This is a genomic window from Aquimarina sp. (genome assembly GCF_977115655.1).
Window position 1 is genome coordinate 1 of sequence record NZ_CDSBKO010000034.1, and the last position, 57671, is coordinate 57671.

A 57671-nucleotide genomic window follows, 5' to 3' on the forward strand; every position below is an offset into this window, starting at 1 on the left:
GAATTACTACCTGGATATCAAGAAAATTCTATACTGTAGTTGCTCGGATGCATACTTACATATATAGGTAATATGTGGAGTTGGCTACAATGGGACAGAGGGGTAAAAAACGTAAAGATCTGTCAACTTTTTATGCGTAGTGCTTCCGTTATTGAAAAATAAGCACTTGACTTTCCATTTTTTTTTCAATACCTTCACCAAAGTCTTTTAGACGTTACATACGTTTGCAAATTCTGATTTGCACGATGAAATCGCTAAGACTTTGAGTGTGCCAATTACCATTGACACCTACTGCATAAAAAAGCGTCCTTCAATCCTACTTTTTACCAATCCAATTAGAAAGTTTTGTCTGCGTGACTTTTTGAAATTAAACCTAACAATAGAGTATGTGTACTAGTACACATATATCCATTATATTTCTTACAAATCTAGCAGATTTTTTTGATAGATCTCAAATTATTTGTTGTCCCTTGCGTTTAGACTTCTGTTGCAGATATAATAGATTTTTAAATGGTTCTATACTGTTTTAGATAACAAGAAGTGGTATGTGTAAACTTACTGTGGATGATTCTGGGCTTCTAGTGGATCATCAAAAGTTACTGTGGATGATTCTGGGCTTCTAGTGGATCATCAAAAGTTACTGTGGATGATTCTGGGGTTCTAGTGGATCATCAAAAGTTACTGTGGATGATTCTGGGGCTCTAGTGGATCATCAAAAGTTACTGTGAATCCTTCTGGGGCTCTAGTGGAGCATCAAAAGTTACTGTAGATGATTCTGCAGCTCTTGTAGAGCTGCAGAACTTGCTGCTAATGCAAAGACTTGATTAGGTATACTATTTCTTACTCTCCTTCAATAATAGCATCTATAGTTTTTGCCAGAGTAAAATCTTTTTCGGTAATACCGCCTGCATCGTGTGTAGAAAGACTTATCTGCAATTTATTATACACATTAGACCAATCGGGATGATGTTGTTGTGCTTCGGCTTCAAAAGCAATTCTGGTCATTACCGAGAATGCATCTTTAAAATCATTAAACTCAAAAGTAGTATGTATTGCATTTTCATGATATTCCCAACCATCCAGGGTTTTTAATCTTTCTGTAATCTCTGATTCTGATAATTTTGCCATTATTATAATTTGTTAGTTATACTTGTTTTAGTTAAGTCCTAGTTCCTCCCGCAAGGATTCGTCTGTATTGCTGTTTTTACCCCAATAGGCAGATTTAATACTTTTAATTTTGGTTGCCTTTGTGGTCATCTTTTTTGCATCAGGACCAAATCCACTTATAAATGTTTCTTCCCAGTGTTCTATCGTGTACGGAAAAGAATTGGTAAAGGTAATGCTAATACTTCGATCCAACCCCGGATACTCTATAGTATAGGTATTGGTAGCATCTTCTTTTTGCAGGCTTGCCTTGGCAGTATATGCTTTTATTTCTTTGTGTCGTAACCTGCAAAACTCAAAAGAAGGAATAACTTGTATATTGCCCAGTGGCAGATCCTTTGGATCGATCCTGATTTTTGCCCATAATTCATTTTCTAAAATAGCTTTGTCCAGTAGTAGGTTTTGATCTGCTTCCTTTTCAAAATAGGAGTGTGATGTTACTTCAAATTGTGTTCTGTTGTTTAATTGTGCATATACATGCCCACACCATTCTTGTATAGAATTAGATACTTTAATAGCATGTTGGTTATCGGCTACAGGATAAAATATACTTTGCATAATAGAATAGGGGTATATGCCTGTATTAAAATTTTTAGTAGCATTTAATTTTAATACTGGTATGTTGTTAGGGCTGTTAGTATCTGCTTTAACTTGTTCTTTGGGCAGAAAATCTTCGGTAACATAAATAAGTACCGCAGTTCCTTTTCGCATTTCGCCATATCTGGCTTGTTCTAATTGGTAAGATGATATTTCGGCTTGACCGGCATACCAGTACTTTTTAAATTCTTCAGAAAGGGATTTTGCAGGTTTTGTGTTTTCTACAATTTCTTTTTCTACTGTTTTAGAGGGTGCATCTGTTTTTATATTGCTACAAGCAATAATTGCTAATACACTTAGTATTGCAAATAATAATATAGGCTTTTTCATGATAATGCTTTTATATAGCAAATTACAATAAAGCTTGGGTTTAGTATATGTTGTTAACGTTTTGGTAACTTTTGTTTTTAGAGATATCCAGAAGAGAATACCTTGAAAAAAAGAAATAATTATACCCAATTAGTATTGGATTAGCAAGTATTAGGATCTGTATGAAGAAGAAAGAACTTTTTTTCCTATAAACATTTGAGAGAAGTGTATCCCGATAGAGGATATACTTATAAGTAGTAAGGTGTCTAAAATGGATAATTTTAAAAAATGCAAGAAGCTTATAAAATGAAGGCCATCCTGATTATGATATATAATATAATCGTAAGTGGTTTTGGATACGACCAATACTAAAGGAAGGATCAAAAAATAAATCCAATGTTTTTTATAATCTTTAATAAGATAAATCCAAAAGGTAAACAGCCAAAAAAATAAAAAAAACGAAAAATTTTGCACCATAGTTAATACATCACTTACTCTAATGCCAAATTTTTCATCCCATAACATATTCATCTTATAATTAAGAAAATCAGCTAAAACAAATAGCAATACATTAAAGATGCTGGCTATTAAATGAAACTTTACTTTAGCTTTCATAGATGAAAATAGGTGTTGTTATCATTATCTAGTTTCTCTGGTAGTGTTACATAAAAAACCATTATTTTCATGCAAGCTTGGTTAACATATCATACACCAGATGGGTAGGGAGGCCCATGACATTAAAATAGCTGCCTTCAATATTTGATATTCCTATAAAACCTATCCATTCCTGTATTCCGTATGCTCCGGCTTTATCCAAAGGTTTGTGGGTAGTTACATAATATTCTATCTCTTCTGTAGTAAGATCCTTAAAAGTTACTTTGGTACTATCGTGTACAACTTTTGTTTCTGTAGAAGTTTTAAAACAAACAGAGGTAATAACCTCGTGCGTATCTCCCGATAAGGAACGTATCATCTGGATTGCATCTTTTAGATCTTTAGGTTTACCCAAAGCTTTATTATTATGCCAAACAATGGTGTCACTGGTAATTAAAATCTCATTCGGTTTTAAATCGGTAAAAGCATTTGCTTTAAGCTGTGCCAGATAATCTGTAATTTCTTGTGCTTTAAGATGATCCGGATATATTTCTTCTATCTCTTTTAGTTGTATAGTAAAGTCTAACCCTAAATCTTTAAAAAACTGTTGCCGTCTGGGAGAACCGGATGCCAGAATTATACGGTGATCTTTTAAAATATCTTTTAGCATATTTTTATAATAGAATAAATTGATAAAATAATAAGGAGATAGATGCTATTATTAAAATTATCTTTAAAAGTAAAGATAGCCGGGTAAGTTGTTTATCAGATTCTGCACTAAAACTTTTAATCATAAAATAGAGTAAAGGAGCAATGAGTAAAAGTAAAACCATAATCACGGCGGTACTGTTAGAAAAAAGATAGGTGTAGATATAATAAATAACCATAGCAATAGGAACGATGGTTAGTATACCAACAAGTTTTGTTGTTCGTTCTTTTCCTAAGGCTATTGGGATGGTTTTAATACCTGAACGATGATCTCTGTCTATATGTAAACCATCTTTTACTATTTCCCTAAGTAAAATAACCACAAATGCAAATACCGAATAATCCAGTATGATAGAAAAGATAACGGTTTGGGACTCTCTGTTTTTTTCGGTTATGGCAGGAAGAAGGTCAAAAATACCTATTACAATTAAACTTAATGCTACCAGTAAAGCAATGATTATATTTTTAAGAACAATAATTTCTTTTAAATAAGAAGCATAGATATAAAAGATCCCCGATGTTATGATGAACAAGGCTGCAAAACCAGATTTACCGATAAGATTAGAAAGGTAGAACCCTATCAAAACTCCGATCACATTAAAGATAATAAATAGTCGGTTAGCAGTTTTTTCGGTTATTTTTCCTTGCAACAAACCTTTTGCAGTAGCACCCTCCTGATCATAAATTTGTATAATTATATTTCCTGCCGCAGCAATACAAACAGTAGCAAATATTAAAAGGGCAATACCCAGGCCATTTAATGTAATTGCAATGTTAAAAGGCTCAAAAAGACCATATTTTATGCATAATTGGGCAAGAGCAATTAGTAATAAGTTATCAAATTTTATAAGTTTTAAATAGGATTGCATAGATGTGATTCGTTAGTTGGTTCGCAAATGTAATAATTAATACTAATTTTTAATCTATTAACATAGATACTTCAAATCCCTGTTTTATGCACGTCTACTGTTTTTGTTAACGTTAATTGGGGGTTAATGGCTTTAGTTTTTGCCAATACTACAGGTGTTTGTTTTAATTTTGAAAAAAACACCAAGACTATAAACCAGAGCCTAAAGGTTTTTTATAAATTTTAAAGATAGAGATCTATCCTTATGATAAAACAAAAAATAAACATACTAATTATTATTTCTGTTGTCACATTGTTGGCACTTTCCGGGATTCAAGGATATTTGATTTACAATACGTACCAATTAAAAAAAGACGTGTTTATAAGAGAAACCAAAAAATCGGTTTCTAGTATAGATAATACCAAAGAAATGGATTCTATATCAGAGCTTTGGTATAACCAATTAACAAAAAACCTGGGAGAATATAAAAAGAACAAGCTTCTTAAAAAAGAAACAATAGAGTTGTTCAAGCCTTTTACAGATTCTTTAAATACTATTTTCAAAAGCTATTATGATAAAGAGATAGATAAGGCTAATTTGGGTTACGAAATAAAATATAAAAAGGCAATCAAAAGTGTGATCTTGTACGATAAGGATGTTTTGGACACTATTTTTTTTGATAAAAACGGAGAAAGTTATTTTTTGTTTGGAGAACATTTTCCAGATAAGGAAGGGTACATGATTAGCAACGGAAGATGGTTTACCGAACATGATATAAAAGATGAAAGTAGTGGCGAGATTATGAAAACGCAAATTAATGTAGAAATTAAGATCGAAGATACAATTAGCATTATAGGGTGGAAAAAAATTGTCTTTGGACAAATGGCAAGCTTGTTCGTATTTTCTGTCTTACTGTTGGTATTTGTGGTAGGCTTGCTTTTTTATTCTATAAAAACCCTGATACAGCAAAAAAAAATAGCCGATGTGCGTAATGATTTTATCAATAATATCACTCATGAACTTAAAACTCCTTTGGCTACTTTGGGAATTGCTTCTAAAAGCTTGAGAAATAAAGAAACACAAAACTCTCCAAAAATATTCTCGAATGCGTTAGATATATTGGACCGACAAAACAATAGATTGCAAAAACTAATTGATCAGGTAATGAATAATACGTTAGGATCTGAAGAAATTGTTTTAAAGAAAGAAAAGTTTTTGGATACCCAATATTTTAAAGAAATTCTGGAAGATTTTCAGGTATCGGTACAACATAAAGAAGTCGAGGTAAACACTAAAATCGAGTTTAGAAAGGTGTATCTGCAAATAGACAGGTTTTTATTTACTACAGCAATACTTAATATTTTGGAAAATGCAGTTAAGTATAGAAAAGAAAAGGTTACGATAACATTTAGGACAGAACTTAAAAAGGATGGCTACGAAATTTCTATTCAAGATAATGGTATCGGGATTTCAGAAAAAGAACATACTAAAATTTTCGAAAAATTTTATAGAGTGGCTACCGGTAATATTCATGATGTAAAAGGATTGGGATTAGGATTATTTTATACAAACCAGATCATTAAAGCACATCACGGAAAAATCAGTATCGAAAGTAAACCCGAAGAAGGAACAAAATTTATAATAACCATACCTGTAATTTAATACGGATGAAACATATACTACTAGCAGAAGACGATTTTGATTTTGGGAGCATTTTAAAACAATATCTCGAAATCCATAACTACACCGTAACCTGGGCAAAAGATGGTAAAGAAGCTTTAGGAATATTTACCAACGGGCAGTTCGATATCTGTGTACTGGATGTTATGATGCCAAAAATGGATGGTTTTACATTAGCCGAAAAAATAATAGACTTTAACCCCGAAGTTCCTTTTATCTTTCTTACTGCAAAAAAGATGAAAGAAGATAAGATAAGAGGATTAAAACTGGGAGCAGACGATTATATATCCAAACCCTTTGAAGCAGATATATTAGTATTAAAACTGGAAAATATATTAAAACGAAGTAGAAAAATAATCCTTCCTAAAGAAGAAGTTATCAGCATAGGAAACTATGAATTTGATATGATAAACCATAAACTAAAGATAGAAGGAGAGTCACAACGGTTAACAGAAAAGGAAACTATTTTGATACAATACTTATGGACACATAAAAATAGAATGATTAAAAGGGAAGATTTGCTTAACGAAGTGTGGGGAAGTGATGATTTTTTTTCAGGCAGGAGTATGGATGTATTTATAAGTCGATTGCGTAAATATTTTAAACAAGACACTAGTATAACTATAGAAAGTGTAAGAGGAGTAGGACTCACTTTTAATATACAATAACAGATATATTCATCATCAATCAAAAAACGAACAGTATGAAAACCTTAATTAACATTTTGATATACCTTATTCTGGTTATCCTGAGTTTATTGACCGCAAAAGCCCAAACAACTACAACCACCAGTTCCTCATCGGTAACTGTAACGATTACAGATGACGATGAAGATAAAAGTTACTCCCGATCTTTTGTGGTCATAGATACCGAAGGAAGTTATAGGGTAAAGGTTAGATTTATGGAATCGATGAAAGAAAAAGTAAAATCATATCTAACCAATCAGTTTGGAAAAGAAAACAGGATAATAAGTAACGATACATATTCCTGGCAACAAGAAATCGATGACAACCAAGTGTACACAGTGCAACTTAAAGAAAACCGATTAAGAATTAATGTAGATAAAGAACTTGCATCACACAAGCTCATAAAAAAGATAAAACAAGTAGGCGAAGAATTAAAAACAATCACATCAAAATAAAAAAAAATATAAATCAATCAATCACTCCATCAATCAATCATTAATCAAAAAACGAACAGTATGAAAACAATTATTCTGGTAGTAGCCTTGTCTGTATTTGCCTTTTCTGTAGGTAAAGCACAAAAATCATCAAAATCTAAGGTGTCTATTAGTTATTCTGGTGATAATCCCAAGGATACAAATTATAAAGCAAATATTTCTGTGTCTGATACAGAAGACACATATTCTTTAAACGCTAATTTTCCAAATTCTAAAACAGAGAAATTAAAACAATTTTTAAAAGACCATCTAACCCCGGAAATAGCAAAAGATGGAACAGGGTATACCTGGAAATATAAGGTTAAGGGAGAAACAGGGTATGCTGTTACATTAAAAAAAGGAAGGCTTAATGTTTTTATGAATAAGGAGTTTTTGCCCGCAGACTTTATAGAGGATTTTATAGACATGTTTACCGATCTTAAAGATATCGTAAAAGAATAAGATATATTCCCTGATAAAAAAATCATGAGCAAATTTATAGTAGTTATAATACTTTTATTAGGAGTATTTGATGATAAAAAAAACAATACTGATGTAACCTGCGAAAGAATACATTATCTGGTAAATACCAAAAGTAGTGTAGCAAAAAAATATTGGAAAGATTTTGATAGGCAGCTTCTTTTTGGTCCTATGTTATATTATACAAAAAAAGGACTTTTTACCATAAATGCTAATAAAGCATTGAAAGAAAAGATACACATAGAAACATATACCTGTAAAGATTCTGATATATCCGTTGGGTTTTCTGCGATCATTGATACTACCGGATTTTATATGAACGTGTCTTATGAAGATAAAGATACTCTGGCATTAGAATATAAAAATACACTAGGAATGTTTAGTGATATCGAATTGACAGAAAAATTTGTACCAGATGTTAACGATACAGAAGAGTGGATGACCATGGTTATTCATGAAATGTTTCATCAATACCAGCGAAATTTTGAGAAATTCAGAGAAAAACAAATATCAAGTCAAAGGGATTTTGACAGAGATACATTAAATTATTTATTTAAAAACAAGAAGTGGTTTCATAAAAATGTAAAACACGAAAACGAGCTTCTTCTTAAAATATTAGAAGAACACAGGGAGGATAGTATTAGCATTCATATTTCAAAGTATCTACAAAGTAAAGAGCAAAGATTTTCCAGAGTTAAAAAGGAATTAGGGATAGAGATATCTGATCTGGAAGGTAGCTTGTCAAAATCAGAAGGAACAGCCAGATATATAGAATATTGTGCTAAATTGACTTTGAAGATGAGCTCCAATAATCAGGTCTTATCTAAAATAGATACTAAATATGTAGCTGATAGATTTAAAGATTATGATTTAAAACAAGACTCATGGATGTATAACTTAGGAGGAGGATATTATTACTCGATAGGATTTAACACAACACGAGTTCTCGAAAAATTAAAAATAAATTATCAGGAAGACATTTTTTCAGAAAATAAGCCATTGGACCAGTATTTAAAAGAATATATAAAATAATACAGTTGGGACATAAAAAAGCAAAGGGTTTTGTAGACATCAAAACCCTTTGCTTTTTTACATAATCCATTTACACTCCCTTTATGTAGAATTATAAGAACTATATTTAGAACTTTAAATGATTTAATGATATGGGCAGATCATCACAATTCGTACAAGATTTTTTATTTGTTAACGGGTTAAACTTAGCCTGGATAGATTATGCAAAAGACATTGGTGTAGATCCTTTTTCTGTAAACAAAGAATACCACCCGGATCTGGATAAGTTTAGCGAAGCAATGGATTTTGCAAACACCCAAGGGGCAAATGTTATACGATGGTGGTATCATACCAATGGCGCTACCAATCCGGTTTTTGATAAGGATCAAAAAGTAAAACCAAACCCATTGTTTTTTCATGAAGATGTTAAGGCTATATTAGATTTGGCACAAAGCAAAAATCTTAAAGTGCAAATTTGTTTATGGTCTTTTGATATGCTAAAAGATCAATGGGGAGTTAATATCGAGGCAAATAAAAAATTACTTACGCAACAGGAATTTACCGAGAGTTATATTTATAATGCACTAGTACCTTTGGTATCTTTTATAGGAGAACATCCGGCTCTTTTTGCATGGGAAATTTTTAATGAACCAGAGGGGATGACCAATACCTATGCAAAGCATTGGGAGGGATTTAAAGAAAAGATAGAAATGACCGATATACAGAGGTTTATAAATAAAACTGCAGGAGCAATTCGAAGAGTGCAACCGTATGTTAAAATAACAAATGGTGCTTTAGGGTTTTTAACAAACGCAGAGGACGCTTCAAAAGGATTTAAAAATTTTTATACCGATGCAAACCTTATAGAACAAGGCGGGGATAAAGATGGATATCTGGATTTTTATAATATACATTATTACCATTGGGCCCGTCATAAAGGCTCGCCATTTCATAATAACTATGATCCGGTTAAAATAGATAAAAAAGCAATCATAGGAGAATATTATCCGGATGATTTAACTTTTGATGAAAAAAGTAAGGATATGGATCATACGTTGCTACCAATACCTGCAGAATACCTTGGAGTACGTCTTGTACAAAACCAATGGGCAGGCTCTTTAGTATGGTCATGGACAGATAGAAAAATACCCGAAGAAAGAGCCAGGATGGCAACTGTAATAAAAAACATAAAAGAACATATAGATCAGGACCGTATTGCTGCTACAGATAAAAAAGATAAAGATTCGATATCTTGATTTTTTAATTTTTTATCGGTGATGATATGGCTCATTTTTTAAAATAGTAAATCCACGATATAGTTGTTCTATAAAAAATAAACGAATCATCTGGTGCGAAAATGTCATTTTAGATAACGATAATTTGCCATTTGCCCGATCATAAACTTCCGGGCTAAACCCATAGGGACCACCTATAACAAAAATCAATTGTTTAATACCGCTGTTCATGTGCTTTTGTAATACTTCAGAAAAAGCAACAGAATCATATTGTTTTCCTTTTTCATCCAATAGCAACAAAACATCAGAAGTATCCACTTGATTTAAAATTAATTTACCTTCTTTTTCTTTTTGTTGTGATTCACTAAGGTTTTTAGCATTTTTAAGATCAGGAATTACTTCAAAGCTAAATTTAATATAAAATTTTAATCGATTTATATAATTGTCAATAAGACTATTAAGCTCTTTGTCATCTGTTTTTCCTATAGCAATTAGTTTAATATTCATGGTTTAATATAGGTAAAGACCAATTATGTGGTTTTTAAAAAAGAATGTAAAGTAAATAAAATACCTTATAGATTGTACTTCGTACTTCCGACTTCTTTTTTTACATTAGCAAAAATAACCATTCGATATGATTAGTAAAACCCAATTCCATAAAGAAATTGATTTGATAATTGCCAATGCAATACGCGAGGATGTAGGAGATGGCGATCATAGCTCATTAGCTTGTATTCCGGAAACAGCAACCGGAAAAGCAAAACTTTTGGTTAAGGATACAGGGATTCTGGCAGGAGTAGATTTTGCAGTACAGGTATTTGAATATGTAGACCCAAATTTAGAAGTTGAAGTATTGTTAAAAGATGGAGCTGCTGTTACCTGCGGTGATATTGCTTTTTATGTATCAGGAAGTTCGCAATCTATCCTTAAAGCAGAGCGATTGGTACTTAATGCCATGCAGCGTATGAGCGCAATTGCTACCAAAACAAATCATTTTGTAACACTTTTGGAAGGAACAGGAACCAAAATACTGGATACTCGTAAAACTACCCCGGGAATACGTGCACTAGAAAAATGGGCAGTAAAAATAGGAGGAGGAGAAAATCACAGATTTGCTCTTTATGATATGGTGATGCTAAAAGATAATCATATTGATTTTGCCGGCGGAATTACAAAAGCCATAGAGAAAACCAAACAGTATCTGTCTGATAATAATTTGGATCTAAAAATTATAGTAGAAGCTCGTGATCTGGAGGAGATTAAAGAAATACTACAAACACCAGGGGTTTATCGAATATTAATCGATAACTTTAATTACAAAGATACAAAAGAAGCGGTGAAATTAATAGGAAACAGATGCCTTACCGAGTCTAGCGGAGGAATTAATGAAGAGACAGTGCGTAAATATGCAGAGTGTGGGGTAGATTACATTAGTAGCGGAGCCTTAACACATTCAGTTTATAATATGGATTTGAGCTTGAAAGCAGTATAATATATGTCGAAACCAATTGAAGATAAGTTAAGTAAAATCCCTGTAATTAATGTTTTGGTACTAATAGGAAAGAAACTTATTCTTCCGGGATTCGAAGGGCTGTCTGTATATGACCTTGTTGAGATTTATGTAATCGGTATAATTAAAGGAACTTTTTCTGCCAGAGCAAGCGCAATATCCTGGAGTTTTTTTCTTTCTTTATTTCCTTTTTTATTATTTCTTCTTAATTTGATTCCTTATGTACCTATAGATGGATTTGAAGAAAAATTTTTCGAATTTATTAATGGAGCATTACCAACCCAATCTTCCGATTTTTTTTCAGAAATATTTATGGATATAGCTTCTAACCCAAGAGGAGGGTTACTATCTACCGTTTTTATACTGTCTATACTTTTTATGACCAACGGGGTTAATGCTGTTTTTTCTGGTTTCGAATACTCTTATCACGTTACACTCAATAGAAACTTTGTAAGGCAATATGTAGTAGCATTAGGAGTGTCAATAATAGTGGCATCTTTATTGTTAATTACAGTTATAGGGACTTTGTATTTTTCGTATCTCGTTGATGACCTAAATAAAATGGGAGTAGTAGACGATACTGTTTTTTGGCTAACATTTGGTAAATATGCCTTATTTGTTTTTATGATATTTGTAATTATAGCTACTTTATTTTACTTTGGGACTTCAGAGGGGAGACAAAATACATTTTTTTCGCCGGGTGCAATTATGACTACCTTTTTGATTGTAATTACAACATATCTATTCGGAATTTATATAGATAATTTTTCAAATTATAATCAATTATATGGTTCTATAGGAGCAATGTTGATATTAATGTTATATATATGGCTTAATGCTAACTTAGTATTACTTGGTTTTGAGCTTAATGCATCTTTAAACCAATTGAGAAAAAATTTTAGACCGTAATTTTATAAACACTTAAATAACTTAAAATATGAAAAAAATTAGAATACTAATTATAACTCTAATTACAATAGTATCTGCACAAGCTCAAACAAAAGTAGGAGATGCAACTTTGCCTAATACCATAAAATTTAATGGAGAAAATTTGATAATCAACGGGGCAGGACTTAGAGAAAAATTATTTTTCGACATTTATGCAGGAGGATTGTATCTTAAACAAAAAAACAACAAAGCCGCAGTAGCAGAATTAGATGAAACAATGGCAGTAAAAGTACATATCCTATCTGGTATGATGACCAGAAAAAAAATGGCATCTGCACTTAGAAGCGGATTCATAAAATCTACAAATAACAATACAGCACTATTACAAGATCGTATAGAAAAATTTATAGGATTTGTATCCGAAGAAATAGAGGTAGGGCAAGTCTTTGATATGGTATATGAAAAAGGAAAAGGAAGCGTGTTATACAAAAATGGAGTAGAAAAAGGATTTGTAGAAGGTCTGGACTTTAAAAAAGCTTTATTTAATATTTGGTTAGGTAATGATCCTGTAGATAAAGGATTAAAAAATGAAATGCTAGGTAATTAAAAATCAATAAAATAAAATCGTATTTTTGTTAAAAGGAGTCTGGAAAACACACGCTTGTTGTGCATGCATAATATTTTTTTATATATTTGCCCCGTTTTAAAAACATGGAAATAAGAAAATTAAGTATTAATCCCCCCAAATACCTTTATGTTATAATGAAAAAAATTACTTTAATATTAGTAGCAATTATCTCCCTGTCTACCACTACTGCACAAATTAGAGTAGGTAAAGCTATTTTACCTTATGAAGAGAATTTTGCAGGTACTGATTTGAAATTAAATGGTGCCGGAATGAGAAAAGCACTATGGATAGATATGTATGCAGGAGGATTGTATATGTCGAATAAAAGTAATGACCCAAAAGAAATTTTGGATGCCAATGAAACTATGGCAATAAAACTAAATATAGTATCTGGTTTTGTAACTCAAAAAAAGATGATTAAAGCAGTACAAGATGGTTTTGTTAATGCTACATTTGGTAATACAAAACCCTTAGACGAAAGAATAAACAAGTTTGTAAGATTTTTCTCAGAACCTATTGTGAAAAATGATATTTTCGATTTGGTTTATATAAAAGACAAAGGAATAATTGCTTTCAAAAACGGTAAGGAGTTAGGGGTTATAGAAGGACGTGATTTTAAATATGCACTATTCAAAATTTGGTTAGGAGATACACCCGCAAGCGAAGAAATAAAACTTGGTATGTTGGGTATCCAATAGAGCATCCCATACAGACCACAAATAAAAAACGCACGATTTTAAAATCGTGCGTTTTTTATTTGCTTAAGAATGACTCCAGTTTTCAGAGTCATCGCTGTTGTTTGGCGAAAGCCCGATAATGTCTCCATCGGTGTTAACTCCTAATCCAATCACTGTTCTGTTAACATAATTAAAATAACTAACTACTTGATTGATTTCTAATATTTCTCCATCAGATAATTTTTGATCTCTTAATGCATGAATATCAGATTCTGTTATAGTATGATGAGACAGGGTTAGTTTTTTTGCATATTTTAATCCTTCCAAATACTGAAACGTAAAATAATCTTGTAATTCATCTTTTGTTATACAGGAAACGATTTTATTAAATTTGGTATCATCATTTAATAAGCGTTTTAAGCCAGCAGAGTGATGATCTACACAATAACTGCATTGATTTAAGTTACTTACATAAACACCAAGGGTTTCTAAATACCATTTTGGCAATGTATTATTGGAGTTATGCAATACATTTTTATAAAGCCCCATGTGGCCTACCAGAGTATGCGGACGTAAACTGTGTATGGATAACACATTATCTATATTATCGTTTGGTCCTTTTACACGGTCATATATTTTTTTTAACTGCCCCGCAGCATCTGTATAGGGTATTTCGTTAATCCAACTCATTTATTTTATTTTTTAAAACTTCTTTTTTACCAAAAAGGCTACTATATAATATTAAAACACCACCTAGCATTATAGAAACATCAGCTAAATTAAATATTTCTGTTTTTATGACTACTAAATCTAAAATCAAAAAATCGGTTACAGAACCGTACATAATTCTATCCAAAAGATTTCCTGCTCCACCACCAATAATAAAAGCAAAACCAATAATTGTTTCTTTTGAATAATTGGTTTTTATTAGTATTTGCCTTAATAAAAATAATAATACAATTACAGGAAGGATTTGTAACAGAAATATCTTTAAAATCGGACCCAGATCAGAACCTAAACTATAGGCGGCACCTGTGTTTTCAACTTTGGTTAAAACAAAATGATCCTTAAAAACTTCAATACGTTCATACGGTTCAATAGTTTGTCGAACTACTCTTTTTGAAATCTGATCGCAGCTTATATTTAAGAAAACTAAAAACAGAATGAGTATCATCCTTATTTTTCCTGATATTTTCATTTTTATTAAAAAATAGATATTGTTTCTTTCAAATGTAATAGAAACTTCAGACTATCTTAGTGTTTCAAGTATTTTTTATACTCAGAAATAGAAAAAGCCCCGTCATAATTATCTTTATTGATGCTTTTATTTTCATCAGAATCGTAATCAACCCATATTTTCCAGTTTCCATCTTCCATCTTTAATATAACATGAAATTGACCATAGGAGTATTTGGTTTGATTATTATCATCAATATAAGTAACTTTATAAATTCCTCTGTCCGAAACTAACGAATCAGAATAGATCCTTTCAAATAACCTGAAATCAATTAGAGCAGGTTTTTTTGAGTGAACACCCCATCGTTTTTCGTATCTTTTTAGATAAATACCAGCTTTTTCAATTTTACCACCATTTCCCGAAATTCGAATCATCTCTTTGCTATGTATAGAAGCAAATAAGTCATAATCTAAAGTTTCAAATGCTTTAGAAAAGTTGCCATACATATCTGCATTGATTTTTTTATGCACGCTATCTTCTTGTGCTATCGTTACATGTATAAAGCACAGAAAGAAAATTAACATGATTGATTTGATTTTAAATTTTGACATAACATTTTTTTTTAATCCACATTGAGGTGCTAATTCCCCGAGGCTTGGTTTAAGATCCTTTGTTTCTGGTATAGAACACAGTATTTCAGCCGTTCATCATTCAATAGTTTAGGATGCTCAAAAGTTTTGATTCGCTGCATTCCAATTTTTTTCATGATTGATTGTGATTTTAGATTAATTTCTGGAGCTGTAGAATAAATTTTATCCAGATTAGTAGTGTCAAAACCAAAATCTAAGCAAGCTTTGGCACCTTCGGTAGCATACCCTTTGTTCCAGATACTTTTTTTAAGCCGCCAACCAATATCGATAAAAGCTCCCATATCTTCTATATAGGTTTGTTCACATAAGCCTATAAATCCTATAAGTTCATTTGTATCTAATAAATCCACAGCAAAATAACAAAACCCTTTTTCTGCATACATTTCCTGCATCCTTATAATAAATGCCTTAGTATCTTCTTTTGATGGTTTGTACGGAAAAAACTCCATTACATCCTCATCGTTATTGATTTGGAATAATATATCTATATCATCGTGTCTCCAATTACGAAAACCCAAACGCTGAGAGGTAAAAAGGTAATTAGCCATTATTTAGATAATATGAAGCGATTAAAAATATAAAAAGAGTAAATATAATATAAACCCTTTAAATGAAAAACCTGTTCTTATTTTACTATATAAAAAAGGAACAGGTTTTATTTATTGGCTATTAGATCCTACTCTTTTTGTAGAACTAACTCATTAATTTTTTTTGTTTTTAAAGTATTTACTTTTTCCAAAGTTTTTCCTGTACTATGTTCTAAATATCCATTAAAAATATGACTAAGATACAATGGAAATTTAGCATTATTTTCATGACAACCCCCGACCTCGGACATGTCCGACCTCAAACCCCCGACACTTTTATATTTTTCAGTTAACGATATTGATAATCCGGGCTAAAAAGCAACACTTTCATAAGCTCCGATATCGGGAGATGAAGCATTTCTGGGAACACCTAATATATCATTACCTGTTGTTGGGGTGGATGCTTTTCCGTTTGCCGCAGAATTTTCATTAATATTAAGCATGTTTTTAAAAGATTCTTTAAAACCGGGATCTTCATTAAATATATTATTTTCAAATAAAGCAGTATTTGTAAAATCATATAAAGGGTTATTACTAAATTGACCTCCGGTATCCTTAAACCTAAGCAGGCAATTCTTAAAGTTATAATTAAAAGCAGTTCCATCTACCTTACTAAAAAGGACTTCGAGATCCTGATTACCATAAATAATACAGTTTGTAAAATTAGCAGCTAGCAAATCGGCTATAACAACATCTGTGTTATTAACTTTTAGGTTGTTGTCTATAAGTACTGTTGGGAGTTCTCTAAACCCGGATCCTATGTTAGAATAGTTTGCGAAGGTACAATGGTTAAAATTATAGGTTCCACCCAAAGAACAGTTAAGAGATACTTGTCCGGCATTATTAATTACCAGATTCTCTCCTAATACGTTTCCTGTACGTGCCAAAAGCCCTACATTAGAACTATTATAAATTTGCGTATTTTTAATAGTTAATGTTGGATCTGTACCACCATCGTTAGAGTCCATAAGTATCCCTACGGTAGCATTTTTTATAGTAGCGTGATTTATAGAATGGTTGGTGCTTCCTGCTGTAAGCCAAATAGTGCCCCATTGCCCCGGGATGTTACTAAAACCAGATTCTAAACGATCTCCTTCAAAAATAACTTCATTTTCTAATAATTTTGGATCTGTACTAAGCTCTCCATTAACATGTAATGTACCCTCGTTAGCAACTATAATACCCGAGTTAGCATGAAAATGTATTCTTGCACCAGGATCTATTGTTAACGTCTTACCCTTTGGTACCGCCGCATACCCATAAATAACATACGGTTTTTTGTTGGTAAATCTAAGCTGATCGTCTTGTAGAAAAAAACCTTCAATCTTACTTTCGTTATCTGTTCCCAGAGATAAGGTTTCTATTTCTCCTGTCATTGTATTTCTGGAAGGGAATAAAAATGTAGCATCTTTAACCAAAGTTACCAAATCTACATCTTGTTGGTTTCCTGCGGGATCAAATAATATCCGGTCTGTATATAAAAATTCGGTATCTGTAGTTTGATCACTTATATTGGTAGTAGTTTCTACAAAAACAAATATACTATCCTTGGCCAGTACTTGTATGTTGTTAAAAGATTTTCCTGAGATCCCGTCTACATTAAGCCTGTAATTAGAAGTTTCTCCGCGTTCTAAAGTAATTGTAGGTATCGTTAAATCTTCACTGGTACGATTGTAAACTTTAAATCGATACGTACTGGAACCTATATTAGTAAAAACAGTATCTAAAAACAGAGTGTCTTTAGAGAATTGCAGATTGCCTGTGCTGGGAACAGATTCAAAATCATTACGACAAGAACTCCATAAAATCAAAAGGACAAGCAACAAAAGGGAAAATAGATAGCGCATATTTGTAGATAAAGGTCTTAATAGTTTAGCAATAAAAAGGATAAAGCATATAAACTGCAAATTAGCAAAGATTTTTGTTTTTACAACTTTACGGTTTTAATCTTTCCTGTATTTATTCTCTTATTGGTTAAAGTATAACTTTTGGTTTTTTAGAATATTGCTTTTTATTATAAATTTGGTAAGATCAGCGCTTCTGTAAGAAGCAAAACATTTGTACATTTGCTATACATAATTAATACGCACAACATAATAATCTATTATGAGTACATATGATGTAGCCGTAATTGGCTCTGGACCTGGCGGATATGTGGCCGCTATTCGATGCGCACAGCTAGGTATGAAAACCGCAATAATCGAAAAATATAGCACTTTGGGTGGAACTTGTCTTAATGTAGGGTGTATCCCAAGTAAAGCATTATTAGATTCTTCTCACCACTATGAGCATGCTATAAAACACTTTGCAGATCATGGGATAGAAATCCCGGGAGAGGTAAAGATCAACCTTGAAAAAATGATTGCCCGTAAACAAGCTGTAGTAGATCAGACTTGTGATGGCGTTAGTTTTTTAATGAAAAAAAATAAAATAGATGTTTTTGAAGGTGTTGGTGCTTTTAAAGATGCTACACATATTGATATAACCAAAACAGATGGAACTGTAGAAACTATTGAAGCAAAAAATACCATTATTGCTACAGGTTCTAAACCGTCGACCTTGCCATTTATTAAAATAGATAAAAAACGAGTAATTACTTCTACAGAGATGCTTACTCTTAAAGAAGTTCCTAAACACCTTGTGATTATAGGGGGAGGAGTTATAGGTTTAGAGCTAGGACAAGTATATCGTCGTTTAGGAGCAGAAGTTTCTGTGGTAGAATATATGGATAGAATTATCCCGGGAATGGATAAAGCACTATCAAAAGAGTTACAGAAAGTGATGAAAAAGCAAGGGGTAAAGTTTTATACCTCGCATAAAGTTACAGGAGTAAAAGCAACTGCAAAAGAAGTGACTGTTACTGCAGAAGATAAAAAAGGAAGCCCTGTAGAGTTTAAAGGAGACTATTGCTTAGTATCTGTTGGACGCAGACCATATACCGATGGATTAAATGCAGAAGCAGCAGGAGTAAAACTTAATGACAGAGGACAAGTTGAGGTTAATGATCATTTGCAAACCAGTGCATCTAATATTTATGCGATCGGAGATGTAATAAAAGGGGCTATGCTGGCACATAAAGCCGAAGAAGAAGGAACTTTTGTTGCTGAAACTTTAGCCGGACAAAAACCACATATTGATTATAACTTAATCCCGGGAGTAGTATACACCTGGCCAGAAGTTGCTGCTGTAGGTAAAACAGAAGAGGAGTTGATAGAAGCAGGAGTAAAGTATAAATCGGGGCAATTTCCGTTTAGAGCATTGGGTAGATCCCGTGCTAGTGGAGATTTAGATGGTTTTGTAAAAATCCTTGCAGACCAAACTACCGATGAGGTACTGGGGGTACACATGATTGGAGCGCGTTGTGCCGATCTTATTGCCGAAGCAGTTACTGCAATGGAGTTTAGAGCATCTGCCGAGGATATTTCTCGCATGTCACATGCACATCCAACCTTTACAGAAGCTGTAAAAGAGGCTGCATTAGCCGCAACAGATAACAGAGCATTACATGTTTAAAAGGTAAAGTTTAGACTAGATAAAAAAATCCCGATTAAAATATTTTAATCGGGATTTTTTTATCTAGTCTTTATGAGATCCATCACAATATGGGGGATTACTGGTTTGTTTACAAGTACATAAATAAGCTTCTTTAGCTTCGGTAACACTAAATATGGTAGGAGGGGTAGCTCCTTCTTTTTTATGATTTCCATTACAAAATGGTTGGTTTTCGCTATGCCCACAGGTACACCAGGCATAGTTTTTATCTGCCTCTAATTGGCATGCGATAGGCGCATTTCCACCTCTTTTATTATTTTCCATAGGATTGATATTTTGTTTTAAAAGTATCCAATACTATGTTAAGATTCATTCTAAATCCTTGCTTGATACGTATACAAATCATAGTATCTGCCTTCTGAGGATATTAGCTCATCATGTGTACCTCTTTCGGCTATTTTGCCCGATTCTATAACCAAAATTTGATCTGCTTTTTTAATCGTACTTAGTCTGTGTGCAATAACAAAAGTGGTTCTGCCTTTCATTAATTCATTCAAACTTTTTTGTATTAATGCTTCGCTTTCTGTATCCAGATTAGAGGTGGCTTCATCTAATATAATAATTTTTGGATCTGCCAAAATAGCTCTTGCAATAGCAATTCGTTGTCTTTGTCCTCCCGATAGTTTTACTCCTCGTTCTCCTATTAATGTTTCTAACCCATTTTCAAAACGATCTGTAAACTCGTTTACATAAGCTGCATTAACTGCTTTTTGTACTTGCTCTTCTGTAGCATTTGGTTTTGGAAACATTATATTTTGTCGTATAGTTCCTTCAAACAAAAATTCGTCTTGTAAAACAACTCCAAGATTACGACGATAGCTATGTAGTTTTACTTTAGAGATATCGTTGCCATCTACGGTAATAAGTCCTGATTTTGGATTTAAAAAAGTAGCAGATAATCCTGCAATCGTAGATTTTCCTGATCCAGAACTACCCACCAACGCAGTTACAGTACCAGACGGGGCAGTAAAGCTAATGTTGTGTATCACATTTTTTTCTTCTTGATAAGCAAACGAAACATTGTCAAAAATAATGTCTCCTTTTATATCCTTAAGCTCTATAGTTCGATCCTGTATTTCTTCTTCAGGAGTCATATTCATTAACTCTTCTGTACGGTCCAGTCCTGCCAATGCTTCGGTTAATTGGCTTCCGATGTTGCTCATTTGTACGATAGGAGCGATCATAAATCCAAGTAATAAAGTAAAAGAAAGAAAATCCCCAATAGTTAGTTCGCCTGTGATAATTTTATAACCACCAATTCCCATAATCCCTGTAGAAGCAATGCCCAATAAAAAAGTAGCCGAACTGGTCATTAATGCAGTTGTGGTTAAGCTCTTTTTTACATTTTGAAATAAACGGTTTACCCCTTCTTCAAATATTTTGTTTTCTTGTTCTTCTGCATTAAAACCTTTTATTACTCTAACTCCGGCAAGTGTTTCGGTTAGTCTGCCCGTTACTTCGGCATTAATAACCCCTCTTTTTCTAAAAATAGGCCGAATAAATTTAAAAGCCTTTAATGCAATTACCCCAAATATAGAAACAGGCACCAATACAAATAAGGTCATCGACGGGCTGATACGAATTAATAAAACTAATGAGATAATAGCGGTAATGGTACCACCAACTAGTTGTACTAACCCTGTACCAATTAAATTTCGTACCCCTTCTACATCATTCATGATACGGGATACCAAAGCTCCTGATTTTGTGCTGTCAAAAAAACTAATAGGCAGGGAGAGTACTTTTTTTTGTACCTGTGCCCGTAATTCTGAAATTAAAAATTGTGCTTGTACACTAAGTATTCGGGTTAAAAGATAGGAGGTTATAGATTGTATTAAAATAGCAGCTGCTACACTAATTAATAATAACTGTAGCATTTTAAAATCTTTTTTAGCAATAACATCATCCATTAAGTACTTAGTAGCCATAGGTAATACCAAACTAGCTAATCTGCTAAGTACAATTAGTAATAACCCGATCAAAACAAGATTTTTTCTGGGCCAGATAATGGTTTTAAAAGCCTGACCAATGCTAACTTTGGATTTTTTTTTATCTTTTTGGGTAGAGTTATTTTGAAATTCTCTCATGTTTATTGTTCTGCTTTAAATAAAGAAATAGTGTAATCTAATAGTTCGGTATTTCCATGTTCCCCATGCCCTGGAATGACTATTTTTGTTTTTGGGTATGCTTCTTTTATTTTGGATACTGTGGCAGACCACTCTTTTATATTGGCATCTGCCAGATTTCCTTTTTTTGCATGCATACTTTTAATCATACATCCTCCAAAAATAAGTTCTTCATCCGGGAAATAAGAAATAATATTATCTATGGTATGGGCTTCCCCCATAAAAGTATTTATAATAGTTTTATTGCCCAAAGTGAGTGTAAGTTGCTCTTTAAATAATAAATTAGGTTCAGGGTATTTATGCAGTGCCATTAATTTGGCAGTTTTTTTACTGGCAATGGTTGGTATTCCTTCTTTTTTAAAAACATCCATACCTTCATTGCAATCTGCATGAAAGTGATTAAAAACTACTCCTTTTATAGTCGTTTTTTTATCTTTTTGAAGCCATTGTATCAAATCTGTAGTGGCAGTATCATTTGCAGGAGTATCAAATATATATGCTTCTTTGTTATGTATATAGATAAACCCGTTACAAGCAACTTTTACCCCATTTTTTAACGTTAGATCAGATATGTGTATATAACTATGATCGCTAAGTTTTTTAATGACTAGCTCTTTAGAAACCATAATATCAGGATTGTCTTTCTGGTTTTTGCAAGAAAAAAAACTGGTTACTAATAAAAGAAAAACAAAGAAGTAGGGTTTGTTTTGATGTAAGTTTTTCAAGATGATCTTTTTTGTTTAAAAATAGTATTTTATTATCTGGTTGAACGCGTGAAGGTGAAGAAAATCAAAGATTTTTTACCTGGTGTATAGCAGAGGTTTTCTATGCAAACTTTTTGGGATTTATGAAGCCTTTAAATTTTAAAGTAGCCTATAATGTGTAAACCACTGTAGATGGTAAACATAATTTACCCCATTGATTATAAAGTAACCAATACCAATGACAGTAAAGTTATGGGTAATACCACTTTAACTTTGAAATAGCACTAATAAATTATTTCTTTTTCATATTGTAAGGGACAAATTAAATCCGAGGAATCTATCTTTTCAAACAAATCTAAAATCAAACTTGAAGATAAAATTTTGCTCATTTTTCAAGATAGCAAAAATAATATATGGTTTGGAGGAAATGAAAAGGGGGGTATAAGTATAACGATACCTGTCTTGAACTTTTTACTGTTAAAGATGGTCTTTTAGCTGAAAATATTATAGGAATACAAGAAGATGAATCTGGAAATCTTTACTTTGAAACGCCACAAGGAGTTAGCATTTTTAACGGAGAAAATTTTAGTGAAATAGAAATCATTGAAAACGATACTTTAAGAAATCAATGGAAAAGAATTTGTAAAGTTTGAACCATAAAAAAGCCCGCTTACAACACCGGCAGGTGTTATTTAAGTATTTGATTTACAATGGCTTGTATCTTTTTTTACCAATTCTGGCTCAAAATTATTTTGACGGTCCGGTAGGAACTTCTAATTCAAAAGCACCTTCACTACGCTTTACTGTTTTTTTTTCGACTTACCATTGCGCTTATTGCCTTTGAACGCTCTGAAACGCTTAAAAGATCTTCTATTTCTGCTTCCAAAGCTTTTTCTCTAATTCTTGGCGTTCTAATTTTGTCATCGTATCTGAATAATCTATAAAATAATGATTTAGTATTCAGACAAGGTTATATTTACACTCTCCTCTGCCTGTCTAACTCCCGACCTCCAACCTTAACATTTATAATTTTAGATTTAGTCTTTAAAACTGTCGCTTCCGACATCGGACCCCCGACATCCGACATCCGACATCGAACATCGAACATCGAACATCGGGCACCCGACTCCCGACCCCGGACACCCGACCTCCAACCTTAACATTTATAATTTTAGATTTAGTCTTTAAAACTTAGAAATATTTTGGACTATCTTAAACAATATCCAAAAATTGATACCCTATTGTTTACTGGGGGAAATAGTAAAAATGGTCCCGAATATTTTTTCAGAAAGCATATAAAGAAACAAGGGATACAATTAGAAATAGAGTGAAACGATATTCCCAGAATGCACAGGTTTATTATAGAAAACAGGGTAATAAAAACCATATCTCTTACAGCACCCTCGGGCGCAGCTAACCGGTCTATAGGAGTTCTGGACGAGTACAAGACCTTAAAAAGCAAAACCCCCAAATTTAACACTATAGATTTTAGAGCAATGCAGTATCAGCATTTTTTTTAGATAATATCAAGAGTATTCTTTTATATTCATTAGGCTAGCATCCTGCTTTTCGAGTATATTTACACGATTTTTGATCCCACATTGCGGGGTTTAATTTCCCGAGGCTTGCCTCAAAATAAGAATATGTTTTTCAGAAGCATACCTTGTACTTTTGGCAAGGGTAGTTGATTCTAAAAAATAATAATATTCTACCACTTTTGAATAGTTTTATTTTTTATTTGGTATGAGCCTTACACTCCTTTCTTCCCCTTTGCAGGGATTTACAGATTTTCGATTTCGAAACGCTTTTAATACCTATTTTGGAGGGATCGATACATTTTACTCCCCTTATATTCGGTTTAATGGAAAAATGGTCATCAAGTCTTCTTTTCAGAAAGATATCCTGCCAGAAAATAATACAGTACCCAGGGTAATCCCTCAAATAATGACTAATGATGCAGAGGAGTTTTTGTTTGTGGTTAAATTCATTCAGCAATATGGCTATAAAGAACTTAATTGGAACCTGGGATGTCCGTATCCAATGGTTACCAAACAAGGGATGGGGTCCGGATTGATCTGCAATCCTCAAAAAATAGACCATATTTTGGATAGAGTGCATACAGAAACAGATATTGTAGTATCTATGAAAATGAGGATGGGGTATGAGAGTAGCGAAGAAATTTTGCACGTGTTTCCTGTTTTAGAAAAGTATCCTATAAAAAATATAGCGATCCATGCACGTATAGGAAAACAATTATATAAAGGGGGGGTGGATCTAGAATCGTTTCAGCGTTGTCTGGATAATACCAATCAAAAATTATATTATAACGGGGATATTACATCGGTAGCAGTGTTTAGAGAAATGCAGGAACGGTTTCCTAAGATCGACCATTGGATGATTGGCAGGGGCCTTATCGCGGATCCTTTTTTGCCAGGCATGATAAAAAACAATACAACCACATATCCCAAAAATAGATTTAAAATCTTTAGTGAGTTTCATGATACAATATACCAACAATATGATGAAGCATTATCTGGGCCAACCCCTATTAAAATGAAAATGTTAGGATTTTGGGAATACTTTTCAACTATATTTCCTAACCCGCAAAAAACATTTAAAAAAATAAAAAAAGCAGGTAATGCAAGAGCATATCAACAGGCTGTAAAAGAGATTCTGAATAGTATATAACCACCCATAAAAACAAGAGTGTCTTTATTATATTTTTAATTTATAATCTATAGTGTTGTCAAAAAAAATAACAAAGCAGAAGTATCGTATTTTAAATAAAAATTTTCTACTCATATTGTATGGCATACTGGTTTTTATTCATTTTATAGTAAAAGATAGTATATATCCTTTGCATGTTTTATACTATGCATTTCCGCCACTACTTTTAATTATAGGAAGCTTGTTTTTAAGTGTATTGTTTTTTAGTATTAAAAAAGTATTCTATCCCTTGGTTATTTGTTTTTTATGTTTGTTGTTATATTGGTTTAGTTATTATTATAACGGGCAGCCCTCCCCAAATAATTTAGATAAAACAAAGAGTATATTATTTTGGAATATTGGAAGAAAAGGAGGGGAATCCATGGATATTATCATTAAAAAAGTAAAAGAGCAGAAAATCTTATTTATAGCTCTGGTAGAAGCCGAAGGATTGACGTATAAAGACTTAATACGATTTAAAAAAGCATTTCCTGCATATAGCATACAAAAACTAGAAGGAGAAATGGTATTGGCTGTAAAAGGAAAAATAGAAGATGTTAGCTATTATTGCAAAGATCTCAGTTATAAGTTTAATTATGCAACAGTCACTTTAGACAATCAAAAAAGATCCATACTAATTGCAGATGTTAATGCAGTACCCTTTAATAATAGAGAATCTGCACTGCACATTATTTATAGGTTTAGTAAAAAAAATACCGCATCTTTTATTGCAGGGGATTTTAATACTCCTTATGAAAGTGTGCATTTTAGCGATTTTAGAAATAATCTGAATAGTTTTCATAAGGTTTCTAAGGGATTTACAGCAACCTGGATCTACGGTATTCCTTTATTTGAAATAGATCAAATTTGGAGCACCAAAGAAATTACTCCGGTTTTACTCGAAAAAGAATTTTATAAAGCATCCGATCACGCACTCTTAATAGGAATATATAAATAAGGTCGAAATAGATCAAAACTTATATTAAGACACTACAGATGAGACCGGCTTGCTACTATAGTATATAAACCCAAGCCACAACAATATAAAAAAAGTTGAAAAAACGGACATCTTAAATACGTAATGACCAACGGCAATAATACCGTTTTAACTTTGAAATCGTGCGTATTGAAATTTATTTAATAAGGAATAGATAAAAAAGAGATAATTTATTAATACTATTTCAAAGTTAAAAAGGGATAAACATGTGTAAAATATAGTAGATTTAGCACATAAACCGAAATGAATTTTATAAATTTAATCCCATATTAAGGATCTAATTACCCAAGGTTTGCTTCAGGAACAAAATATGTTTTAAGGAGTATACCTCGTGAGTTTGCCCAAGGGTTGTTGATTCATTTACATAAACAGGATGGTAATTAAGTGAAATGAATATAGAAAAAAACATTCGGGATCTATTTCAACCCATACAGCCAACCATAAAACAAGCTAAAGAAAATGTAACTTATGTCGAGTTTTTGCCAAGTGCTAATTTACAATCTTATATTTATTGTTACTGGCAATTAAAAACAACAAAAATTTTGGATCAGGCATTTAGTTATAAAGTGGTTTCTGATGGTTGTATTGATATACTGTTTGAAGTAAACAATCCTAAAGACAATTTTGTAGCGGGCTTTTGCAAAAAGTATACAGAGTATATATTACAGCCAGAATTTAACTATGTGGGGGTTAGGTTTTTGCCAACTATGTTTCCTCAAATTTTTAAGATTAACGCAAGCGAATTAAGTAATAAGTTCCAAGAATTACAAGACTATGTACCGCAAACGTCAAAATTTATAGCCAATCATTTTTATCCCGAAATAAAAATTGAGGATATTAAATTAAAATTTGATGAATACTTTACCAAGATATTGAATCAAACCAATTTTGATTTTGACAGCAGACTTTATAATGCTATAGATACAATTTTAAAAAATTATGGTGTGCTAAACATCGAAAAAGATGTAGACGCAGGAATTAGCAATAGGCAGTTACGAAGGCTTTTTCAATTTTATATTGGGGAATCTCCCAAAACATTTAGTAAAGTTGTTCAGTTTCAAAATATATTAAAAGCAAAACCATCCCATCAAAGCCTTATCCAAAATAAACTTTTTTATGATGTTGGTTATTATGATCAATCTCACTTTATAAAAGATTTTAAAAACTTTTATGGCGTTACTCCCAATAAAGCCTTTAAAAGAACTCATTAATATGTCCGTTTTTTACAATAGTTAATAGTATTATCATTATAATTTTGAAGTGTAATAAAAAAACTAAAAACTATGAAACAAATTTTTGGCATTGCATTTATTTTGCTAACAGTTACACAAATATTTTCTCAAAAAAATCAAAATTTAACAACTATGAAACTAAACGCAGGAATTATTACCGAAAAATTATCTGAAACCAAAGAATTTTATACAAAAACACTTGATTTTGGGGTTACTTTTGAAAACGAATTTTACCTGTTAATGCATACCCCCAATCGCAAACATGAAATTAGTTTTTTGTTGCCTAATCATCCAACACAAAAAAGCATATTTCAAAAACCTTTTGCAGGTAACGGGATGTATCTTACTATTGAAGTTGATGATGTAGATAAAATCTATCGTGAAATAAAAAAGAAAGATGTGAAAATTGAAATAGATATACGAAATGAACCTTGGGGTGACAGGCACTTTGCCATTGTAGATCCTAATGGAATAGGTATTGATATAGTAACCTATACAAAACCAGAATAAAAACTTTTAATTACAACAAGAGTATTTTTTATACCAACCTAAGTTAGCATCTGGTTAAATTTATATAAAAATTGAAGAACAAAAAGGAGGATCAAGTTTAGTTATATCAATCCCAAATAAGTCAGACTTAGGTAATGTTTAAAAATATAGATAATTGAAATAAATCAAAGCAAGCAGTTTTTTGATGCCTGGTTTGGAGTAAAAAGATATTAAATATAGACAGATCCTTGTTGATTCTACAACTTTTTTATTTTAAACTATTGGTAACAAGGTAAGTATGTAATGGCTTTTAGATCTGTTGCTAACAAATTGTCATACAAAACTTGTTTAAGTACTAACTTATCGATTATAAGCTACCTGCTTAAACAAGTTTTGTATGACTGTTATATTACTTTTGGGATCTTTAAAATTACGATTGTAGCAAAGGTTGTATCTAACCTAATCATCCCATCGTACATAATTTAACATTGTTGAAATATGGCTTTTTGAAAATACATCCACACCAGCTAATTTATCAATCCAACGGGATTCAATTTCTTTATAACTGTCTTCAATTACTTTGTTTAAGAAGGCATCAAATAGTAAATATTTATTGTCCCATCCTATTTTTTGGGCAGTAGCACCCATTATCTCAATCATATTTGTTGAGTTATGTATGCGCTTAACAGTTTTATATAAGTCTTCGACATAAGCTTTGGTTTGTAATACATCCTCTTTATCACCAATAGCGGTTAAATGCCCTCCTATAAATACATCAAAATCATAAGCTAGTATTTGATCAAAAACTTTAAGATAGTTATGTACATTATTGCTTAAATCCAGGTTTTTGAATGGGACATAACCTGGTGCCAATACATCTATTACCATTAAAAATTTATCTTCAGGAACAGATACAAACAAATCGCCTTCGTTGGAATGGTAATTCATGTGATTGGATAAATAAATTTGTTTGTTCCCTTTTTTTAAAACCAAAGCTCCTTCAAAACTTCTATTTGGTATCAATCTTCTGGGGTCATTTTGTTCTCTCAAAAAATCTGCAACTTTGGTTAGTGATATAATTTCTAAATTCTCGATATTGGCCAGATATTTAGAACCTCCGATATGGTCTGAATGGCCATGTGTATAGACCAATGTTGTAATACGCTTATCGGTTACTTCTGCAATGGCTTTTTCAATATTTTGCCCAAAACTTTCCGGAGCATCAATTAAAACTACACCATCTAATGTAACAATTGCAGCAGATTGCCATATACCATCGGTCAATACATATATATTTGGTTTAACTTCTTTAATGGTGTATCCTTTTTCATGACTAACTTTGATAGATCTGTCTAATGTGCTTTGTAAAACACTATGATAGCTATCTAATGATTTTTGAGCAAATGCCGGAACCGATATACCTATTAAAACTATTAATATGATTATTTTTTTCATTCTTTCAGATTAGATTTTATTATTTGGTTTTATTAAACATATATCTGGCTATTTTCCACGATCCGTTTTCTTTTTCAAAAACAAATAATTCTCTGTTTTCTTCGGGGATTGTTTGTCCATTGGCATGAATTAAAGTTGACCCTTTGGAGCTGGTAACTGCGTATGCAATAGTATCGTCAATAATAATTTCTTCTATAAAAAATTCTATGTTTAATTGAATTTGAGAAAATACAAAGTCGTAAGCATCTTTTATTTTTTCAACTCCAATTGCAGAAGGCGTTCCCGAAGGCATAAATATTCCATCTTTGGTATACAAAGAAGTAGCTTTTTCGGCATTAGATGTGTTTAATGACTCTTTATAAGTGATTAATAAATTTTCGATTTCTTGTTTTTCTAATTTTTCCATTTTTTCTGTGTTATTTAGGTTTACCTTATTATTTACGTTTTCAGATTTATTTTTGCATGAAACCAATAGTACTATTACTATTAGGATTATTTGTAGGTTTTTCATTGTTTGCAGGTGTTATATCATTTTAACTTTGAAATAGCACTAATAGATTATTTCTTTTTCATCTATTCTTCGTTAAAAAATATAACCGTAACTACAGCTATGCTTGATACCAGCAAGTCTGGCATAAGTTTTTTGCCTTGAATACTTAAAAAATAAATTCAATTTCTATACGCACTATTTCAAAGTTAAAATGGTATTAATTATGAACACCACAAAGATGAGATGTAATAAAAGGGTTTACCTATAAGGTAGTTAAAGAAAAACTCTTAACGTAGATTAAGATTTTGCTATTTTTTTTCGGATTGTACTTAAAAATTCGGGAGTTACTCCCAGAAACGATGCTATTTGAACGTTTGATATACGATTGAAGAAGTATGGATAGAGTTTTACAAAATCAAGATAGCGTTCTTCAGCTGTTGAACTAATATTTTGTAGAATTCGTTTTTGATGAGCCACCAAAGCATTTTCTGTGAATACTCTAAAAATACGATTGAATTTGGGATGGTTAACAAATAAATCCAGTTGATCTTGTTTTTTTATTTGAAGAATAATAGAGTTCTCTATAGCTTCTATATATAATTTACTGGGCTCTTCTGAATGAAAGCTGCCAATATCACCAATCCACCAATTTTCGATTGCAAATTGTATATTGTGTTCCTTGCCTTTTTTGTCAACAAAGTACATCCTAAAACAACCCATTACAATAAAGGTATTTAGGGAGCAAACATCCCCTTCTTGAAGTATAAATTGTCTGCGTTTTATTCTACGCTCTTTAAATACGGATTTTACAGCATCTATTTCGACATTACTAAGCGGTAAAAATTTAGAAAAGTATTCTATGATTGGTTCTGTGTTCATTTTTTTATTAATACAAGTTCTATTTCAAGAATTATAAAATTTTGCTGGTTATTTTGTCTAACCACTTCTTAATTTTATGATTTCTTAAATTCTGTTAGATAGTTTCGTAGCAAATAAAGGTAAAATAAAACATCAAACTGTTCCAGTTAGTAAAAAAGTAATTTATGGCATCAAAAAATGGAGAAGCTTTTGTACATAATTTGGGCAGATAAATTACGGTATCTACACGACTATGCACAGGTATTTTTATTTACAGCATTTTTTTTGAAGTTGTTATAGGAAATAATAATTGTTTAAAGTATTCTTTTTCTTTTGGATAATCTGTTTTAATATTTTTAATAACTCCAACTTTTTCAACTGCACCTTTTCGGTTATAATATGTGCCAAATATTAAGTCCCAAAATGGAAAAATATTACCGAAATTTTTTGCTTCTTCCATTTTTTTACTGTGATGAAAATGGTGGATTTGTGGTGTAACTATTATATAATCCCAAAAGCTTTTTTGTGTTTGAATGTTTGCGTGAGAGAGGTAGGCAATTATTACGTGTGTAATACCCACTAAGAAAATAATTTCTTTATTAAACCCTAAAATTAAAAGAGGAGTCATTTTTAAAAAAGTATTTAAGAAAATATTGATTGGATGAATCCAATTTGTTTTAAACCAATTTAAACTTGTTGGCAAATGATGAATGGAATGTATTTTCCATAACAGTAGACTTACACGCGAGTTTGTATTTCCTTTGTGGCTTACTCTGTGATAAACGTATGGAAGAAATTCGCCTGTCAAGTTAGCAATAATATATGTTGCCAAAAATGGCAATGAATTCCAAAAATTAGTTATTAAGAAGAATTTTTCTTGAAGACAAACAGTTAATGATAATGCAAGCATTTTTCCTAAAGCATCAAATATGGCTGTCGAAAAAATGAAATGTTTAATATCTGTCCAGGATATCTGTTTATTTGATTTCCATTCTTGTTTTAAAGGAATTATTCGTTCTAAAATTAGAATATAGAAAAGTGTAAATATAAAAAGGGAATAAGATACTATTTCAAAATTCCAATTATTTTGAAGTGTTAAATAACTAAATATGCCAGTTAAAATTAATAAGGCTGGTACAGCTACTGAAGAAGCAATTTTATGTTTCATTTGTCTACTTACTTTCTCTTGTAGTCGTAAGATGAAAGTAAAAAGATGCAAGATTATAGAAATAAATTTATTCTTTCCATTTCAGTTTTCAATTCTATAGGAAGTTTGCAATTGTTTTTTAATTGAAAATCAGATATTTGACCTTTGTTGTTGTAAGAGATATCAATGCAAGTACTCACTAATTTTTTTAGTTTTTTGCGTCCTCTTTGTATTCTCGATTTTGTTGCTGTTAAGCTTAAATCAAGTAATTCGGCAATTTCTTGTTGAGATTTTTGCTCAATATCACTTAAATAAAGCGGCTCGCCATATTCTTTTGGCAGATAAGATTGAATCACAAAACCCGACAAATCACAGAAACAAGCACTTGAATTGGTATTGATTTTAGATTGGGTTATTGATAATTCGGAATGTTTTTTATTTTTTCTGTAATAATCTGCAATCGTATTTCTGGTTACTTGAAAAAGCCATGTTTTATAGTTCTTTATTTCTGTTTTTCGATTTAGATTGTCAAGTAGTTTTATGCTAACTTCTTGCAAAATATCATCTGCATTGTGTTCATCATTAATTTTAGTTTTGATGAAATTTAGTAAATGACCTTTGTACTTATCCCAGATTTCTTTAAATGTCATTATCTTTTTTTTGCTTCTGACTAACGTCAATTTTTTTATTGATTATTAGGTTGTTATAAAATGCTGATTCATCAGGTTTTAAGTCAAATTTATTGATTTATTTTCTAATTCTTTTGATGAGTCCCATTTTTCTTTTTTGATCTAGGAACAAGTATGGTTTGGGGTTGGACATTACCTATAGGAAAATAAAGCATAACTCACTAAAACCTGTGTTTTATTACCTCCATCACCGAATCCTTAAAATGGGTTTTGAACAAGTATAAACGCTTCAAAAAAAGCCGGGTCTCAGCCGTAAAATGGTTAAGACGTATTACAGGAGATTATCCAAATATGTTTTATCATTGGGAGTAGAGTTGTGAGAGATTTAGAGGAGAAATTCCCCTTTTCCTACTGTTTCACTTCTTCGCTTTTTTAATCAGTTTAATCGCCCAGTCATAATGACTTGATGTCGCTGAGACAAGGTATGCTCCCAATGACGTAGTACCAGTCCATTTGTATCTTTTCTTCTCAAACAGTTCTTCATTGGTATGTTTTTTAATTAAGTTCCTGACTTTCTCAAAGCTTGATTTAAAATTCTTCTTTGCATCTTCAAGGGGCGTATCTTTATACTTTTCCCAAATCCATCTATTTAATTCGGGTGTTGTTTTCCAAGTGTACCCTTTGGCTGGCATATCGGGTTTTTCTCCTTTCATTCCTATCGTGTACCAATCAAGCATCATTAAATGCCAATGGTGAAGATGCATTAGTACATCTCGAATATTTCGATTCATTGTTCCTTTCGGGAATTCTGCATTCTGTTCTTCTTTTGGAAAGCCTGCAATGAAACCCATTAGAAGTTCAAAGTTCTTTTTACCCAAAGTAAGCAATTCAGTTTTGTTCTTAGGTCGTGCCATATTTATTATAAATATCCTTAAGGTGTTTGTGTATGTGGTTTGATACTACTTCCAAATGCTCTGTCCGTGAATAATCCCGAGACCCTTTCTTGTAAGGTATCAGATTTATTCTATCCATAAATATAAATTCTTCAATTGTGTTCTGAGCATCTTTCAGGCGTTTAATTAAATTTTCTATTGAGTTGTTTTTTGTAGATTCAACGCTTAGCTTGTTCACTTCGGATAGTTTTCCTTTTAAGGGGTTTGGTTTAATACTCTTTCCTAAATCGGAAATATTTCTTGCAAAACTCTCATGCCAAAAAGTAATATGCCCAAGAATATCCTTAGCACTCCAGTATTGATATATCATTTTATTATAGTCAAGCTCTTGTTCGAAAAAGCCAATAAGCTCTTTTAATTCACTTTTTAGAATTTCAACTTTAGTTTTTATGTGTTCCTCTTTACCTGTCATTTCTTTTTAATGAGACCTAACGTTGTATTAAACTCACCCTTAGCGTGGTTGATTAAATCGTTTGCGCAGCGATAGCGAAGACAAACTATTTGCCAAATTGAATGTACAGCATGATGTGTGTGCCTTGAATGGTAAATATAGTTCAAATAATCAGAAATTCCCAAGGGTTAAAGTCCCTCATGTGCGTAGCCTTGTCTGTAAGCAAAGCAAGTGGCAAGGTGGTTTTGGAGTAACCCATGCACTGAAGTAAGCCAGACTATGTGGTTGGTTCTTAGGAATACGAACACCAATGGGAAATTGGGCAGTAGCTCAAAGTTATATACCAGGTACTACCATTACTATATCCAGACTTAAGAGAAAAGGATACGTTCCTATTGATGGTCTACTTAAATAAGGAACAAACTTTGATTTGGTGAACCGCCTGTTACAAGACCCGTACGGCAGGTGGTACTTCGGTAAACTCAGTAGAGCTGTGAGAGGCTTAATACGTTAACTAATTACCGCGTTGGGCTACTCGACTGGCGGTAGTTATTTATTGTTCGTTCCAAATTACTTTTTTGTCATTTTTTCCTTTTAGTGAAATCAAATAAGGTTTAGGTGTGCTACCATTAAAAACCAGTTTGGATGAAAACATAAGTTTTTCATTACCTAAAAAAGCTACCCAATGAGGTGTTAGAGGTTCTGATTGCTGAAGTATGTTTTGTTGTTCTCCAGTTTCATCAATAAGTTCAAATGACCTTTTACCCCAATAAGCAAGAAGTAATTTTCCGTTTTTGTAATCTGCATCAAATATTTGGTTTCTGTTTAAAGGTGCATTTTTTACTTGATTATCTGCCAACTCGTTCCATTGTTTCAATATGATCCCATTTTGTTGGGTTAAATAACAGTCGTTATTACCCAATAATAGGATTCGATTATTTTCAATCGCCCTTATTCTTTTAATCGGTTGGTCAAACTCAAAATACTTTATCGGGATTTCACCTTTTTTTATACTATATATTTCAGGATACTTGCCAAAAACCATTTTACTATCGGAAAGCATAAAAAAACCGCCTTCTCCAATTCGCCATTTATCTTTGAACCAATTCCAGATTACTTTTGGTTTGGTATCTATTGTGGTTTTCAGGACTCTAATTTCAAAATCTTGCGTAGTCTGCAAATATCTTCTTTCTATAATGTAGATTTCGTTATGGTTGTTGTAAAGCATAAAATCACTTGCAGAATATTCAGACTGTATAAATATTTTAGGTTTTGAATTTTTGTTCCAAATCATTATACACGCTTTATGATTTGGATCGTTAATTGGGTTTATGTAAGACCAAAGAGCATTATCTCCAACAGTTATCATATTTCCAGTCGGATGTGCAAAAGCAGTTATAGTTACAAAAAGTATTGGAAATATGATTATTATGTTTTTCACTTTTTTCATTGAATTTCGTTTTTCTAATTCTCACTAACGCCAATTTTGTTTACTGATTATTAGGTTGTTATAAAGTTCTAAGCCATCAGGTCTCAAATCAAATTTATCGATTTGTTTTTTAATTTTTTTAACGAGTCCCATTTTTCTTTTTTGATCTAAAAACAAATATTGTTTTGGGGGTTGATATTGTATATTTTTAGTAATCATATTTTATATAATTACATCTAGTTTTCTGGCTGTACCACTAACAGCAGAGTGTCTACCTTTTCTGTAAGCCACTCTTCTAAAAGAAGTCAGAAAGGTGTGAGTCTTTTAAATTTCCAATAGCATTTGCTGCCTGTCTTAGTACAATTTTGAGCCTGTTACTTCCTTTGGGTACATGGTTACTTAATATTTTTCCTCCTGATACTTTGTTACTGGGAGCCAATCTCAATCAAGAACTAAAATGCTTTGCTGTTTTGAAATTCTCAAAACCATCAGGATCTTTTTCGCTCATTATACTTAGAGTCGAAGGGTGACTCAATCCTTTGATGGCAAAAAGATCTACATCGTTAAAATAACTAAAAGCTATTTGGGTTAGATCTTTAATTTTTGGAGTATTCTTACGGATTTTTTTATATGGTTTATCTGTTGTTTTTGGTTTTTCCCTTTCGGAGTATTGTTTGATTTCTTGTGTGATAAACTACTCGATTTTTTTGTCACAAGCTTTTATGTTTCTTTGGAAGAATTGATAACTTTTGAGTTTTTGTTGTAGTCCAAACAGGAAATCTTGTCTGTTGTTTCCATGTAATGTTTTTGCAATTTCTTTTTTAGGTTTTCTACAGTTGTAATGGCGATGTTCTGCCAGGCTATAGCTATAGTTTTTTGATTTCATCCACCACGTTTTTCTTTTTATTTCAAAAGGCACTTTCTTTTTCTGTTTATAAATAATCGTTCCGAAGATAGCCAAGAAGACGGTTAAAAACCTGAAAATATTCGCATAAGTTTCCCCAAGTGCATTAGTGTCTACATCAAAAATTAACCAATAAAAATTCATTAAACAATGAAGAAAAATCGCTGTCCATAAGTTGAATTTCCATTCTGAATAAATCCATGCAAATAAAACAGAACCAATAAATGTAAGCAAAAATATTCCTACGAGTTCATTGATATTGGTGCTTTGATATAAATGTGCTATTCCAAATAATAATGAACCCAAAAAAACAGATGGTAAAAACCCTAATAGGGTGAATCTGTATAACATACCAAATAGAAATGCTCTGTAGATGATTTCTTCAAAAAATGCAGATGAAATTGTATTGATAATGATTGTGTCAAACGACAATTCTTTATTTAAATTGAACTTTATCGAGTAAGCAGTTAGCATTGGTAAGGTAGCAAGAAATGCATAGGCAATTCCGATAGACAAACTTTTGGATATACCTAGTTTTTCAAGAATGTTTAGATAGCTTTTCTGTAAAATCGCTACAGTAATAAACAAGGGTATTAGAGTTATTGAATATGCAACGATATGCCCTATTGCTTTTGATAGGGTGAGTAATGTTACTTCTTTTTGTATAGATGAAAAGAGATTTGTATCAATACAAAAGTAAATTGCAAATCCAACAATAAAAACTAAAAAATAGTGTAGTCTGTTGTTCATAATTGCTTTTATTTTTCTTTCAAAATTAGAACAAGTAAAAACTACAAACCAAATCAAAGTGGTGATTGACAAAAATTAGGGATGAACAGCAAGGTTTTCTAAAACAGGTAAAATCGAATCGATATAATTTCTTGAAATAGTTAGTTTTTTTTCAATATTTTCTATTGAGATTTTATATCCGGAAGTGTTTCCTTTAAATTTTGTTACCTTTTTTAAATTAACAATAAATGAACGATGAACTTTTTTTATAGTATCGGTCTGAATTTGGTTCAATAGTTTGGTCAATGAAATTCGTATCATTTCCTTTTGAAGTATATCATTATTGTAAAAGTAAAGGATGCAATAATTATCAGCCGATTCTGCAAAAACAAAATCTTCCTGTTGTATTTCTAAACTAAAATTGGCATAGTCCGAAACGATACGCAACTTTTGTTTTAGGTTGCTTTCATTTATTTCAATATAATTTTCGGATTTGATAACAGATCTATTGCTAGATATAATTGTGTTTTTAAAAGGTTTGTTTTTGTTATTGAGATAAATATATCTCGCCAATATATATATAGCAGCAACTGGTAGTTCCAAAGCTAAAGTATAGGCAAACATATACAAATAGTTTTCAAATGAAAGATTTACTTTGCTCAAAAAAAGTGTATTGTATAAATACGATAAAGAAGAAATCAACAATAAAATCAAAAAAGTATTAAACAGTTCCAAACCGATTGTCCATTCTCTTTTTTGTTTGAGTAGTAATAAATTGACGCAACAAAATGAAAAACCAGTAATAACAGCATAAGGAAAGAGTAGTAGATATTTATATGAATGTTCAAACTGACTTGTTCCGAATGGTTGGTAAATAATTAAGAGAAGATATAACAAAATCCCAACAATTGACGATGTTAGAATAATCTCTTTATTTGTTTCGTTATTTGGATATTGAGTTCTTAATATCATTTTGGATTCTTGTAATTACGGCTAACGGTAAATTGTATGAATAGAGGCAGATTGCGTGGTACTTTCCTATCAAACCACTACGTAGCTTGAGCGGGCTACAAACATTTAAATTTACCACATTGCCTGCCATTACTTATGCACCTTGCGTGTGCCTTGAATGGTAAATATAGTTCAATAATTTGAATGCCCCAAGGGGTTAAAGTCCCTTATTCGTGGAGTTTTTAACTTTGTATTCACGTTTCTATCTACTTAATAAATCTGTAGGAATATCTAATTATTTAGCAACTTCAGAAATACTGCCTCGTTCAATAGCTAATGAAATTGCTCGAAATTTAAACTCTTTACTATAAAATCTTTTTTTCATAAGTGCAAATGCATAATTTTTATGCTGAAGGCTGTTTTAAAAATATCCAAGTAAAGGTACTAACTCCAGGATTGTCTTGTATTAAAAAAAACTCACTGACTCACTGACTCAAAAATTACATCCCCCTTTCCAATACCTCACGCATAGCTTTTGCCTTAAGCAAGCATTCTTCATATTCTTTCTCCGGATCTGATTTTGCTGTTATTGCCCCCCCAACAGTATAAGAAATGTATTGTTTTCTTTCATTATATAATATACTCCTAATTACAACATTAAAATCAAAATCCCCTTCTGGCGAAAAATACCCTACTGCTCCGCTATACAAACCTCTTTTAGACTCTTCCAGATTTTCTATAATTTGCATGGCAGATATTTTAGGGGCTCCGGTCATACTTCCCATTGGAAAAGTAGTTTTAATAATATCTACAGGGGAAGCCTTACTATCAACTTCAGAAACCACCGTAGAAATCATTTGATGTACTTGAGCAAAAGAATATACTTTACACAGTTCTTCAACTTTAACAGATCCTTTTATTGCTGTTCTGGATAAGTCATTTCGTACCAAATCTACAATCATAATATTTTCTGATCGTTCTTTGAGGTCATTAATAAGCCCGGATATTAATTTTTTGTCCTTTTTAATATCCAAAGATCTCTTTGCAGTACCTTTAATGGGCTGAGAGATTATTTTATTACCTTCTTTTCTTAAATATCGTTCTGGTGAAGCAGACAACAAATAACAATGGTTTGTCTTAAAAAAAGCAGCAAAGGGCGGGGTTGAAATAGCGTTTAAATGGCGATAGGTTTGTAAAGGGTTTATACAACTATTTTGTGCATAAAACTCCTGACAAAAATTAGCTTCGTATATATCCCCTCTATGAATATGGGCAAGCATTTGATTTACCTTTTCTTTATATATATCTTTTGTAATACGCAGTCTTATTTTTATCTTTCTGCATGGTTGTTCTATATCTTTATCAAAAATATCTGTTTCTTCTGTACTAATAGTAATTATAGATTCAAAATCTTCTTCTATTTCGTCATCTACCATCCTTAAATACTGAATCTCTAAAGTATTACCTTTAAGTAGAAAAAGTTTTTTCGGTTGAAAAAAATACAAATCCGGAAAACCAAGACCATCATGGTTTTTGGAAGTCAAATTTTCTACATCGTTTTTAAGATCATAAGACAGATAACCAAAAATCCAATCCAGAGTTTGTTCCTGATACTCTTTTAATTTATCAAAACCATGGTGATAATCTGTTTTAATAGCAGTAAAAGCATCTACTGCAAGAACCGCATCATAACTAGAATATTTTTGTTCATAATTATTAGAGTCTAACCATACCACCTCTTCAAATTGTTGTGCCCAATGCAACAATTTGATTTTAACTTCTAAAGGATTTTCTAAAACGTATTCTTTACTACTTCGCACCTTCCTCTATTCAATTTGATGTGCAAAAGTACTTAGAACTTCGTTTAATCCCAATAAAAGGGTTTCATCTGTTACTGTATTGGATTCTACCGAAAAATTTTCGTAAAAAGAAGGAAAACTAAAACTATCTGTAATCTCTGCCCCAAATCTGGGCAATACCTCTTTGGCAAATCCTAATGCACTTACTGCTCCTCTTTTTCCGGGAGAAGTGCTCATTAACAAAATTTTCTTGTTTTCTAAGAAATTACGATCTATTCTGGACAACCAGTCTATTACATTTTTAAAAAAAGCACTCCAACTACCATTATGCTCATTTACAGAAATAATCAAAGCACCTACCTCAGAAATCTCCTGTCTTAGTCCCATAATCATCCCGGGGAAACCATTGTTTTTTTCTTCATCCTCACTATACATTGGTATTGGATAATGGGTAAGATCAATAACCCTGATATCATGTCCTTTTATTTGTGAGGCCACAAATTCTACCAGTTTATGATTGATAGAAGTACTGCTATTAGAACCTGCAAAGGCAAGAATTTTCTTCATTTTTATTGTATTTAGAAATCAAAAGTAACCAAAATCAAGGTAAATCTTAATGTAAAAACACCTATTGTTATACTTACAAACAGGTGTTTTATGTATTCTTAAAGGCTAAAGCCACACGCTTTTAATTTCAAATAATTAACTAATAGGAATATTTGGGCATTGTGAGTAGTCAAAAGGTGTAGCCCCCTCAACGGTTGGATAAGGATCATCCCCTAAGTCACAATCATTATAAATACAACAAACCCAATTAATTTCGGATTGACGGAGTAATGCAGAAAATCGTTGTCTTGCCTTTCTATGGCATATTATAAATGCCGGTCTTCCCTCACCTAACGAACCATAAGTTTCATCACACCTATCTACTTCTCTGGTATAAGGCTTTAATATAGCTTGTCTTGGTGGATCGCATACTTCAAAAAAGCAATGTACTTCCTCGTTTGTATAATCTTTTCTTAGTATACCTGCTGTATTGGTCCGGTTGTACCTAATCTCCATAAGGGTTTGATGCATTAGTCTACCAATAATTAAAACATCTTGATTTATTAGATCAAAACGTTGCGTTAACTGTTCCCATTCTTCATTAAGTTGATCATAAACAGCATTCATTTGTACAACATTTTCAAATCCCAAAGCTACAGCCAATTCGATTTGCTGCATATTATTTAGCTCAGATTCTTCCAAAAGTTGTAATACTTTGCTATAATCATTGATATGGCTTATTGTAATAGCAATATTCTTTATGTGTTCTCTAAACTTTGGATCTTTTTCCATATTAGCAAAATCTTCAACCATTATTTCTTCAGGTATCTGTTCCTCTGCAGATGAATCCTTATTACATGAGATTAAGCCGCAAAGTATTAGTATGCTTAACAAAAAAAAAATTGATGTTTTTTTAATAAATAACATGATTTATGATTTTAAATTGATACTCAAAATTAAATCGAAATCTTTTCAAAAAAGGTTCAAGTTATAATTTGACACTTCTATATTTTATTCATTGCAGATACTCTATTAGTGGTAATCCTATCATTTCTTATAAATTACGTGAATCGAATCCCAGAAATAAGGCTACCTTTGTAATATCAAAAAACATATTCAAATTGACTTTTCGAGATCTAAATTTAAGTACCCAACTCCTTAACGCCCTTGATGATTTAGGGTTTGATACTCCAACTGCCATACAGGAGCAAGCATTTGCACCGGTAATGTCTGGTAAAGATGTGGTAGGTATCGCACAAACCGGTACCGGTAAAACGTATGCCTATATGCTTCCTATTTTGAGGATGCTCAAATATTCTGTACAAGATAATCCAAGGGTATTGGTATTGGTCCCCACCCGTGAACTTGTTGTACAGGTAGTGGACGAAATCGAAAAATTATCTGTCTATCTTAATATGCGTATTACAGGAGTGTATGGCGGTACCAATATAAACACTCAAAAACAAACGGTTGCGCAAGGATTGGATATTATTGTTGCTACACCTGGTCGTTTATATGATCTTGCAGTAAGCAGAGTTTTACAACTTAAATCGGTTCAAAAACTAGTAATAGATGAAGTGGATGTAATGCTGGACCTGGGATTTAGACATCAATTAATGAATATTTTTGATATCCTTCCGCAGCAACGACAAAACATTATGTTTTCTGCTACTATGACAGAAGATGTAGATCAAATGATTTCTGAAATATTTGTTACCCCACAAAGAATATCTGTTGCAAAAAGTGGAACACCTCTGGAAAACATTAAACAATATGGTTATAAAGTGCCTAACTTTTATACAAAAGTAAACCTGTTAGAGCATTTACTTGCCGATACCGAGACTTTTCATAAAACCATAATTTTTGTTGGCTATAAAAAGATTGCAGATCGTTTGTTTGAGAAATTAGAAAAAAATTACAAAGAAGAAATTTGTATTATCCACTCCAATAAAACCCAAAACTACAGATTGCGAAGTATAGAGCAATTTAGAAAAGGAGAAAATAGAATTTTGATTGCTACCGATGTAATGGCAAGGGGATTGGATATAGAAAATGTAAGCCAGGTAATTAATCTGGATACCCCAGAATATCCCGAAAATTATATGCACCGTATTGGTAGAACAGGGCGTGCAGAAAAAGAAGGTGTTTCGTTTGTGCTTACTACAGAAAAAGAACAAGAACATCTGGATGCTATCGAAAATTTAATGGAAATGAAAATCGAGCAATTGGATATTCCTAATGGTGTCGAAATCTCGGATCAACTTACTCCAGAAGAGCAACCAAAAGTTATGGAAATAAACAATCCTCATAAACGCCCTAATGATGAGGTAGGAGCTTCGTTTCATGAAAAGAAAGAAAAAAACAAAAAAGTAAATTTGGGTGGTTCCTATCAAAGAGAAATTAAAAAGAAATACAAAAAACCAAAAACAAAAGGAGATAAAATACATAACTTGAAAAATAAAAACAAGAAGCGATAATAGAATTACTTTTTTACTTTCAGCAAAATAGTGTAAATCTCTTTATTGCCAATATCATTAAATTACTAAAAAACATATAATTCTTTCTTATGGATTTGAATCTTGCCGTATTGATCGATGGGGACAACATACCACCCGCCTATATAAAAGAAATGATGGAAGAAATTGCAAAATATGGCAATCCAACCATCAAAAGAATTTATGGGGATTGGACAAAACCAGATCTTGCAAAGTGGAAAAAAATCCTTTTAGAAAATGCTATTACCCCTATCCAGCAATATGGATATACAAAAGGTAAAAACGCTACCGATTCTGCAATGATTATAGATGCCATGGATATTTTATATTCTGAAAAAGTAACTGGCTTTTGTTTGGTATCCAGCGATAGTGATTTTACCCGTTTGGCCACAAGGCTTAGAGAAGCCGGAATGAAAGTTTTTGGAATTGGAGAAAAAAAGACTCCTAACCCGTTTATTGCAGCTTGCGATAAATTTATTTATCTCGAAATCCTTAAATACGAGGCAGAAGAAAATGAATCTGAATCTACAGATAGTAAACCCTTGCCTAAAAACAATATAGATAAAATTACTATAAAAGATATTAAATTAATTTCGCATACCATATCTGATGTAGCAGACGATGATGGCTGGGCTTTTTTGGGAGATGTTGGTAGCTTGTTACAAAAAAAACAACCCAATTTTGATTCCAGAAACTATGGTTTTCAAAAATTAACCCCTTTAATACAATCTATCAAACATTTTGAAATAGAGCAGCGCGAAGCCGCAAAAGGGCGCTCTAAACTTATCTATGTTCGAAATAAAAAGCAGAACAGAACTTCTTCCAAAAAGTAATAATTATTTTAAATTTAGCCCAAACAACCCACATATAATCAATGGCTTCTATTTTTGCACACGGATTTGTTGCTTATGCCTTTGGCAAAAGTTTTTCTAAAGCAGTATATTCTAAAAAACTTTGGCTATTAGGTATATTCTGTGCAATACTGCCAGATGCAGATGTACTAGGCTTTAAGTTTGGTATTGCTTATGAAGATTTCTGGGGACATCGGGGATTTTCACACTCTTTAGTATTCGCATGGATTTTGGCAGTGGTACTTACTTTTGCTTTTTATACCAATAAGTTCTTTTCTAAAACCGGGATTGCTTTGCTTCTTTATTTTATGATTTGCACGGCTTCTCACGGCATTCTCGATGCTATGACTACAGGAGGATTAGGTATTGCGTTCTTCTCCCCTTTTGATAACACCCGATACTTTTTACCATACAGACCTATTCAGGTTTCTCCCATTGGTGCCAGCAATTTTTTTAGTATTTGGGGTGTTAAAGTACTCCTAAGTGAATTGATCTGGGTAGCAATACCAGCAAGTATATATATGATTCTAATTAGGTCTTTTAAAAAACATCTGCATAAACCAAATTAAAACACCTTACTCTCCAAAAGTTCTTTTTTAAACCCCGACAGTATTTGAACGAGGTTAGGGGCTTCATTTTTAAACTACGACGCTCCTTGGATGAGGTTGGACAACATCAAGATGTACTCTGAAGTCCTCTATATCAGGTCAGAGACTACCAAGGTGTCCTTTGCAGGTTTCAAAATGAGGTTTGACAGGAAAGAATATGAACTGGAATTTAAAATTATTTGAAAAAATACAGTACCTGACATGTTGATAAAAGAGTATATTTATAGATTGAGATAAAATATGGTATGCTGCTTCGTATTTTTACCTTTTTTATTGATGAATTTAAGGTGTTTTTCCAGTTATACACAGCAGCAGATAAATGTTATAGCCTTATACTATCCATAAAACCAAACCTAAAAGATTATGTTCGGAATAATAAACTTTGAAACTTTTTTAATAGCTGGATTGATTTTGAATTTAACGCCAGGAGCTGACACATTTTATATACTTGGCAGAAGTATTGCTCAAGGAAAAAAAGCAGGTGTTTTATCTGCTTTAGGAATATCTACAGGAGCGGTTTTTCATATTATTTTTGCAACATTAGGATTATCGGTTATACTTGCTAAATCAGCAATGGCTTTTGAAATAGTAAAATATTTAGGAGCAGCATACCTGGTTTTTTTAGGACTTAAAACGATCTTTAAAAAAGCAGAAGGAAAATTTGAATTGAAAAATGAAAATGGTACGGTGAATTATAAAAAAATATACTTCTCGGGAATTATGACCAATATTTTGAATCCGAAAGTAGCATTATTTTTTCTAGCTTTCTTACCACAATTTATTGACCCAAATTATGTGCAAAATTCACTTCCCTTTTTGATTTTAGGAATTACATTTTTACTTACCGGAACAATTTGGTGTTTAATTTTAGCTTTATTCGCTTCAAAATTATCTAACCGAATTAGAAAAAATTATAAAATAAAAATGTGGTTGGACAAAATAACCGGCGGAATTTTTGTCGCTCTTGGGATAAAACTCGCTTTAATGAAAAAATAACTATTGCCAGTCGGGTAGATAGCTGCCAATATCCATAGATATCGGAGTACCTTGCATCGCAAAGCATAGGCAAGGGGTAATTTTTTTCTCCAGGCCTGTTTTGATTTTTCTTGTCTGGTTTTTCTTCGTATCCATAAAGATTGTGCATGTCGCAATGCAGCTGCACGAACCGTAATATCCTCTACATATTGTTGCCAATCCAGATTAATTCCTAATAGTGCTTTTTTATCCTCTTGTGCCCATAGGTATAAGTTTTCGGTTTCCTGTAGATGATAAGTATCTATAGGTATATTGGAGATTTTTATATTTTCTGTAGAGATAGCTTTTAGGACAGCAGGCTTTTCGACATATCTTTATGGTAAACCTAGGATAATAAATGTAAAAGTTGATCGGTAGATACAATAGTGGCAAACTCGTCTTTTAAGCTGGCTATAGCAGTATCGTGTATTAATTGTGCGCTATATTTTTGTCCGTTCGCACCTGCTTTATTAAAAGTAGCTACTGCATCCTCTGCTAAATAGGTTTTAAAACCAAAATTACCAGCCATCCTGGTAGTGGTAGATACGCAATGATCGGTAGTAAGCCCAATAATTACCAGAGTATCTATATTTTTGTTTTCCAGCTGTTCTTTAAGATCGGTACCGATAAAAGCACTGTTTACTTCTTTTTGTATAACCGATTCTTGCGATAACGGAGTATTAAAATCCATAAAATCATTGCCTGTGTTATTTTTAGATAGGGGAGATGCAGGATTGGCAGAACAGTGTTGTATATGAAATACAGGTAGGTTGTTTTCTCTCCAAAAAATCAGTAGCTTTTCCATATTTGTTTCTGCATTTGGATTATTGCGTTCTTCGCCCCAATAGGCTACCTCTTCAAAGCCTTTTTGTATATCGATTAACAGCAGGGCAGGGGAGTCGCTTTTGGATAATTTCATAGATATATATTGTTTATACTACTTTTTATGTTGCATTTTACCTTCTTATTAAAGGGATCTTAGTCGCCCGGGTTTATGAAGCAAATACCATATAATACACAGGATGTTTCAAATATAAATTTTATGTCGAAACAATAGCGGGATTATAATTTCTTTTTGTTAATCTGCTCAAAAAAATCTTTACGATATGTTTCTCCTATCGGGATGGGGGTATCTTTAATGTATACATGAAACGAATCTGTTTTTTGTATATGCGGGATCGCAACAAGGTAAGATTTATGGATTTTGGTAAAGATAGCAGATGGCAAAACGCTTTCGATATGTTTTAAAGTGCTGTAGGTTATGATTTGTTTGTTTGGTAAATGAACAGCAATATAGTTTTTTAGTCCCTCGATATACAATATATCAGTTAGATATACTTTTTCGTAGTTGTTTTTACCATCGGTTTTTACAAATAAGTACTCCTTCGTAGCAATACTATCGGTAGGTAACGTATCTTTTTGTTTTACTTTAAGAACACTCTGGTAAAAACGCTCAAACTCAAAAGGTTTTAATAAATAGTCCACAGCGTTTAGGGCATACCCCTCTAATGCAAATTGCGGGTAGGCAGTAGTAAAAATAATCTGTACCTTATCCTTAACAATTTTGGATAGTTGTATGCCCGACAGATCGGGCATTTGTATATCCAGAAAAACCAAATCAACTTCTCCGTTTTCGATACATTGAAGCGCTTCTAATGCTTTTGTGGTAGTGGCAGTAAGTTCTAAAAAAGGAACTTTACCTACATAGTTTTCCAGCAAACGTATTGCGGGGGGTTCATCATCTACAATAAGACAACGTATTGGTGTACTCATACAGGTATTTTTAGGTACGCCTCAAAATAAGAATTTTCTTCTTTTTTAAGTAGCGTAAAATCATTTTTAAAAAGAATAGTTAGCCTTCGGGATATACTGGCATACCCGATACCTTGTTCTGTATATTTTTCTGAAGCCGCAATTTTATTTCTGGTATTAATTTCAATGGCATCCGGATAGATAGTAATGGTAATAGTAGCTTTGGCAGATGTATCATTAACAATACCATGTTTAAATACGTTTTCTACAAAATGAATTAATAACATGGCAGGTATTTTTTGATTGGTAACACTACCATGTACCTTATATTCAACTGCCAGATTATCTTCATACCGTTTTTTATAAAAATAAAGATAATCTGTAATAAATTTAAGGTCTTTTTCTAAAGGTATTTTATCCTCATTTGCCTCATAGGTTACAAATCGTAGTAAATCCGAAAGCCTGTGGATATCTGCTGCTATTTTTGGTTGTTCTAGGATTAGATCAGAGTAAAAGCTGTTAAGGGTATTAAATAAAAAATGAGGATCTAATTGAGATTTAAGCAAAGTAACTTCTGCTTTTTGATTTTCAATTTTTAATTGATGGATTGCATCTTTATGATCTACAAATCTAAAAAACAGGTAGATGGCAGTGCTAAATAATAAACTTTTTGAGGCGTAATAAGAATTATCAAATACATAGTATCCAAAATACCTAAAGTTGTCACCGTAGTTATGTAGCCCGGTAATAGAATACAATACAACCTCTTCTAGCAAATACCGAATACCGGCATATAAGAAAACCAAAACAATTGCCCCCAAAATGTATGGTACAACACGCTTTCTCGAAAGCATAAAAGGACATAATACTTTATAATTGATCACATAAATGCTAAAAAAAGTAATGTACATAGCGATAGTATATAAAAACATGGGGTAGCTAAAATATTCTGTCCAGTTACTTCTTGGTTTATATATATAGTCCCCATATATATCCATTAGGATAATTAATATACCAAGAAAAAAATGGTATTTATAGCGATGTTTATATTCGATCATGCTTCAAAAATAGTGTTTTGAACAGTTAATTTATATGTTTTTGGTTGCAACAGCCATTTTTTGTGTACCAACAAGGCAAACTGCACAACCAAATAAAAAAAGACTGTTTTGATTGCCGTTTGTCCGGCAAATAGCAAGGTAGGTGTAAACGGGCGTTTTTTTTAGGCAGGATGCTTTTATTTTGCTTCAAAAATTAAGGATTATGAAGCCATTTATTATACTAATGATGATAACCATGTTATTGTCTTGTAAAAAAGAACCAGAAAATATAAATATTGCGGATATTGAAAAAAGAATTACCATACCCGTTATAGACTCCTCTTATATAGCAACAAAAGCGACCTATTTTAAAGTTGTAGATACTACTATTACAGGAGAAGGCCGTGCAATATTAGAGCGTATTATTTCTAAATCGCAGTTTGTGATGTTCGGAGAACGGCATGGCTCAAAAGCTACCTCACAATTGATAACTAGTCTTATTCCGATGCTATATAAGGCAGGCTTTAATCACACTGCTTTTGAAGTGGGGCCTTATTCTGCAAAAAAGCTGATAGAACTTAGTACACCACCATCATCTACAGTACAAAGTATGAAACAGTTTACTGCACAATATGCTTTTAAAGAAGATCACCAGATTCCAATTCCTTTTTTTGACGGTGTAGAGGATGCCCATTTTCTTCAGGCTATTCGTGAACGGGATATGAATATCTGGGGACTTGATCAGGAATACTATTCATCTGCATTGTTTTTCATGGATGAACTGCTCACTTTTGTTAGAAATGACCCGGGTTATGAAATTCTTAAATCAGAAAAAGAACAAGCCTCTGCAATAATTGCCTCGTGGTATGCAAAAGATACGATACGGGATTCTAATATTAATATTTTTGAGGAAATCCAAAAAGAACCCGCCGTGCAACGGTACTTAAGTCGCTTTGGCGAAAATGAGGACACCAAAAAGATGGTCAAAGATCTAGAAATTAGTTGGGATATATATAACCGTTGGCGACAGGATTCGCATGCCGATCGAATAAGTTATATGCGTGCTAATTTTTTAATGAATTATAAAAAAGCAACGCAAACAGAATTAAAACCTAAAGTATTCTTGAAATTCGGAAATCTACATGCCTCAAAAATAGTAACAGGTGGATGCTATGACCTCGGAAATCTTGTAACTCAACTTGCAAAAGAAAATAGTACTAAAGCAACTATTATTAATACATGGCATCGGTTTTATATTGATGAAAAAGGAGAAGAATTGGATTACTTGGAAAAATATGCTTCTTACTATAAACGCCTGCAAGATTTTATGTCCCTTGCAAAACGAGACCAGTGGACCATCATTGATTTAGAAACTATACGCAAAGATGTTCAGGAAGGCAGAATAGCACTACCGGTAAACGGTGATTATCACAAAATAAAGAGCCTGATCGATGGGTATGATTATCAACTCATATTGCCTATCGACCAAAGAGTAACACCAAACAAAAACTAATATACACCTATTCAATAATTTTAAAACAATACAATTATGCGTAACCTTATTTCAGCATTAAGTTTTCTATTAGCAATTGGTATTTCGTGTAGAGCACAGGAACAAAAACCGATTATTAGTGTTTTGGGCATGGTGCATTTACATAATCCCGGTGCAGATGCAGTAAACATGGATATGGGTAATATCTACTCCAGCAAAAGACAAGCAGAATTAAAAGAACTCCTGGATCTTATAGTTACGTTTAAACCAACCAAGATTGCGGTAGAAAAACCACTGGGAGATACGTTGTGGGGCGAGGTATACTATAAAAAATACCTGAACAATATGTTGGAAAAAGAGATAGAAGAAAAAGATAAATGGGTACTCCCCAGCGAGCTTGTTCAAATATCATATCCATTAGCAAAAAGGATGGGGAACGATAAAGTATACCCAATAGATGCCCATACAGAATTTGATATGGATTCTGTAATAGCTTATGCGAAACAGCATAATCAAAACAGGCAGATAGAAGAGTTTGAAAAACTAATTAGCGGTATGCAAAAGCATACAGAAACAGTATCGAAAGGATCTGTTCTGGATATTGTAAAGTTTGCTAATTCTGAAGATTTTGACAAAAATTATAACCAAACATTTTATCTAAAACATTTGGTGTCTTTTGGTGAAGAGGGCAATTATATCGGTACCGATGTGGTTTCTAAATGGTATTTCAGAAACTTAAAAATCTTTACCAACCTTAACAGGATTGTAACTCCAAAGGATAGGGTTTTGGTTATTTATGGAGCAGGACACAAAGATATTTTGGTAGATCTTATTAAAGACAGGGCAGACTGGGAGTATTATGATATCAATCAAATTCTGCATGCAAAGAAATAAAATTGTTATAAAGAGCTTGCCGAATTGTTAAATTAAATAATCGAAGTGCCAAACTGAATCTGCCGAAGTTTTACCCTGTTCTTTTTTGGGTTATAAGTAAATTATACTATTTCAAAGTTAAAATAGTATTATGTGTATTTGTTTAACGAAATGAATGAGTTTTAATTAAAAAAACGAACTATATGTTTATATATGGTTAACAATTGTACATAATTTGTAAATAATCATTAATATTTTTTTAAAGATGATATTAAGTTTGTAAGTTTGTGATACACAAACGATTTTGAATTTTTACTGAGGAAGGTTTATGGGGCCAGAATTATAACTACGTAAATATTCAAAACTTAAAACCTAAAAAATGAAACGTATTTTAACAATCGTCATAGCCTTTATGACGGTAATCAGTTTTGCACAAACTCAACTGCAAAAACCCAGCGAATTAGTATCCCAACAAAAATCTTTGGGATCCAATTTTGAAACAACCAAACTCTTCACTTCCATTGATCAACAAAAAAGTAACATACAGGTTCCTAAAGAACTTAAGGATTATGTATTGCTTTCTTTAGATCAGAGCAAAATGAAGTCTTTACAAGGTAATTACCCGAATACTATGAATTTTAGTATTCCTGGTCAAAAATCAGCAATGTCACTAGACCTTGTTAAAGTAAGTATCAGAACAGATGATTTTTCGGCTATAGATATGCCTTCTGGCAAGGCACTTTCTCGTGATGATATCGCACACTATCGGGGTGTGGTAAAAGGCCAGCCTAATTCGTTGGTTGCTCTAAGTTTTTATGAAGATAAGGTATCTGGTTTTATTAGTGTCGATGGCCAGGACGGTAATATGGTAGTTGGACCTGTTAAAAACAGTAAGAGCCATATTCTATATAAAGATAAGGAAATTAGTCATTTGAATGGTTTTTCTTGTCAGGTAGAAGACAATATGGAAAAAGGAGGGTACACTATTGAAGAATTGGCGGATAACCCACAAAGTAAAGCTGCTGCAAAGTGTGTGAAAATGTTTTTTGACATCTGCACAGATATTGTTAACGATAAAGGAGGGGCACAACAAGCTACTAACTATATCGAAGCGGTATTTAACCAAGTAGCAGCACTATATGCCAATGACCAGATATCTATTAAATTATCGGGTACCAAAGCCTGGACTTCTAACCAGCCATTTAGCAATAATAGCTTGGATAGCTATATTAATTATAAAAACCAAAATGGTATTAATGGAGATTTAGCGCACATGGTAAATTATAGCTTTAGTGGAGGAGTAGCCGGAGGAATAGGAACCCTGTGCAACTCATCAAGAAAAGCAGCAGTTTCTGGTATCCAAGGTAATTATCAAAATATACCTACCTATTCTTTCGATGTTTTTTTAATATCGCATGAGACAGGGCATAATGTGGGGTCATATCATACACATGCATGTGTGTGGAACGGAAATAATACCGCAATAGATGGATGTGCAGGGTATACAGAATCTCCAAACGGAGGAAGTTGTGCGTTGCCAGGGAATCCTGCAGGTGGGGGAACTATTATGAGCTATTGCCCAAAAACCAGCGTTGGAGTGAATTTTAATAAAGGATTTGGTTCACAACCAGCTAATGTTATCCGTAATTATATTGCGGGATCTGGTTGTTTACAATCTTGTGATGGTGGTGGATGTAACACAGGAGATGCTATATCGGTAACCTTTACCAATAATACAGATTGTACTTTAGAGTATTTCCAGAACAATTCTTTAAAAGGATCTGCCAATGCCGGTGGTTCGTACAATGCAAATACTACTGTAGGTAGTGCATGGCAAGCCAAAAAAGCCTCAGGAGGAGATACGGTAGATAACTTTACTATTGCTTGTGGTCAAACCACGTACAACTCTTCAGGAAACTGTAGTAGCGGGGGTGGTAACTGTGATGGTGTACCACCATATAGTTCTTCTCAGACATATAATGTAGGGGACAAGGTAACCTATAACGGCTCTTTATATGAAAAAACTGCCACAGGATGGATTAATTTAGGACCTTGTACCACAACAACCGATCCTTGTGCAGGAGTAGCACCATATAGTTCTTCTCAGACATATAATGTAGGAGACAAAGTAACCTATAATGGTTCCTTATATGAAAAAACTGCTACAGGATGGAAAAATTTGGGACCTTGTGCTGGAGCATTCACTGCATTTAAAGAAGATGGACCAGCAGGAGGACTAAGCTTTACAGTATATCCTAACCCTGCAAAAGATCTTTTAAATCTCGAAATTAATAATGTGAAGTCTTCTTCTACAATCACTATCAAAGATATGAACGGAAGAACATTAGAAATTATAGAGTTACAAACACCTCCGGGAAGTGCAGCAAGAAAAACGATAGATATTAGTAAATTATCTACAGGTATCTATTTTGTACAAGTAACTACTGGTACAAAAACTCTTACACAAAAGATTTTTGTAAAATAATTTTTAAATAATTAATAATAAAATTGGCCCTATTAAGGAGGCTGTCTCTACAGACAGCCTCTTTTTTGTTTTATAAAGAAAGAATAGTAAATACCATTTTATTTAAGAACTGGTATAAAAGTATATTTTGTATTAATAGTATTATCTTTAAAACATATATCTATAAATAGAGCGATTAAAACTTTATGTTATTTGATACTAGAAAACAATCCTTTTATTAATCATGAGAATTTACATTAAATATATGGTGAGCCTTCGTTGTAAAATGATGGTAAAAGAGGAGTTAAAAAAAATAGGAATTAAGTATGTTGTCGTAGAACTTGGTATGGTAGAAATATTAGAAGATATAACCAAAGAACAACGAAGTATATTAAAGCAAAATTTAATGAAATCTGGGTTAGAAGTACTAGATAATAAAAAGAGTATCCTGATTGAAAAAATAAAAAATGTAATAACAGATATGGTTCATTATAAAGATGAATTATTAAAAGTAAATTACTCAGATTATATAAGTGAAAAAATTAGGATATGATTACACCTATCTGGCTAATACGTTTTCTGAAGTAAAAGGTATTACCATTCAGCAATTTATTATTATGCATAAAATAGAGCGAGTAAAAGAATTACTGATCTATGATGATTTAAATCTTACCGAAATTTCTTATAAAATGCATTATAGTAGTGTCGCTCATTTGTCGGGTCAATTTAAAAAAGTAACAGGATTAACCCCTACATTTTATAAGCAATTAAAAAATAAAAAAAAGTCGAATCTCGAAGATCTTTAAATCTTCATTCCAGATTAATCCACATTGTGGATTTTAATTCTCCAGGGCTTGCCTCGAAAACAAAATATATTTTCGGAAGGCATATCTCGTGAGCTTGCTCCGAGGTTATTGATTTATCCAAGATTTTGCTCGAAAAACAAAACATACCTTTTGTAAGTATATCCTGTGCGCTTTCCTTTTTATTATTTCTGTAGGTTCCATTTTGCAAAGGAACTATTTCAAAGTTGCGTTGGTAGTTTGTAGTATCGTTTGTAAAGAAATAAATTAGCAAAACATGGGATATATGTAATAATTTACAAGAATTATAGAATACTTATTAGCCTAAAAACAGCGATCTTTATATGTTAAACAAAATCACTTTAACCCGCCTTATCCATATCTTTAAGATTTGTATTGCCTGTCTTAGATTGTTGAAGACCAGTAAAATTAATAGTATTCAATTACATTTCGATACGTTCAATAGGACAATTAAATATATTTTAGTCTTAAGATAACGATATGGATAAGTTGGGGTTTAAGGATTAATAAAACCCATACAATGTCAAAAGAAAAAGAAGGTAAAGCTAAATCAGGTAAAAAGGCGCCAGAAAGAAATCTTAAAGAAAAAAGAGCTGCAAAAGCGCAAAAGAGAGCTGATAACAAGAGGCAAGGCTAACTTGTGTATGATTTTAGTATCCGTTATTATAGGGGTTTTATTTTTTTTATAATTACTAATTGACCAATCTTTTGGATCTTCAAGGGTTACTTTATTGAATAAATTAATCCTTTTGGGGATCCAAATAAAATAAAAAGAAGCCATTTAATATTAAATCATGAAACTAATAAAATCTACAATAAGCAAATACAAAGCAGGAGATATTGTATTTGCCAAAGTGAGTCCTAGAATTTCGCTTGTAGTAAGACGATATATGAATGGGATATATTACTGTGAATTTCAAAATGACCCAGATAGATGGGAATTGGGGCTATTTTTAAAAGCACTGGTAGGAGGTTAAATTAGATCTCAAAGTTAAATTTTCTTAATATAATTAATAATTAAAACATGAAAAATTCAGCAATTGTATATTGTGAAAATGAATTTGGTAAACTGGATGGAAAAGTTGCAAATGGCCTTGTCAGACATTCAGATAAATATAAAATTGTTGGTATCATAGATAGTTCCAAATCAGGTCTTGATGCTGGGGAGTATTTAGATGGAATTAAAAGTGGAATACCAATATTTCATGATTTTCATCAGGCTATTACAATTTTGGATAACATTCCAGAATATTTCATTTACGGAATAGCTCCTTTAGAGCCCACACTTAGCACTAAAGAAAAAGAAATCGTTTATGAGGCTGTTAAGTCAGGAATGCATATTGTAAATGGGCTTCCAGAGTTCTTTTCAGACGATAAAGTTTGTACGGATCTTGCAAAAAAATATGGAGTATCTATTTTTGATGTAAGAAAACCACCATCCAAAGAAAACCTGCATAGTTTTACTGGTAAGATAAGAGATGTACAAACACCGATAATAACAGTGTCTGGTACCGATTGTGCAGTTGGTAAACGTACTACAGCACTTAAGTTGGTAGAAGCTTTGCAAAAAGAAGGTTTACATGCCATTTTTATTACTACAGGTCAAACAGGTATATTACAAGGTTCAAAATATGGTATTGCAATAGATATGTTAAGTTCTGGTTTTGCCTCTGGAGAGGTTGAAAATGCTATTCTAGAAGCACTTAAAGAGCAGCCAGATATTATTGTAGTTGAAGGGCAAGGAGCTCTTAGTCACCCCTCATTTACCTCTTGAAGTGCCATTATAAGAGGTGCTATGCCAAAAGCAATCATCTTACAGCATCCTCCAAAAAGAAAAACCAGGTGTGATTTTCCTAAAATTTTAATGCCAACACTAGAAAGTGAAATAAAAATGCTGGAAGTTTTCTCAGGAGCCAAAGTAATTGCAATTACAATCAATCATGAGGGAATGAATAATCAAGAAGTAGAAAGCATAACGATGATGTATGAAGAAAAGTACCAACTACCAGCTACAGATGTTTTAAAAAATGGCTGCGACAAGCTTATAGAAAAAATTTATGAAGTATTTCCTGACTTAAGATCCGTAAAACCTGTGCTGTGGGAATCCCAAGATTAGAAATCAACCATGAAAAAATAGCTCACAATTGTGCATTGCTTACTCAAATATATGCAGCTAATAAAATCTCGGTTTGCGCAGTTACTAAGGGGGGTATGCGGAGATTTAATGATCGCCCAAACACTGGTGTCTACAGGGGGTAACTATGCTTGCAGATTCTAAAGTATCCAATCTTAAAAAAATGCGAGAAGGAGGTATTTTGGCCACATTTTTACTTATAGGAACTCCAATGCTTAGTCAAGCTCGCAGCATCATTAAATGGGCAGATATTAGTAATAATTCGGAGTTGGTAGTAATTAAAGAACTAGCAAAGTATGCTTGTCTTATAGGAGTTACTCATAAGATTATACTTATGGTAGAAATGGGAGATTTGCGCGAAGGGATAATGCCTTCCCGTTTAGATAATATGGTAAAAAAAGTACTAAAACTAAAAGGAATTAAATTGGTGGGTATTGGTACAAATTTAGCATGTTTTGGAGGTATCCAGCCAAGTAAGGATAAAATGGAATCCCTATCTGCTATGGCAGAGTGTATCGAACAAAAATATCATATTTCATTACCATATATTTCAGGAGGAAACTCTGCAAATTATGGCTGGTTTAGATCAACTCCTGATATTGGTAAAATCAATCATTTACGACTTGGGGAATCTATTTTTTTAGGAGTAGATCCTGTTAATAGACGTCCAATCCCAAATCTTTATACAGATGTTTTTAATTTGGTTGCTGAGGTGACCGAATTAAAGATTAAGCCCTCTATACCATACGGAAAAAAAGGGCAGAATGCATTTGGTCATATTTTACATTTTCCCGATAGAGGAAAAATTTCAAGAGCAATACTAGGAATCGGACTTCAGGATGTGGATGTATCAGGGTTAAAATCAAATCTGGATATCTCTATCCTAGGGGTAGGAAGTGACCATACTATTATCGACCCACAAAAAACTAATCTTAAAACAGGAGATGAGGTGTCTTTTAGCCTTAATTATACTGCATTACTATCTGCAATGACCTCTCCTTATGTTGAAAAAATAAATATTGTTTCTTATGAACTCGAAGGAATACTGTGATCAAGTAGAATCTCAAGATATTTTACATAAAAAACTCGAAAAAAAATTCTTTATTAAAGACAATGGATCTCCCTTAGTTAGTCTTAAAGATACTGGTATACATTTAATTTATGAACCTTCTATTATAAAGGGATATAAGTATATGGTACGAGAAGAATTAGTAGAAAAAATCGAGAGAATTAGCAATCATCTAGAACAAAATGATAAAACTTTAGTAATACGTTCTTCATGGAGATCTTTTGAGCATCAAAGATTATTATGGGAACTTACCGTTTTTGGCATGCAAAAGAAATATCCTAATAAAAAAGTGAAGGAGATAAATGAAATTGTTTCTTATTACATAGCTCCCGAAAAAAAGTCAACACACTCTACTGGTGGAGCAATAGATGCATTGATATATGATAAGAAAAAGGATCAAGTCCTAAATTTTGGAACTAATAATGGATATAAAATCGATCTCAATAAAAAATGTTATCCTTATCATCCAGCAATTAGCCAGGAAGCTAAAGAAAATAGAAAATTACTTATTGATCTATTTGAAAACGAGGATTTTGTGTGTGATATGAAAGAATATTGGCATTTTGACTACGGTAATGTAGGCTGGGCAATAGAAAAAGGTAAAGATCATGCTATTTATGATATAATTATACCAATTATATTTTGAATTTACCGTAAAAGGAAATAATGATTTTTTTCTTTTTATGAATTAGAAAATTAAAACATAGCCTTAGTTACGATTTCATTTTATGATGAAATAGAAAGGAAAAAAGGGTGTTTTATTGCGGTAAATTCAAAGTGTAATTGGTATTAGATGAGTTATAGATAAATCAACATAAAATAACATTAATCTTTATAGTAAAAAATCGAATTACTACGTTAAAAATACTCGTCATAGCTCTGCTATGACTGCGTTTTTTGCCTTGAACTTCGATTTTTTCCTTTATAAATATTTTATGCCATTTCATATTAATACCAATTATACTTTGAATTTACCGTAAAAGAAAATAATTATATTTAATAATCAAGTATTTATAAATAAAAAGCACAAATACAGAACATAAATTATGTAATAATTCGACTAATAAAC

Annotated in this window: 56 protein-coding genes and 2 pseudogenes; 28 read left to right on the top strand and 30 right to left on the bottom strand. The window is 32.3% G+C overall.

The window, feature by feature from the left end; all coding sequences use genetic code 11:
- Positions 1–840 precede the first annotated feature (840 nt).
- The 5 genes from ACZIYX_RS14230 to ACZIYX_RS14250 form a co-directional block, all read right to left on the bottom strand.
- Positions 841–1128: a 4a-hydroxytetrahydrobiopterin dehydratase gene (locus ACZIYX_RS14230; protein WP_462682918.1), complete on the bottom strand. Its 288-nt coding sequence runs from the start codon at positions 1126–1128 to the stop codon at positions 841–843.
- 27 nt (positions 1129–1155) lie between these two features.
- On the bottom strand, positions 1156–2091 hold the full coding sequence (locus ACZIYX_RS14235) for a septum formation inhibitor Maf (protein WP_462682919.1): 936 nt from the start codon (positions 2089–2091) through the stop codon (positions 1156–1158).
- 150 nt (positions 2092–2241) lie between these two features.
- A complete protein-coding gene (locus tag ACZIYX_RS14240) occupies positions 2242–2685 on the bottom strand; it encodes a hypothetical protein (protein WP_462682920.1) in 444 nt (147 codons plus the stop codon).
- Positions 2686–2752: 67 nt separating this feature from the next.
- Positions 2753–3334 carry a Maf-like protein gene (locus ACZIYX_RS14245; protein WP_462682921.1) on the bottom strand — a complete coding sequence of 194 codons (582 nt, stop codon included), beginning with the start codon at positions 3332–3334 and terminating at the stop codon, positions 2753–2755.
- Positions 3335–3338: 4 nt separating this feature from the next.
- On the bottom strand, positions 3339–4241 hold the full coding sequence (locus tag ACZIYX_RS14250; protein WP_462682922.1) for a geranylgeranylglycerol-phosphate geranylgeranyltransferase: 903 nt from the start codon (positions 4239–4241) through the stop codon (positions 3339–3341).
- A 243-nt stretch (positions 4242–4484) separates the two neighbouring features.
- On the opposite strand from ACZIYX_RS14250, the gene ACZIYX_RS14255 reads away from it, so the two are divergent.
- The 6 genes from ACZIYX_RS14255 to ACZIYX_RS14280 all read left to right on the top strand — a co-directional run bounded on the left by ACZIYX_RS14255 (position 4485) and on the right by ACZIYX_RS14280 (position 9806).
- On the top strand, positions 4485–5882 hold the full coding sequence (locus ACZIYX_RS14255) for a sensor histidine kinase (protein ID WP_462682923.1): 1398 nt from the start codon (positions 4485–4487) through the stop codon (positions 5880–5882).
- 5 nt (positions 5883–5887) lie between these two features.
- Positions 5888–6568: a response regulator transcription factor gene (locus ACZIYX_RS14260; protein ID WP_462682924.1), complete on the top strand. Its 681-nt coding sequence runs from the start codon at positions 5888–5890 to the stop codon at positions 6566–6568.
- Positions 6569–6603: 35 nt separating this feature from the next.
- Complete coding sequence (locus ACZIYX_RS14265; RefSeq protein WP_462682925.1) at positions 6604–7041, top strand: hypothetical protein; 438 nt, start codon at positions 6604–6606, stop codon at positions 7039–7041.
- 60 nt (positions 7042–7101) lie between these two features.
- Positions 7102–7521: a hypothetical protein gene (locus ACZIYX_RS14270; protein ID WP_462682926.1), complete on the top strand. Its 420-nt coding sequence runs from the start codon at positions 7102–7104 to the stop codon at positions 7519–7521.
- Positions 7522–7545: 24 nt separating this feature from the next.
- On the top strand, positions 7546–8571 hold the full coding sequence (locus ACZIYX_RS14275; RefSeq protein ID WP_462682927.1) for a hypothetical protein: 1026 nt from the start codon (positions 7546–7548) through the stop codon (positions 8569–8571).
- Positions 8572–8702: 131 nt separating this feature from the next.
- Positions 8703–9806, top strand: a complete 1104-nt coding sequence (locus tag ACZIYX_RS14280) for a hypothetical protein (RefSeq protein ID WP_462682928.1) — start codon at positions 8703–8705, stop codon at positions 9804–9806.
- A 12-nt stretch (positions 9807–9818) separates the two neighbouring features.
- Here the strand turns inward: ACZIYX_RS14280 and rlmH are convergent, their stop codons facing one another.
- Positions 9819–10292 carry a 23S rRNA (pseudouridine(1915)-N(3))-methyltransferase RlmH gene (rlmH, locus tag ACZIYX_RS14285; RefSeq protein ID WP_462682929.1) on the bottom strand — a complete coding sequence of 158 codons (474 nt, stop codon included), beginning with the start codon at positions 10290–10292 and terminating at the stop codon, positions 9819–9821.
- Positions 10293–10419: 127 nt separating this feature from the next.
- Between rlmH and nadC the strand changes: the two genes are divergently transcribed.
- The 4 genes from nadC to ACZIYX_RS14305 all read left to right on the top strand — a co-directional run bounded on the left by nadC (position 10420) and on the right by ACZIYX_RS14305 (position 13509).
- Positions 10420–11277: a carboxylating nicotinate-nucleotide diphosphorylase gene (gene nadC, locus ACZIYX_RS14290; RefSeq protein ID WP_462682930.1), complete on the top strand. Its 858-nt coding sequence runs from the start codon at positions 10420–10422 to the stop codon at positions 11275–11277.
- A 3-nt stretch (positions 11278–11280) separates the two neighbouring features.
- The gene (locus ACZIYX_RS14295) at positions 11281–12204 is read left to right on the top strand and encodes a YihY/virulence factor BrkB family protein (protein WP_462682931.1); all 924 of its coding nucleotides are present in this window, start codon (positions 11281–11283) and stop codon (positions 12202–12204) included.
- A gap of 28 nt (positions 12205–12232) precedes the next feature.
- Positions 12233–12790, top strand: a complete 558-nt coding sequence (locus ACZIYX_RS14300) for a chalcone isomerase family protein (RefSeq protein WP_462682932.1) — start codon at positions 12233–12235, stop codon at positions 12788–12790.
- A 155-nt stretch (positions 12791–12945) separates the two neighbouring features.
- The gene (locus tag ACZIYX_RS14305; RefSeq protein WP_462682933.1) at positions 12946–13509 is read left to right on the top strand and encodes a chalcone isomerase family protein; all 564 of its coding nucleotides are present in this window, start codon (positions 12946–12948) and stop codon (positions 13507–13509) included.
- A gap of 63 nt (positions 13510–13572) precedes the next feature.
- On the opposite strand, the gene ACZIYX_RS14310 is transcribed toward ACZIYX_RS14305, so the two are convergent.
- The 5 genes from ACZIYX_RS14310 to ACZIYX_RS14330 all read right to left on the bottom strand — a co-directional run bounded on the left by ACZIYX_RS14310 (position 13573) and on the right by ACZIYX_RS14330 (position 17749).
- Positions 13573–14178 (bottom strand): carboxymuconolactone decarboxylase family protein, encoded by a 606-nt coding sequence (locus ACZIYX_RS14310; protein WP_462682934.1) that lies wholly within the window; start codon positions 14176–14178, stop codon positions 13573–13575.
- A complete protein-coding gene (gene lspA / locus ACZIYX_RS14315) occupies positions 14165–14686 on the bottom strand; it encodes a signal peptidase II (protein ID WP_462682935.1) in 522 nt (173 codons plus the stop codon). Before lspA ends, ACZIYX_RS14310 begins: the two co-directional genes overlap by 14 nt.
- 56 nt (positions 14687–14742) lie before the next feature.
- Positions 14743–15276, bottom strand: a complete 534-nt coding sequence (locus ACZIYX_RS14320) for a nuclear transport factor 2 family protein (protein ID WP_462682936.1) — start codon at positions 15274–15276, stop codon at positions 14743–14745.
- Positions 15277–15305: 29 nt separating this feature from the next.
- Entirely contained in the window at positions 15306–15863 is a 558-nt protein-coding gene (locus tag ACZIYX_RS14325) for a GNAT family N-acetyltransferase (protein ID WP_462682937.1), read from the bottom strand.
- Positions 15864–16213: 350 nt separating this feature from the next.
- Positions 16214–17749 carry a hypothetical protein gene (locus ACZIYX_RS14330; RefSeq protein ID WP_462682938.1) on the bottom strand — a complete coding sequence of 512 codons (1536 nt, stop codon included), beginning with the start codon at positions 17747–17749 and terminating at the stop codon, positions 16214–16216.
- Between the two features lie 259 nt (positions 17750–18008).
- On the opposite strand from ACZIYX_RS14330, the gene lpdA reads away from it, so the two are divergent.
- Entirely contained in the window at positions 18009–19415 is a 1407-nt protein-coding gene (lpdA, locus tag ACZIYX_RS14335; RefSeq protein ID WP_462682939.1) for a dihydrolipoyl dehydrogenase, read from the top strand.
- Between the two features lie 63 nt (positions 19416–19478).
- Here the strand turns inward: lpdA and ACZIYX_RS14340 are convergent, their stop codons facing one another.
- From ACZIYX_RS14340 to bla, 3 genes are read right to left on the bottom strand one after another with little or no spacing between them, the layout of a single operon-like run.
- Positions 19479–19718, bottom strand: coding sequence for a CDGSH iron-sulfur domain-containing protein (locus ACZIYX_RS14340; protein ID WP_462682940.1), 240 nt, complete (start codon positions 19716–19718; stop codon positions 19479–19481).
- A 50-nt stretch (positions 19719–19768) separates the two neighbouring features.
- Positions 19769–21541 (bottom strand): ABC transporter ATP-binding protein, encoded by a 1773-nt coding sequence (locus ACZIYX_RS14345; RefSeq protein ID WP_462682941.1) that lies wholly within the window; start codon positions 21539–21541, stop codon positions 19769–19771.
- Positions 21542–21543: 2 nt separating this feature from the next.
- Positions 21544–22305, bottom strand: coding sequence for a subclass B1 metallo-beta-lactamase (gene bla, locus ACZIYX_RS14350; RefSeq protein ID WP_462682942.1), 762 nt, complete (start codon positions 22303–22305; stop codon positions 21544–21546).
- Between the two features lie 1325 nt (positions 22306–23630).
- On the opposite strand from bla, the gene ACZIYX_RS14355 reads away from it, so the two are divergent.
- The 5 genes from ACZIYX_RS14355 (at position 23631) to ACZIYX_RS14375 (ending at position 27729) form a co-directional block, all read left to right on the top strand.
- Positions 23631–23804, top strand: coding sequence for a hypothetical protein (locus ACZIYX_RS14355; protein ID WP_462682943.1), 174 nt, complete (start codon positions 23631–23633; stop codon positions 23802–23804).
- A 223-nt stretch (positions 23805–24027) separates the two neighbouring features.
- On the top strand, positions 24028–24972 hold the full coding sequence (locus ACZIYX_RS14360; RefSeq protein WP_462682944.1) for a tRNA dihydrouridine synthase: 945 nt from the start codon (positions 24028–24030) through the stop codon (positions 24970–24972).
- Between the two features lie 115 nt (positions 24973–25087).
- On the top strand, positions 25088–25948 hold the full coding sequence (locus tag ACZIYX_RS14365; protein WP_462682945.1) for an endonuclease/exonuclease/phosphatase family protein: 861 nt from the start codon (positions 25088–25090) through the stop codon (positions 25946–25948).
- Between the two features lie 428 nt (positions 25949–26376).
- Entirely contained in the window at positions 26377–27198 is an 822-nt protein-coding gene (locus ACZIYX_RS14370; RefSeq protein ID WP_462682946.1) for an AraC family transcriptional regulator, read from the top strand.
- 153 nt (positions 27199–27351) lie between these two features.
- On the top strand, positions 27352–27729 hold the full coding sequence (locus ACZIYX_RS14375) for a VOC family protein (protein WP_462682980.1): 378 nt from the start codon (positions 27352–27354) through the stop codon (positions 27727–27729).
- 438 nt (positions 27730–28167) lie between these two features.
- Here ACZIYX_RS14375 and ACZIYX_RS14380 read toward each other — a convergent pair whose 3' ends face one another.
- The 13 genes from ACZIYX_RS14380 to ACZIYX_RS14440 all read right to left on the bottom strand — a co-directional run bounded on the left by ACZIYX_RS14380 (position 28168) and on the right by ACZIYX_RS14440 (position 40883).
- Positions 28168–29163 (bottom strand): MBL fold metallo-hydrolase, encoded by a 996-nt coding sequence (locus tag ACZIYX_RS14380; RefSeq protein WP_462682947.1) that lies wholly within the window; start codon positions 29161–29163, stop codon positions 28168–28170.
- A gap of 19 nt (positions 29164–29182) precedes the next feature.
- On the bottom strand, positions 29183–29674 hold the full coding sequence (locus tag ACZIYX_RS14385) for a YybH family protein (RefSeq protein ID WP_462682948.1): 492 nt from the start codon (positions 29672–29674) through the stop codon (positions 29183–29185).
- 276 nt (positions 29675–29950) lie between these two features.
- Positions 29951–30532 (bottom strand): Crp/Fnr family transcriptional regulator, encoded by a 582-nt coding sequence (locus ACZIYX_RS14390; protein WP_462682949.1) that lies wholly within the window; start codon positions 30530–30532, stop codon positions 29951–29953.
- A 250-nt stretch (positions 30533–30782) separates the two neighbouring features.
- A complete protein-coding gene (locus ACZIYX_RS14395; protein WP_462682950.1) occupies positions 30783–31679 on the bottom strand; it encodes a sterol desaturase family protein in 897 nt (298 codons plus the stop codon).
- A gap of 53 nt (positions 31680–31732) precedes the next feature.
- Positions 31733–32308, bottom strand: coding sequence for a sigma factor-like helix-turn-helix DNA-binding protein (locus ACZIYX_RS14400; protein WP_462682951.1), 576 nt, complete (start codon positions 32306–32308; stop codon positions 31733–31735).
- 395 nt (positions 32309–32703) lie between these two features.
- Positions 32704–33201 (bottom strand): ClbS/DfsB family four-helix bundle protein, encoded by a 498-nt coding sequence (locus ACZIYX_RS14405; protein ID WP_462682952.1) that lies wholly within the window; start codon positions 33199–33201, stop codon positions 32704–32706.
- Positions 33188–33652 (bottom strand): hypothetical protein, encoded by a 465-nt coding sequence (locus ACZIYX_RS14410; protein WP_462682953.1) that lies wholly within the window; start codon positions 33650–33652, stop codon positions 33188–33190. The genes ACZIYX_RS14405 and ACZIYX_RS14410 overlap by 14 nt, the downstream gene beginning before the upstream one ends.
- Before the next feature lie 532 nt (positions 33653–34184).
- Positions 34185–35081: a hypothetical protein gene (locus ACZIYX_RS14415; protein WP_462682954.1), complete on the bottom strand. Its 897-nt coding sequence runs from the start codon at positions 35079–35081 to the stop codon at positions 34185–34187.
- 673 nt (positions 35082–35754) lie between these two features.
- The gene (locus tag ACZIYX_RS14420; protein WP_462682955.1) at positions 35755–36714 is read right to left on the bottom strand and encodes a lysostaphin resistance A-like protein; all 960 of its coding nucleotides are present in this window, start codon (positions 36712–36714) and stop codon (positions 35755–35757) included.
- A gap of 75 nt (positions 36715–36789) precedes the next feature.
- Positions 36790–37665: a LytTR family transcriptional regulator DNA-binding domain-containing protein gene (locus tag ACZIYX_RS14425; protein WP_462682956.1), complete on the bottom strand. Its 876-nt coding sequence runs from the start codon at positions 37663–37665 to the stop codon at positions 36790–36792.
- 479 nt (positions 37666–38144) lie between these two features.
- Positions 38145–39464, bottom strand: a complete 1320-nt coding sequence (pabB, locus tag ACZIYX_RS14430; protein WP_462682957.1) for an aminodeoxychorismate synthase component I — start codon at positions 39462–39464, stop codon at positions 38145–38147.
- Between the two features lie 6 nt (positions 39465–39470).
- Positions 39471–40010, bottom strand: coding sequence for an NADPH-dependent FMN reductase (locus tag ACZIYX_RS14435; RefSeq protein WP_462682958.1), 540 nt, complete (start codon positions 40008–40010; stop codon positions 39471–39473).
- 135 nt (positions 40011–40145) lie between these two features.
- Positions 40146–40883 carry a hypothetical protein gene (locus tag ACZIYX_RS14440; protein WP_462682959.1) on the bottom strand — a complete coding sequence of 246 codons (738 nt, stop codon included), beginning with the start codon at positions 40881–40883 and terminating at the stop codon, positions 40146–40148.
- A 227-nt stretch (positions 40884–41110) separates the two neighbouring features.
- Between ACZIYX_RS14440 and ACZIYX_RS14445 the strand changes: the two genes are divergently transcribed.
- The 4 genes from ACZIYX_RS14445 to ACZIYX_RS14460 all read left to right on the top strand — a co-directional run bounded on the left by ACZIYX_RS14445 (position 41111) and on the right by ACZIYX_RS14460 (position 44939).
- Positions 41111–42466, top strand: coding sequence for a DEAD/DEAH box helicase (locus ACZIYX_RS14445; protein WP_462682960.1), 1356 nt, complete (start codon positions 41111–41113; stop codon positions 42464–42466).
- 89 nt (positions 42467–42555) lie between these two features.
- Complete coding sequence (locus ACZIYX_RS14450; RefSeq protein WP_462682961.1) at positions 42556–43317, top strand: NYN domain-containing protein; 762 nt, start codon at positions 42556–42558, stop codon at positions 43315–43317.
- A gap of 41 nt (positions 43318–43358) precedes the next feature.
- Positions 43359–43904 carry a metal-dependent hydrolase gene (locus ACZIYX_RS14455; protein WP_462682962.1) on the top strand — a complete coding sequence of 182 codons (546 nt, stop codon included), beginning with the start codon at positions 43359–43361 and terminating at the stop codon, positions 43902–43904.
- 402 nt (positions 43905–44306) lie between these two features.
- The gene (locus tag ACZIYX_RS14460) at positions 44307–44939 is read left to right on the top strand and encodes a LysE family translocator (protein WP_462682963.1); all 633 of its coding nucleotides are present in this window, start codon (positions 44307–44309) and stop codon (positions 44937–44939) included.
- Positions 44940–45303: 364 nt separating this feature from the next.
- On the opposite strand, the gene ACZIYX_RS14465 is transcribed toward ACZIYX_RS14460, so the two are convergent.
- The 3 genes from ACZIYX_RS14465 to ACZIYX_RS14475 form a co-directional block, all read right to left on the bottom strand.
- A complete protein-coding gene (locus ACZIYX_RS14465) occupies positions 45304–45876 on the bottom strand; it encodes a cysteine hydrolase family protein (RefSeq protein WP_462682964.1) in 573 nt (190 codons plus the stop codon).
- 143 nt (positions 45877–46019) lie between these two features.
- Positions 46020–46730 carry a LytR/AlgR family response regulator transcription factor gene (locus ACZIYX_RS14470; RefSeq protein ID WP_462682965.1) on the bottom strand — a complete coding sequence of 237 codons (711 nt, stop codon included), beginning with the start codon at positions 46728–46730 and terminating at the stop codon, positions 46020–46022.
- Positions 46727–47767, bottom strand: a complete 1041-nt coding sequence (locus ACZIYX_RS14475) for a sensor histidine kinase (protein WP_462682966.1) — start codon at positions 47765–47767, stop codon at positions 46727–46729. The genes ACZIYX_RS14470 and ACZIYX_RS14475 overlap by 4 nt, the downstream gene beginning before the upstream one ends.
- A gap of 202 nt (positions 47768–47969) precedes the next feature.
- On the opposite strand from ACZIYX_RS14475, the gene ACZIYX_RS14480 reads away from it, so the two are divergent.
- The 8 genes and pseudogenes from ACZIYX_RS14480 (at position 47970) to ACZIYX_RS14515 (ending at position 57248) form a co-directional block, all read left to right on the top strand.
- Positions 47970–49259, top strand: a complete 1290-nt coding sequence (locus ACZIYX_RS14480) for a hypothetical protein (protein WP_462682967.1) — start codon at positions 47970–47972, stop codon at positions 49257–49259.
- A gap of 36 nt (positions 49260–49295) precedes the next feature.
- Positions 49296–50132, top strand: coding sequence for a DUF5694 domain-containing protein (locus ACZIYX_RS14485; RefSeq protein WP_462682968.1), 837 nt, complete (start codon positions 49296–49298; stop codon positions 50130–50132).
- A 358-nt stretch (positions 50133–50490) separates the two neighbouring features.
- The gene (locus ACZIYX_RS14490) at positions 50491–52596 is read left to right on the top strand and encodes a T9SS type A sorting domain-containing protein (protein ID WP_462682969.1); all 2106 of its coding nucleotides are present in this window, start codon (positions 50491–50493) and stop codon (positions 52594–52596) included.
- A 223-nt stretch (positions 52597–52819) separates the two neighbouring features.
- A pseudogene (locus tag ACZIYX_RS14495) lies at positions 52820–53381 on the top strand (helix-turn-helix domain-containing protein).
- Positions 53382–54193: 812 nt separating this feature from the next.
- Positions 54194–54376, top strand: a complete 183-nt coding sequence (locus ACZIYX_RS14500; RefSeq protein WP_462682970.1) for a hypothetical protein — start codon at positions 54194–54196, stop codon at positions 54374–54376.
- 47 nt (positions 54377–54423) lie between these two features.
- Positions 54424–55515, top strand: a pseudogene (locus tag ACZIYX_RS14505) (DUF1611 domain-containing protein).
- 145 nt (positions 55516–55660) lie between these two features.
- On the top strand, positions 55661–56584 hold the full coding sequence (locus ACZIYX_RS14510; RefSeq protein WP_462682971.1) for an alanine racemase: 924 nt from the start codon (positions 55661–55663) through the stop codon (positions 56582–56584).
- Complete coding sequence (locus tag ACZIYX_RS14515) at positions 56562–57248, top strand: M15 family metallopeptidase (RefSeq protein WP_462682972.1); 687 nt, start codon at positions 56562–56564, stop codon at positions 57246–57248. The genes ACZIYX_RS14510 and ACZIYX_RS14515 overlap by 23 nt, the downstream gene beginning before the upstream one ends.
- The last annotated feature ends 423 nt before the right edge of the window (positions 57249–57671 follow it).

What these genes read in the sequence shown, in the direction of transcription:
- nadC (WP_462682930.1), top strand. Translation starts at nt 10,420, where the DNA reads ATGATTAGTAAAACCCAATTCCATAAAGAAATTGATTTGATAATTGCC.
- ACZIYX_RS14490 (WP_462682969.1), top strand. Translation starts at nt 50,491, where the DNA reads ATGAAACGTATTTTAACAATCGTCATAGCCTTTATGACGGTAATCAGT.
- ACZIYX_RS14450 (WP_462682961.1), top strand. Translation starts at nt 42,556, where the DNA reads ATGGATTTGAATCTTGCCGTATTGATCGATGGGGACAACATACCACCC.
- ACZIYX_RS14270 (WP_462682926.1), top strand. Translation starts at nt 7,102, where the DNA reads ATGAAAACAATTATTCTGGTAGTAGCCTTGTCTGTATTTGCCTTTTCT.
- ACZIYX_RS14400 (WP_462682951.1), bottom strand. Translation starts at nt 32,308, where the DNA reads ATGACATTTAAAGAAATCTGGGATAAGTACAAAGGTCATTTACTAAAT.
- ACZIYX_RS14435 (WP_462682958.1), bottom strand. Translation starts at nt 40,010, where the DNA reads ATGAAGAAAATTCTTGCCTTTGCAGGTTCTAATAGCAGTACTTCTATC.
- ACZIYX_RS14465 (WP_462682964.1), bottom strand. Translation starts at nt 45,876, where the DNA reads ATGAAATTATCCAAAAGCGACTCCCCTGCCCTGCTGTTAATCGATATA.
- ACZIYX_RS14340 (WP_462682940.1), bottom strand. Translation starts at nt 19,718, where the DNA reads ATGGAAAATAATAAAAGAGGTGGAAATGCGCCTATCGCATGCCAATTA.
- ACZIYX_RS14395 (WP_462682950.1), bottom strand. Translation starts at nt 31,679, where the DNA reads ATGAAACATAAAATTGCTTCTTCAGTAGCTGTACCAGCCTTATTAATT.
- ACZIYX_RS14300 (WP_462682932.1), top strand. Translation starts at nt 12,233, where the DNA reads ATGAAAAAAATTAGAATACTAATTATAACTCTAATTACAATAGTATCT.
- ACZIYX_RS14380 (WP_462682947.1), bottom strand. Translation starts at nt 29,163, where the DNA reads ATGAAAAAAATAATCATATTAATAGTTTTAATAGGTATATCGGTTCCG.
- ACZIYX_RS14310 (WP_462682934.1), bottom strand. Translation starts at nt 14,178, where the DNA reads ATGAGTTGGATTAACGAAATACCCTATACAGATGCTGCGGGGCAGTTA.
- ACZIYX_RS14405 (WP_462682952.1), bottom strand. Translation starts at nt 33,201, where the DNA reads ATGGCACGACCTAAGAACAAAACTGAATTGCTTACTTTGGGTAAAAAG.
- ACZIYX_RS14295 (WP_462682931.1), top strand. Translation starts at nt 11,281, where the DNA reads ATGTCGAAACCAATTGAAGATAAGTTAAGTAAAATCCCTGTAATTAAT.
- ACZIYX_RS14345 (WP_462682941.1), bottom strand. Translation starts at nt 21,541, where the DNA reads ATGAGAGAATTTCAAAATAACTCTACCCAAAAAGATAAAAAAAAATCC.
- ACZIYX_RS14275 (WP_462682927.1), top strand. Translation starts at nt 7,546, where the DNA reads ATGAGCAAATTTATAGTAGTTATAATACTTTTATTAGGAGTATTTGAT.
- ACZIYX_RS14455 (WP_462682962.1), top strand. Translation starts at nt 43,359, where the DNA reads ATGGCTTCTATTTTTGCACACGGATTTGTTGCTTATGCCTTTGGCAAA.
- ACZIYX_RS14305 (WP_462682933.1), top strand. Translation starts at nt 12,946, where the DNA reads ATGAAAAAAATTACTTTAATATTAGTAGCAATTATCTCCCTGTCTACC.
- ACZIYX_RS14375 (WP_462682980.1), top strand. Translation starts at nt 27,352, where the DNA reads ATGAAACTAAACGCAGGAATTATTACCGAAAAATTATCTGAAACCAAA.
- ACZIYX_RS14260 (WP_462682924.1), top strand. Translation starts at nt 5,888, where the DNA reads ATGAAACATATACTACTAGCAGAAGACGATTTTGATTTTGGGAGCATT.
- ACZIYX_RS14390 (WP_462682949.1), bottom strand. Translation starts at nt 30,532, where the DNA reads ATGAACACAGAACCAATCATAGAATACTTTTCTAAATTTTTACCGCTT.
- ACZIYX_RS14475 (WP_462682966.1), bottom strand. Translation starts at nt 47,767, where the DNA reads ATGATCGAATATAAACATCGCTATAAATACCATTTTTTTCTTGGTATA.
- ACZIYX_RS14470 (WP_462682965.1), bottom strand. Translation starts at nt 46,730, where the DNA reads ATGAGTACACCAATACGTTGTCTTATTGTAGATGATGAACCCCCCGCA.
- ACZIYX_RS14415 (WP_462682954.1), bottom strand. Translation starts at nt 35,081, where the DNA reads ATGAAAAAAGTGAAAAACATAATAATCATATTTCCAATACTTTTTGTA.
- ACZIYX_RS14230 (WP_462682918.1), bottom strand. Translation starts at nt 1,128, where the DNA reads ATGGCAAAATTATCAGAATCAGAGATTACAGAAAGATTAAAAACCCTG.
- ACZIYX_RS14235 (WP_462682919.1), bottom strand. Translation starts at nt 2,091, where the DNA reads ATGAAAAAGCCTATATTATTATTTGCAATACTAAGTGTATTAGCAATT.
- ACZIYX_RS14360 (WP_462682944.1), top strand. Translation starts at nt 24,028, where the DNA reads ATGAGCCTTACACTCCTTTCTTCCCCTTTGCAGGGATTTACAGATTTT.
- ACZIYX_RS14485 (WP_462682968.1), top strand. Translation starts at nt 49,296, where the DNA reads ATGCGTAACCTTATTTCAGCATTAAGTTTTCTATTAGCAATTGGTATT.
- ACZIYX_RS14425 (WP_462682956.1), bottom strand. Translation starts at nt 37,665, where the DNA reads ATGATATTAAGAACTCAATATCCAAATAACGAAACAAATAAAGAGATT.
- lpdA (WP_462682939.1), top strand. Translation starts at nt 18,009, where the DNA reads ATGAGTACATATGATGTAGCCGTAATTGGCTCTGGACCTGGCGGATAT.
- ACZIYX_RS14325 (WP_462682937.1), bottom strand. Translation starts at nt 15,863, where the DNA reads ATGGCTAATTACCTTTTTACCTCTCAGCGTTTGGGTTTTCGTAATTGG.
- ACZIYX_RS14420 (WP_462682955.1), bottom strand. Translation starts at nt 36,714, where the DNA reads ATGAACAACAGACTACACTATTTTTTAGTTTTTATTGTTGGATTTGCA.
- ACZIYX_RS14355 (WP_462682943.1), top strand. Translation starts at nt 23,631, where the DNA reads ATGCACAGGTTTATTATAGAAAACAGGGTAATAAAAACCATATCTCTT.
- rlmH (WP_462682929.1), bottom strand. Translation starts at nt 10,292, where the DNA reads ATGAATATTAAACTAATTGCTATAGGAAAAACAGATGACAAAGAGCTT.
- ACZIYX_RS14280 (WP_462682928.1), top strand. Translation starts at nt 8,703, where the DNA reads ATGGGCAGATCATCACAATTCGTACAAGATTTTTTATTTGTTAACGGG.
- ACZIYX_RS14510 (WP_462682971.1), top strand. Translation starts at nt 55,661, where the DNA reads ATGCTTGCAGATTCTAAAGTATCCAATCTTAAAAAAATGCGAGAAGGA.
- ACZIYX_RS14370 (WP_462682946.1), top strand. Translation starts at nt 26,377, where the DNA reads ATGAATATAGAAAAAAACATTCGGGATCTATTTCAACCCATACAGCCA.
- ACZIYX_RS14255 (WP_462682923.1), top strand. Translation starts at nt 4,485, where the DNA reads ATGATAAAACAAAAAATAAACATACTAATTATTATTTCTGTTGTCACA.
- ACZIYX_RS14500 (WP_462682970.1), top strand. Translation starts at nt 54,194, where the DNA reads ATGAAACTAATAAAATCTACAATAAGCAAATACAAAGCAGGAGATATT.
- ACZIYX_RS14330 (WP_462682938.1), bottom strand. Translation starts at nt 17,749, where the DNA reads ATGCGCTATCTATTTTCCCTTTTGTTGCTTGTCCTTTTGATTTTATGG.
- ACZIYX_RS14385 (WP_462682948.1), bottom strand. Translation starts at nt 29,674, where the DNA reads ATGAAAAACCTACAAATAATCCTAATAGTAATAGTACTATTGGTTTCA.
- ACZIYX_RS14460 (WP_462682963.1), top strand. Translation starts at nt 44,307, where the DNA reads ATGTTCGGAATAATAAACTTTGAAACTTTTTTAATAGCTGGATTGATT.
- ACZIYX_RS14245 (WP_462682921.1), bottom strand. Translation starts at nt 3,334, where the DNA reads ATGCTAAAAGATATTTTAAAAGATCACCGTATAATTCTGGCATCCGGT.
- ACZIYX_RS14480 (WP_462682967.1), top strand. Translation starts at nt 47,970, where the DNA reads ATGAAGCCATTTATTATACTAATGATGATAACCATGTTATTGTCTTGT.
- ACZIYX_RS14515 (WP_462682972.1), top strand. Translation starts at nt 56,562, where the DNA reads ATGAACTCGAAGGAATACTGTGATCAAGTAGAATCTCAAGATATTTTA.
- ACZIYX_RS14240 (WP_462682920.1), bottom strand. Translation starts at nt 2,685, where the DNA reads ATGAAAGCTAAAGTAAAGTTTCATTTAATAGCCAGCATCTTTAATGTA.
- lspA (WP_462682935.1), bottom strand. Translation starts at nt 14,686, where the DNA reads ATGAAAATATCAGGAAAAATAAGGATGATACTCATTCTGTTTTTAGTT.
- ACZIYX_RS14410 (WP_462682953.1), bottom strand. Translation starts at nt 33,652, where the DNA reads ATGACAGGTAAAGAGGAACACATAAAAACTAAAGTTGAAATTCTAAAA.
- ACZIYX_RS14320 (WP_462682936.1), bottom strand. Translation starts at nt 15,276, where the DNA reads ATGTCAAAATTTAAAATCAAATCAATCATGTTAATTTTCTTTCTGTGC.
- ACZIYX_RS14265 (WP_462682925.1), top strand. Translation starts at nt 6,604, where the DNA reads ATGAAAACCTTAATTAACATTTTGATATACCTTATTCTGGTTATCCTG.
- ACZIYX_RS14250 (WP_462682922.1), bottom strand. Translation starts at nt 4,241, where the DNA reads ATGCAATCCTATTTAAAACTTATAAAATTTGATAACTTATTACTAATT.